At 46.6% G+C, this 57671-nt stretch carries 57 protein-coding genes (2 of these 57 only partly in view); 23 read left to right on the top strand and 34 right to left on the bottom strand.

Features of this window, described 5'->3' with window-relative positions:
• The 3 genes in view from ftsH to pssA are tightly spaced (at most 45 nt apart) and all read left to right on the top strand, a layout consistent with a single transcriptional unit that may run on beyond the window.
• Positions 1–857, top strand: the end of a protein-coding gene (gene ftsH, locus SULKU_RS09495) for an ATP-dependent zinc metalloprotease FtsH (protein WP_013460750.1). It extends 1102 nt beyond the left edge of the window; only the last 857 of its 1959 coding nucleotides appear in the window; the start codon falls outside the window, past its left edge; the stop codon is at positions 855–857.
• A gap of 12 nt (positions 858–869) precedes the next feature.
• A complete protein-coding gene (locus SULKU_RS09490) occupies positions 870–1517 on the top strand; it encodes a phosphatidylserine decarboxylase (protein ID WP_013460749.1) in 648 nt (215 codons plus the stop codon).
• A 45-nt stretch (positions 1518–1562) separates the two neighbouring features.
• Positions 1563–2285, top strand: coding sequence for a CDP-diacylglycerol--serine O-phosphatidyltransferase (gene pssA, locus SULKU_RS09485; RefSeq protein ID WP_013460748.1), 723 nt, complete (start codon positions 1563–1565; stop codon positions 2283–2285).
• Here pssA and SULKU_RS09480 read toward each other — a convergent pair.
• Complete coding sequence (locus tag SULKU_RS09480; protein WP_013460747.1) at positions 2273–4621, bottom strand: tetratricopeptide repeat protein; 2349 nt, start codon at positions 4619–4621, stop codon at positions 2273–2275. The genes pssA and SULKU_RS09480 overlap by 13 nt on opposite strands.
• A gap of 17 nt (positions 4622–4638) precedes the next feature.
• Positions 4639–5883, bottom strand: coding sequence for a serine--tRNA ligase (gene serS / locus SULKU_RS09475; protein ID WP_013460746.1), 1245 nt, complete (start codon positions 5881–5883; stop codon positions 4639–4641).
• A 217-nt stretch (positions 5884–6100) separates the two neighbouring features.
• Between serS and SULKU_RS14530 the strand changes: the two genes are divergently transcribed.
• The gene (locus SULKU_RS14530) at positions 6101–7576 is read left to right on the top strand and encodes a KAP family P-loop NTPase fold protein (RefSeq protein ID WP_013460745.1); all 1476 of its coding nucleotides are present in this window, start codon (positions 6101–6103) and stop codon (positions 7574–7576) included.
• Between the two features lie 14 nt (positions 7577–7590).
• Here the strand turns inward: SULKU_RS14530 and SULKU_RS09465 are convergent, their stop codons facing one another.
• Positions 7591–8499, bottom strand: coding sequence for a methylenetetrahydrofolate reductase (locus SULKU_RS09465; protein ID WP_013460744.1), 909 nt, complete (start codon positions 8497–8499; stop codon positions 7591–7593).
• 51 nt (positions 8500–8550) lie between these two features.
• On the opposite strand from SULKU_RS09465, the gene serB reads away from it, so the two are divergent.
• The 3 genes from serB to SULKU_RS09450 all read left to right on the top strand — a co-directional run bounded on the left by serB (position 8551) and on the right by SULKU_RS09450 (position 10030).
• The gene (gene serB / locus SULKU_RS09460) at positions 8551–9177 is read left to right on the top strand and encodes a phosphoserine phosphatase SerB (RefSeq protein ID WP_013460743.1); all 627 of its coding nucleotides are present in this window, start codon (positions 8551–8553) and stop codon (positions 9175–9177) included.
• Complete coding sequence (locus SULKU_RS09455) at positions 9177–9518, top strand: hypothetical protein (RefSeq protein ID WP_013460742.1); 342 nt, start codon at positions 9177–9179, stop codon at positions 9516–9518. Before serB ends, SULKU_RS09455 begins: the two co-directional genes overlap by 1 nt.
• A 179-nt stretch (positions 9519–9697) precedes the next feature.
• On the top strand, positions 9698–10030 hold the full coding sequence (locus SULKU_RS09450) for a c-type cytochrome (RefSeq protein WP_013460741.1): 333 nt from the start codon (positions 9698–9700) through the stop codon (positions 10028–10030).
• 25 nt (positions 10031–10055) lie between these two features.
• On the opposite strand, the gene SULKU_RS09445 is transcribed toward SULKU_RS09450, so the two are convergent.
• The gene (locus SULKU_RS09445; protein WP_013460740.1) at positions 10056–10379 is read right to left on the bottom strand and encodes a YqfO family protein; all 324 of its coding nucleotides are present in this window, start codon (positions 10377–10379) and stop codon (positions 10056–10058) included.
• Positions 10380–10484: 105 nt separating this feature from the next.
• Here SULKU_RS09445 and SULKU_RS09440 point away from each other — a divergent pair, with 105 nt between their 5' ends.
• Positions 10485–11348 carry a TIGR01777 family oxidoreductase gene (locus tag SULKU_RS09440; protein WP_013460739.1) on the top strand — a complete coding sequence of 288 codons (864 nt, stop codon included), beginning with the start codon at positions 10485–10487 and terminating at the stop codon, positions 11346–11348.
• Here SULKU_RS09440 and SULKU_RS09435 read toward each other — a convergent pair.
• The 9 genes from SULKU_RS09435 to SULKU_RS09395 are packed head-to-tail and all read right to left on the bottom strand — an operon-like array spanning position 11302 to position 19076.
• Positions 11302–12282 (bottom strand): 6-phosphofructokinase, encoded by a 981-nt coding sequence (locus tag SULKU_RS09435; RefSeq protein WP_013460738.1) that lies wholly within the window; start codon positions 12280–12282, stop codon positions 11302–11304. The genes SULKU_RS09440 and SULKU_RS09435 overlap by 47 nt on opposite strands.
• Positions 12279–12878, bottom strand: a complete 600-nt coding sequence (locus SULKU_RS09430; protein WP_013460737.1) for an ABC-type transport auxiliary lipoprotein family protein — start codon at positions 12876–12878, stop codon at positions 12279–12281. Before SULKU_RS09430 ends, SULKU_RS09435 begins: the two co-directional genes overlap by 4 nt.
• 2 nt (positions 12879–12880) lie before the next feature.
• The gene (locus SULKU_RS09425) at positions 12881–13849 is read right to left on the bottom strand and encodes an MlaD family protein (protein WP_013460736.1); all 969 of its coding nucleotides are present in this window, start codon (positions 13847–13849) and stop codon (positions 12881–12883) included.
• Positions 13833–14588 carry an ABC transporter ATP-binding protein gene (locus tag SULKU_RS09420; protein ID WP_013460735.1) on the bottom strand — a complete coding sequence of 252 codons (756 nt, stop codon included), beginning with the start codon at positions 14586–14588 and terminating at the stop codon, positions 13833–13835. Before SULKU_RS09420 ends, SULKU_RS09425 begins: the two co-directional genes overlap by 17 nt.
• Positions 14585–15706: an ABC transporter permease gene (locus tag SULKU_RS09415; RefSeq protein WP_013460734.1), complete on the bottom strand. Its 1122-nt coding sequence runs from the start codon at positions 15704–15706 to the stop codon at positions 14585–14587. The genes SULKU_RS09420 and SULKU_RS09415 overlap by 4 nt, the downstream gene beginning before the upstream one ends.
• A gap of 3 nt (positions 15707–15709) precedes the next feature.
• Positions 15710–16465, bottom strand: coding sequence for a metal ABC transporter permease (locus SULKU_RS09410; RefSeq protein WP_013460733.1), 756 nt, complete (start codon positions 16463–16465; stop codon positions 15710–15712).
• Positions 16462–17334: a metal ABC transporter substrate-binding protein gene (locus tag SULKU_RS09405; protein WP_013460732.1), complete on the bottom strand. Its 873-nt coding sequence runs from the start codon at positions 17332–17334 to the stop codon at positions 16462–16464. Before SULKU_RS09405 ends, SULKU_RS09410 begins: the two co-directional genes overlap by 4 nt.
• Positions 17335–17343: 9 nt before the next feature.
• Positions 17344–18750 (bottom strand): hypothetical protein, encoded by a 1407-nt coding sequence (locus SULKU_RS09400; protein ID WP_013460731.1) that lies wholly within the window; start codon positions 18748–18750, stop codon positions 17344–17346.
• A gap of 50 nt (positions 18751–18800) precedes the next feature.
• Entirely contained in the window at positions 18801–19076 is a 276-nt protein-coding gene (locus tag SULKU_RS09395; protein WP_013460730.1) for a hypothetical protein, read from the bottom strand.
• Between the two features lie 91 nt (positions 19077–19167).
• On the opposite strand from SULKU_RS09395, the gene SULKU_RS09390 reads away from it, so the two are divergent.
• Positions 19168–19968, top strand: a complete 801-nt coding sequence (locus tag SULKU_RS09390) for a D-alanyl-D-alanine carboxypeptidase family protein (protein ID WP_013460729.1) — start codon at positions 19168–19170, stop codon at positions 19966–19968.
• On the opposite strand, the gene SULKU_RS09385 is transcribed toward SULKU_RS09390, so the two are convergent.
• Genes SULKU_RS09385 through SULKU_RS09375 form a run of 3 tightly spaced genes read right to left on the bottom strand, consistent with a single transcriptional unit; the run spans position 19957 to position 20972 of the window.
• Positions 19957–20454, bottom strand: coding sequence for a DNA-deoxyinosine glycosylase (locus SULKU_RS09385; RefSeq protein ID WP_013460728.1), 498 nt, complete (start codon positions 20452–20454; stop codon positions 19957–19959). The genes SULKU_RS09390 and SULKU_RS09385 overlap by 12 nt on opposite strands.
• Before the next feature lie 10 nt (positions 20455–20464).
• Complete coding sequence (locus SULKU_RS09380; RefSeq protein ID WP_151174294.1) at positions 20465–20785, bottom strand: type II toxin-antitoxin system RelE/ParE family toxin; 321 nt, start codon at positions 20783–20785, stop codon at positions 20465–20467.
• A complete protein-coding gene (locus tag SULKU_RS09375) occupies positions 20763–20972 on the bottom strand; it encodes a hypothetical protein (RefSeq protein WP_013460726.1) in 210 nt (69 codons plus the stop codon). Before SULKU_RS09375 ends, SULKU_RS09380 begins: the two co-directional genes overlap by 23 nt.
• An 88-nt stretch (positions 20973–21060) precedes the next feature.
• Here SULKU_RS09375 and SULKU_RS09370 point away from each other — a divergent pair, with 88 nt between their 5' ends.
• The 5 genes from SULKU_RS09370 to ung all read left to right on the top strand — a co-directional run bounded on the left by SULKU_RS09370 (position 21061) and on the right by ung (position 25114).
• Positions 21061–21318 carry a hypothetical protein gene (locus tag SULKU_RS09370; RefSeq protein WP_013460725.1) on the top strand — a complete coding sequence of 86 codons (258 nt, stop codon included), beginning with the start codon at positions 21061–21063 and terminating at the stop codon, positions 21316–21318.
• An 81-nt stretch (positions 21319–21399) separates the two neighbouring features.
• Complete coding sequence (gene purH / locus SULKU_RS09365) at positions 21400–22935, top strand: bifunctional phosphoribosylaminoimidazolecarboxamide formyltransferase/IMP cyclohydrolase (protein ID WP_013460724.1); 1536 nt, start codon at positions 21400–21402, stop codon at positions 22933–22935.
• Between the two features lie 234 nt (positions 22936–23169).
• On the top strand, positions 23170–24045 hold the full coding sequence (locus SULKU_RS09360) for a DnaJ family protein (RefSeq protein WP_013460723.1): 876 nt from the start codon (positions 23170–23172) through the stop codon (positions 24043–24045).
• A gap of 3 nt (positions 24046–24048) precedes the next feature.
• On the top strand, positions 24049–24435 hold the full coding sequence (locus SULKU_RS09355) for a heat shock protein transcriptional repressor HspR (protein WP_013460722.1): 387 nt from the start codon (positions 24049–24051) through the stop codon (positions 24433–24435).
• A gap of 4 nt (positions 24436–24439) precedes the next feature.
• A complete protein-coding gene (ung, locus tag SULKU_RS09350; RefSeq protein WP_013460721.1) occupies positions 24440–25114 on the top strand; it encodes a uracil-DNA glycosylase in 675 nt (224 codons plus the stop codon).
• Here the strand turns inward: ung and SULKU_RS09345 are convergent.
• Genes SULKU_RS09345 through SULKU_RS09335 form a run of 3 tightly spaced genes read right to left on the bottom strand, consistent with a single transcriptional unit; the run spans position 25074 to position 28819 of the window.
• The gene (locus SULKU_RS09345) at positions 25074–25835 is read right to left on the bottom strand and encodes a CHAD domain-containing protein (protein WP_013460720.1); all 762 of its coding nucleotides are present in this window, start codon (positions 25833–25835) and stop codon (positions 25074–25076) included. The genes ung and SULKU_RS09345 overlap by 41 nt on opposite strands.
• 23 nt (positions 25836–25858) lie before the next feature.
• Positions 25859–26812 (bottom strand): endonuclease/exonuclease/phosphatase family protein, encoded by a 954-nt coding sequence (locus SULKU_RS09340; RefSeq protein WP_049766975.1) that lies wholly within the window; start codon positions 26810–26812, stop codon positions 25859–25861.
• 54 nt (positions 26813–26866) lie between these two features.
• On the bottom strand, positions 26867–28819 hold the full coding sequence (locus SULKU_RS09335; RefSeq protein ID WP_013460718.1) for a M3 family metallopeptidase: 1953 nt from the start codon (positions 28817–28819) through the stop codon (positions 26867–26869).
• A 222-nt stretch (positions 28820–29041) separates the two neighbouring features.
• Between SULKU_RS09335 and nifJ the strand changes: the two genes are divergently transcribed.
• Genes nifJ through SULKU_RS09320 form a run of 3 tightly spaced genes read left to right on the top strand, consistent with a single transcriptional unit; the run spans position 29042 to position 34271 of the window.
• Entirely contained in the window at positions 29042–32608 is a 3567-nt protein-coding gene (nifJ, locus tag SULKU_RS09330) for a pyruvate:ferredoxin (flavodoxin) oxidoreductase (protein ID WP_013460717.1), read from the top strand.
• A 1-nt stretch (position 32609) separates the two neighbouring features.
• A complete protein-coding gene (locus SULKU_RS09325) occupies positions 32610–33605 on the top strand; it encodes a dihydroorotate dehydrogenase-like protein (RefSeq protein WP_013460716.1) in 996 nt (331 codons plus the stop codon).
• A 45-nt stretch (positions 33606–33650) separates the two neighbouring features.
• On the top strand, positions 33651–34271 hold the full coding sequence (locus tag SULKU_RS09320) for a DUF502 domain-containing protein (protein WP_013460715.1): 621 nt from the start codon (positions 33651–33653) through the stop codon (positions 34269–34271).
• On the opposite strand, the gene SULKU_RS09315 is transcribed toward SULKU_RS09320, so the two are convergent.
• Positions 34234–35331: a trypsin-like peptidase domain-containing protein gene (locus tag SULKU_RS09315; RefSeq protein WP_013460714.1), complete on the bottom strand. Its 1098-nt coding sequence runs from the start codon at positions 35329–35331 to the stop codon at positions 34234–34236. The genes SULKU_RS09320 and SULKU_RS09315 overlap by 38 nt on opposite strands.
• A gap of 2 nt (positions 35332–35333) precedes the next feature.
• The gene (locus tag SULKU_RS09310; RefSeq protein WP_013460713.1) at positions 35334–36662 is read right to left on the bottom strand and encodes a hypothetical protein; all 1329 of its coding nucleotides are present in this window, start codon (positions 36660–36662) and stop codon (positions 35334–35336) included.
• A 119-nt stretch (positions 36663–36781) separates the two neighbouring features.
• On the opposite strand from SULKU_RS09310, the gene pyrH reads away from it, so the two are divergent.
• The 6 genes from pyrH to SULKU_RS09280 are packed head-to-tail and all read left to right on the top strand — an operon-like array spanning position 36782 to position 43787.
• Entirely contained in the window at positions 36782–37492 is a 711-nt protein-coding gene (gene pyrH / locus SULKU_RS09305) for a UMP kinase (protein WP_013460712.1), read from the top strand.
• Positions 37493–37513: 21 nt separating this feature from the next.
• Positions 37514–37729 carry a DNA-directed RNA polymerase subunit omega gene (locus SULKU_RS09300; RefSeq protein ID WP_013460711.1) on the top strand — a complete coding sequence of 72 codons (216 nt, stop codon included), beginning with the start codon at positions 37514–37516 and terminating at the stop codon, positions 37727–37729.
• A gap of 22 nt (positions 37730–37751) precedes the next feature.
• On the top strand, positions 37752–39911 hold the full coding sequence (locus SULKU_RS09295) for a RelA/SpoT family protein (RefSeq protein WP_013460710.1): 2160 nt from the start codon (positions 37752–37754) through the stop codon (positions 39909–39911).
• A gap of 3 nt (positions 39912–39914) precedes the next feature.
• Positions 39915–41117 carry a tyrosine--tRNA ligase gene (gene tyrS, locus SULKU_RS09290; protein WP_013460709.1) on the top strand — a complete coding sequence of 401 codons (1203 nt, stop codon included), beginning with the start codon at positions 39915–39917 and terminating at the stop codon, positions 41115–41117.
• Positions 41114–42205, top strand: a complete 1092-nt coding sequence (locus SULKU_RS09285; RefSeq protein WP_013460708.1) for a nitronate monooxygenase — start codon at positions 41114–41116, stop codon at positions 42203–42205. The genes tyrS and SULKU_RS09285 overlap by 4 nt, the downstream gene beginning before the upstream one ends.
• Positions 42206–42212: 7 nt before the next feature.
• Complete coding sequence (locus tag SULKU_RS09280; protein WP_013460707.1) at positions 42213–43787, top strand: N-acetylmuramoyl-L-alanine amidase family protein; 1575 nt, start codon at positions 42213–42215, stop codon at positions 43785–43787.
• 9 nt (positions 43788–43796) lie between these two features.
• Here SULKU_RS09280 and galU read toward each other — a convergent pair whose 3' ends face one another.
• The 13 genes from galU to SULKU_RS09215 all read right to left on the bottom strand — a co-directional run.
• A complete protein-coding gene (galU, locus tag SULKU_RS09275; protein WP_013460706.1) occupies positions 43797–44624 on the bottom strand; it encodes a UTP--glucose-1-phosphate uridylyltransferase GalU in 828 nt (275 codons plus the stop codon).
• 148 nt (positions 44625–44772) lie between these two features.
• The gene (locus tag SULKU_RS09270) at positions 44773–45951 is read right to left on the bottom strand and encodes a glutathionylspermidine synthase family protein (RefSeq protein WP_013460705.1); all 1179 of its coding nucleotides are present in this window, start codon (positions 45949–45951) and stop codon (positions 44773–44775) included.
• 2 nt (positions 45952–45953) lie between these two features.
• On the bottom strand, positions 45954–46541 hold the full coding sequence (locus SULKU_RS09265; RefSeq protein WP_013460704.1) for a Cj0371 family chemotaxis-regulating polar lipoprotein: 588 nt from the start codon (positions 46539–46541) through the stop codon (positions 45954–45956).
• Between the two features lie 10 nt (positions 46542–46551).
• Positions 46552–46983, bottom strand: coding sequence for a Sua5/YciO/YrdC/YwlC family protein (locus tag SULKU_RS09260; RefSeq protein ID WP_013460703.1), 432 nt, complete (start codon positions 46981–46983; stop codon positions 46552–46554).
• A gap of 4 nt (positions 46984–46987) precedes the next feature.
• Positions 46988–50236 carry a carbamoyl-phosphate synthase large subunit gene (carB, locus tag SULKU_RS09255; protein ID WP_013460702.1) on the bottom strand — a complete coding sequence of 1083 codons (3249 nt, stop codon included), beginning with the start codon at positions 50234–50236 and terminating at the stop codon, positions 46988–46990.
• A 66-nt stretch (positions 50237–50302) separates the two neighbouring features.
• Complete coding sequence (mreC, locus tag SULKU_RS09250; RefSeq protein ID WP_013460701.1) at positions 50303–51064, bottom strand: rod shape-determining protein MreC; 762 nt, start codon at positions 51062–51064, stop codon at positions 50303–50305.
• Positions 51057–52094 carry a rod shape-determining protein gene (locus SULKU_RS09245; RefSeq protein ID WP_013460700.1) on the bottom strand — a complete coding sequence of 346 codons (1038 nt, stop codon included), beginning with the start codon at positions 52092–52094 and terminating at the stop codon, positions 51057–51059. The genes mreC and SULKU_RS09245 overlap by 8 nt, the downstream gene beginning before the upstream one ends.
• Positions 52095–52102: 8 nt before the next feature.
• Entirely contained in the window at positions 52103–53335 is a 1233-nt protein-coding gene (gene clpX / locus SULKU_RS09240; RefSeq protein ID WP_013460699.1) for an ATP-dependent Clp protease ATP-binding subunit ClpX, read from the bottom strand.
• Positions 53332–54117, bottom strand: a complete 786-nt coding sequence (gene lpxA, locus SULKU_RS09235) for an acyl-ACP--UDP-N-acetylglucosamine O-acyltransferase (protein WP_013460698.1) — start codon at positions 54115–54117, stop codon at positions 53332–53334. Before lpxA ends, clpX begins: the two co-directional genes overlap by 4 nt.
• A gap of 5 nt (positions 54118–54122) precedes the next feature.
• Positions 54123–54566 carry a 3-hydroxyacyl-ACP dehydratase FabZ gene (gene fabZ, locus SULKU_RS09230; protein WP_013460697.1) on the bottom strand — a complete coding sequence of 148 codons (444 nt, stop codon included), beginning with the start codon at positions 54564–54566 and terminating at the stop codon, positions 54123–54125.
• A gap of 88 nt (positions 54567–54654) precedes the next feature.
• Entirely contained in the window at positions 54655–56253 is a 1599-nt protein-coding gene (locus SULKU_RS09225; protein ID WP_041666793.1) for a cation:proton antiporter domain-containing protein, read from the bottom strand.
• A 60-nt stretch (positions 56254–56313) separates the two neighbouring features.
• Positions 56314–57396, bottom strand: a complete 1083-nt coding sequence (locus SULKU_RS09220; protein ID WP_013460695.1) for an epoxyqueuosine reductase QueH — start codon at positions 57394–57396, stop codon at positions 56314–56316.
• 117 nt (positions 57397–57513) lie between these two features.
• Positions 57514–57671, bottom strand: partial view of a peptidylprolyl isomerase gene (locus SULKU_RS09215; protein ID WP_013460694.1) — the final stretch only. 349 nt of this gene lie beyond the right edge of the window; 158 of the gene's 507 nt are visible here — the last part of the coding sequence; its start codon lies beyond the right edge, outside the window; its stop codon occupies positions 57514–57516.

The following is a 57671-nucleotide window of genomic DNA, read 5'->3' as shown; positions in this document are numbered from 1 at the left end:
AAGGGGTTAAACAAGATTCAGATGTTGATCTTGAAGAGATTGCACGTCTGACCGCAGGTCTTGCAGGGGCCGATTTGGCTAATATCGTCAATGAAGCGGCCTTGCTCGCCGGACGTAAAAGCCAAAAAACCGTTCGTCAGGCCGATATGCGCGAAGCGGTTGAGCGTGCGATTGCCGGATTGTCTAAAAAGAGCCGCCGTATCGATGAAAAAGAGAAACGGATCGTCGCGTACCACGAAAGCGGTCATGCATTGCTGGCGGAAACGACGAAGGGGGCGAAAAAAGTTTCCAAAGTCTCTATCGTTCCTCGCGGATTGGCAGCACTGGGGTACACGCTTAATACCCCTGAAGAGAATAAATATTTGATGCAGCGTCATGAATTGTGGGCGGAAGTGGATGTTCTCCTCGGCGGCCGTGCGGCCGAAGAGGTCTTTATCGGTGAAATCTCGACCGGTGCGGCAAACGACTTGGAACGCTCTACCGACATCATCAAAGCGATGGTGCAAATGTACGGTATGAGTGATGTCGCCGGATTGATGGTACTTGAAAAACAGCGCAGTACTTTCCTTGGCGGCGGAATGACACAGGGACGTGAGTACAGCGATAAGATGGCAGAAGATATGGATACTTTTATCAAACAATCGCTGCAAGAGCGATATGAAGCGGTAAAAGGGCGATTAGAAGAATATCGTGATGCGATTGAGAAAATTGTTGAGCTTCTGTATGCCAAAGAGAATATCAGCGGCGACCAGGTTCGTGAAATCATTGAAGCGTATGAAACCGAACATAATATAGAAACAAAATTAGAACCCCGTAAAGAGATCCCTTCGAGCAAAACTGTCGTCATCGACGAGTAAAAGGAGAATGTGATGAGTACCCAAAATGATACCTTTATCCTCTCATCCCGAGGATGGCTTTTGTCGGGAGTGATCGCCTCTCTCTTTTTATTTTTTACGATGACGGGGCTGACCCTTTTTCAATTTATCAGCGGTGCATTCCTTCTGAGTGTATTGGTGATTTTCCGTAATCCGGAGCGTAATACGGCAGAAACACATTCGGATGCCGTTATCAGCAGTGTTGACGGGGTTGTCCTCTCAATTGAGGAGACGGTAGTGGATGATCAAAAAATGTCCAAAGTGACGATCATGAATTCATTGTGGGATGTCTCGATGCTTAGAGCTCCGTTTGACGGTGTAGTTGAAGGGTTTAAAATCCGTCACGGCGCCTCATTGCCACTGTATCATCCTATGGCGGATACGTTGAATGAGAAAGCGGTACTATCGTTTCGTTCTGCCAAAGGGGATGAAGTCTATATTGAGCATCTGAGTGAACAAAGCTGTTTTCCTATCGGAATCGAGGTGGAAAAAAGCCAAAAGTTCAAAGAGGGAGCACGATACGGATTTTTAGCCAAAGGACGAAGTATTATTTATTTGCCTGAACATGCGCGAATATCGGTGAATGCCGGATCGAGCGTACGTGCGGGCGAAAGCATTATCGGATATCTAAGCGCTGCTTGAGCGAAGGGATCCCCTTTGTTTAATGTTTGAAAGGAAGTTACCCCTATGCGACAAGCACCTCCTCCTATCGCGTATCTTCTCCCCAATCTTTTTACCGCAGCTCCCATTTTTACCGGCTTTTATGCGATTTCATTGGCGTTGCAAAACTCATTTGATATTGCGGCATGGTTTATTTTTCTGGCTCTTGTTTTTGACGGACTTGACGGACGTGTAGCGCGCATGACCAATACGGCAAGCCATTTCGGGGTTGAATTCGATTCTTTAGCGGACATCGTCGCATTCGGAGTCGCTCCGGCATTTTTGCTTTATTTATACGTCGGTGAAACGTACGGACGGATCGGCATTGTCGTCAGTGCGCTGTTTATCATTTTCGGCGCCGTGAGGCTGGCACGGTTTAATGTAACGACATCGCGCATCGAGCCGAGTGTGTTTATCGGATTGCCGATTCCGACAGCAGCCATTATGATATCAATTGCAGTATTATTGATGGAACGGTATAAAGAGTTTTATGAACTCAAAGTGGCATTATTGCCTCTTGGGATTATTTTAGCGATTTTGATGGTGAGCAATATCCGATATCCGAGCTTCAAAAAAATGAATTTTAAAGCGTTTCACTTTATCCGTTTTCTCATCGCTTTGATTGTTGTTGCCATGGGAATTTTTGTCTACCCGATCGAAGCCTTGGCTCTATTGGCAGCCGGATATTTGCTTTACGGGCCGATTCGTGCCTCGTTTTATCTTTTAAGACGCCTTATTCACAGAGGGTGAAAATTTTGAGGCTCCGTTAAGAGCTTATTTGTGTCAATCGCAAAGTCGAAGTACCGCGATTGAAATCCCGTATTGCCCATTTTGCCGAATAGGTTAGTAGCCGCTTGATTATTGAACGTTTGCATGTATAAAAGACCCAAAGCATAGCGTGTTTCTGAATAAGACGGATTCTTCATTCTTGACAGTTCCAACAATGCAATCGCATTTTCGTAATGTTCCGCTCCGATAGAGGCACATGCCCCTAAAAAGAGGGTCTGTTCATCACGGATTTTGTACGTATCGATAAGCTGATTGTAGAGGACATACGATTTTTCAAAATCCTGATTGTAAAAATGCCCCTCCGCCAACGCTGATATGATATCGGCGGTATTGTCCGTCGTTGTCGGCAATATGGTTTCGAGGCGTTTTATAAACGGGGTCAGCTGGCCGGTCATCGCTGCCATTTGTACCGCTTTGTCACGAGTCAGCTGAGGACCGTAATAGAGATCGTCATAATGAAATGTCTGTTTTTTAAGATAATTAAGTGCCGAAGAGGCAAAAGCCTTCGGTTTCATATCACTAAAATTTGTCTCGATGACCATAAAATTCGGAAGCATGTCATGCGGTTGAAGAGCGCTCAAGCGTTTTGCACTCGTGCGGGCGACATCGTATTGTTCCATTTCGGTTGCGATTAAAACATTAAGTGCAAGATATAAAGGGCGTTCTTTGTAAGTGTTATCCAGCCATTTAGAGGCACTCGGGAAATTGTTTTGGGTAATATCCAGAAGGGTTCGGTATAGCTCGAATTCCTCTTTTTCCGGTTCTTGTGAAAGGTTGTCTTTCAGAATAGAGGTCAGTTTCGGATTATTATTTCCGATCATATCGGAGCACATAACGGCAAAAATACCGGACATGTAATTATTGGCATCAAGATAATAGGAGCGTAAAAAATGCTCATGCGCTTTCGACATATCTCCCATTTGAGCGTAGGTCAAAGCCAGATCGTAGTGGAGAATCGAGTGTTGTGGATTACGTTTAAGCAATGCCGATAGTTGTGCATTCGCATCTCTTAGGCGAAATTTTAGAGCTTTTTGGATCGCGAGGACAATACCGTAGTCGACACTTGATGCCCGTGTACTCGTTTTAAGATACTCTTTTGCACTCTCAATGTCATCAATATAAATATTGGCATTCCCTTTTCGGATATAGTTAATGGTTTGTTCCGCATTAAAAATTTTATACGGTGCAAAGTACAAAATGCTTCGATAGACTTGCTGGCGGTTATCCCCGCTGCTTTTGCGATAGAGGCGTTGGATATCATCGGGATTGTATAGGGACGGCTTCAAAAAGACATGGAGAGGATAGGGGGCATAGACATCATTGCGATAGGTATCGGTACTGTCTTTAATCAGCTTTGCGGCTTCTTCGTGCAGCCCCATTTTAAGATCGACAAGGGCTAAAGCAAGTTGCTCTTCTACCGGCTCGTCATTTTGCTTGATGGCATCGGTCAAATATTTTTTTGCCGACTTTAAATCTCCGAGGTTGGCATACAAAAGTCCACGAGAGAAAGAGTCCTCTTCCTGTTTCGGATTCTCAAGTGTATTGATGGCATCGGTGAAATTTCCGTACATCGCGCTGATTTTGGCACGCAGCTTGTTTTGTATCGTTTGATACTCATCCGTTGTCGGATGCTTTAGCGCACTGAGAGCTTCGAGGTAATTGCCTTTGTAGTAATTGACCAGGGAATAATAATAAGAATACATTGGCGAGCTGCTCTCTTGCGGGAGATAGGAATCAGCCATCTTGATGTAATAATTGAACTCTTTTTCACGTTTTAGATTGAGACAGCAGACAGCGGCATTGATAGCACTGACACATCGGTTTTCACCATTGGCGATAGAGTGTTTGAAATTCTCCAAAGCTTCTTTGTACTCCCCCTCTTTGAGTTGGACGACACCCAAATTATACTGGGAGATCGCTTCGGAATAGAGGGCTATTTTTTCATACAGTTTTAATGCCTCGGTCGGATTTCCGTTGGCGTAAAGATAATTGGCACGTTCGATCATGTTTTCCAGTGCGCTGGGGGCGATGATATTTTCTTGGGAAGGTTTTACCGCATCGGCGATAGGCTGCTCCGTAGGCTTGGCCTCTTGTGAAGAATGAGAGGAGAAAAATGCCACACCTCCACCTACGAGGAGGAGCAGACCTACAGCACCGGCAATAATGAGAATAAGACGTTTATTTTTGAGTAGGCTCGGTTTTTCACCGGTAGGCTCAGAAGCACCTGCCGCCGTTTTTTCGACGCCGGCAGCATCGGCTTCCTCGATAATAATTATCTCTTCTTGCTCTTCAGCCATGGGCTCTCTTTAACCTTTTAGAGGTATTTTTGCAATACGGCAGGGATAAGTATCGTGCCGTCTTCTTGCTGGAAATTTTCCATAATAGCTATCATCGTCCGTCCGACCGCTAAACTTGAACCGTTTAGGGTATGGGCGAGGATATTTTTCCCCTCTTCTTTGTAGCGGATCTTCGCTCGGCGGGCTTGGAAGTCCCGTGTATTGGAGACGGAACTGATTTCACGGTAGCTGTTTTGTCCCGGTAGCCATACTTCCAGATCGACGGTGCGTGCCGCACCGAATCCCAAATCGCCCGTACAGAGGGTGACGAGACGGTGCGGAAGTCCTAGTGCAGCCAAGAGGTCAGATGCACAGGCCACCATATCCTCAAAGACCGCATCACTTTGGTCGGCACGGGTGATGGCAACGAGTTCCACTTTGTGAAACTGGTGTTGGCGGATCATACCGCGAACGTCGCGTCCGCCCGAACCTGCTTCTTTGCGGAAACATGAGGTATATCCCGTCATTTTGATCGGCAAATCGGTGCCGTTTAGGATTTCATCTTGAAAAAGATTGGTGAGGGGAACTTCGGCGGTCGGGATGAGATAGAGTTCTTCTTCTTCGACTTTAAACAGATCGTCTTCGAATTTCGGAAGCTGACCTGTCCCCTCTAATGCACGGCGGTTGACGAGCATCGGAACACTATACTCTTCAAATCCCCGCTCACGGTTGAAATCGAGCATGAAGTTGATGAGGGCACGCTCTAAACGCGCACCCATGCCGCTTACGACGCTGAAACGGCTTTTGGCGAGTTTGACACCGCGCTCGAAATCGATCCATCCGTTTTGCTCAGCCAGTTCCCAGTGCTCTTTCGGGGTAAAAGAAAATGTAGGCGGGGTGAGGACTTTGCGGATTTCGATATTGTCGTTTTCATCTTCGCCGTCGGGTACATCCGCATCGGGGATGTTCGGGATACGCATGATGATCGCATCGAGGGCCTCTTCGGCTGCACGCTGCGCATCAAGGAGATCGTTAAGCGTTGCTTTGTTGGCATCGACTTCGATTTTTAGCTCATCGGTGCTTTTTCCCTCTTTTTTGTATTGACCGAAAAGGCGGCTGAGTTCGTTTTGTTTGGCTTGCAGCGTTTCATACGCCGTTTTGGCGCTTTTGAGGTTTTCGTTAGCGGTTCTTAGTTCATTGATAACGGATGGGTCTACTTTTTTGCGCATAAGTGCAGTAGTCGTTTCGTCAAAATTTTTCTGGAGAAGTTTTACATCGATCATAAAGGGTCATTCCTGCAATTTAATAATGATCGATTATAGCCAAAAGAGGCTGAAATTAGGTGAAAATCGTTCCGTAGCTTCCTCCGTTCGCCCTGAGCTTGTCGAAGGGTAAGTTCATGGTTCGACAGGCTCACCACGAACGAAATACACCTATACAATAATGAATGAATTTGCTGTAAACTATCTACTCCAAAAATACAATCGAACGAGATGTAAAATGAAAGAAAAACAAGTTGTTTGGAAAGATGATTTACTGAACCGACAGAGTGAAGGCAAGTATCTTTCCGAATATCTCTTAAAGCGTTATGCAAACACCCCAAATAAGCCTTTTGTATTAAATATCAATGCCGAATGGGGATTTGGCAAAACCTACTTTTTAAAAAATCTTTCTGAAGAACTTGCATCACAAAAACATCCTGTCATCTATTTTGATGCGTGGCAAAACGATTATTCGGATCAGCCACTGTTAGCTTTTATCTCAGAAATGAATACTTCGTTAAGTCCTTTTCTTACTAAAAGCGTAAAAGGTCAACAACTATTTACGACAGTATGTAAGACATCAAAAAAACTGCTAATGCCAATAGTTATTAAAAAGATTACAGGATTAACATATGATCAGTTAAAAGAAGAATTTGGTGATAGTACTGAAAATATAAAAAATGAGAATGAGACAGAAGATGATTCACTTAAAAATGAAGTCGAATCGGTACTTTCAAAATTAGCCGAGTTTGCATTGTCAGAGCATGAAACCGTTCGACAAAGTATCAGTACATTCAAAGAAAATATGGGGAAACTATTAAAATTTATCGATAAAAACATTCAATCCAAAAATTTACCGATGTTTGTTTTTATCGATGAGTTGGATCGATGTCGACCAAATTATGCGATTGAATTGCTCGAAAATATCAAACATATTTTTGATATTCCCGGAATTGTGTTTGTGATTGCAACCGATTCGAAACAACTTTCACATTCCATCAATGCTGTTTATGGTCAAAATTTTGCATCTGAGCGCTATCTAAAACGTTTTTTCGATCAAGAATATAATCTCAAAATACCTGATAATTATGCCTTTGCTTATTATCTTTTTGAACTTCACGGTATTACCAAAGATGAAAAACTATTTTCCCCTTTGGAACAAGAGGTTTACAAAGACAAAGACCTTAATGTCGAGCTTTTTACCCTCTATGCTAACTTTTTTAAATTGGGTTTAAGAGATCAGGAACAAGTAGCGACGGTTTTATCAGCTATTGTCTTGACTTGGCAAATGACTGACTCAATACACTTAGGCTATTTATTATTTTTGATTATGTTAAAACAATCTTCTAACAATGAATTTGATATTTATATTGAAACACCGAATAATAAAAAAGGGACATTTTTTAAAGACAAGGTAGATCAACTAAAACTTGATTTATCACGTCAATTTCAATCAAACGTGATAACTAATCAAAATGGTTTTTATAATGGAACACGAGAGATTAAACATCATTCATTGGATGGATTAATCAATACATATTCTTCATTATTAGAGGTAAGTTTAGAAAAATTATATGAAAAGAGAAATAATAACAATTTAGTATATTCCAAAATCATTGATAAAATGATTTCAGATACTCAAAAAAATAATCAATCAGTACCTAATTTAAACTCATATCCTAATCTCGTTTTACAAGCGGGTCAGTTTTCGTAAAGAGATAAAATTGATTAGCTCAAAATCGCCTTGGCTAACTCAAACTGATTGGCGGTCATGATGTGGATTTTCGGATGGAGCGCTTTGAGTTCTTCGAAAAGGGTTTTACTCAGCTCAAACCCCACGCGGTACTCTTCCTCGGGGCTGATGAGTGATGCGGCTTCGAGCGCTTCGACCCATGCGTGCGGGACGTAAATCCCCGGAACGTTTTCATCCAAAAAGCGGGCGGTACGGAGTTTGGTAATCGGAAAAAAACCGAGAACGAGGATACTTTTTTCGGCATGAGGCGATTGTTCGTTCGCACTCTCCATCATAGAGAGCAGCTGTTTTGCATTCTCAATATCGTACACGGGCTGGGAGATGATCGCGATGGCGCCGTGGGCTACTTTTTTTATCATCTTTTTTTGCAAGGTTGCGGCACTTTTGGCATACGAGTCGATAACGGCAAACGGGTAAATCTCCTGAACGGGAGCGAGAAGTTTTTGTTCCGCAATATCGGTACCGCGGTTAAGGGTCGTGATGATGTCGAGAAGCAGTTTGCTGTTCCCCTCAAAGACCCCTTTGGCATGAGGCTGATCGGAGTAGTGGGCGCTGTCGCCGGTGAGGGCAAGAATCGCCCGTACGTTCGCTTCGTTGGCTCCGAGAAGATCGGATTGCAAAGCGATGCGGTTGCGGTCACGCATGCTCATCGTCGCCAAAGTCGGGAGGCCGAATCGGTCTTGGAGTTTCATGGCGGCAAAAAGGGCATTGTATTTGAGTTTTGCCAGAGGATTGTCGGTCGTACTGAACCCGTCTACCAGTTTATCCAGCCCTAAAGCGGCGATTTTTTCGATTGTGGGGGCAAACTGGGCAGAGCGCGACGGCGTCGTTTCCAGAGTAATATAGGTGTCGTGACGAAGTTTATGGATAAAGGTTTCGAACAAAAGGGCCCTTTTGGATATAATTGCGTCATTATAACAAATAGGAAAGATGATTTGATAAAGTTAGCGGTATTTGATTTTGATTCTACTCTGATGGACGGGGAGACGATCGATTTTTTCGCCGAGGCGCTCGGAATCGGTGCACAGGTATCCGCCATAACCGAGAGGGCGATGAACGGAGAACTCGATTTTTTTGAGAGTTTGCGTGAGCGTGTCGGTCTTCTAAAAGGGTTGGAATTTTCAAAGGTCGAGAAGATTTGTCATAATCTCCCCTATATGCCCGGAGCCGTCGAAACGATTGCCGATCTAAAAAGCCGGGGAATGAAGGTCGTTTGTTTCAGCGGCGGATTCCGTTCGGCTACATCGTATGCCAAACATATCCTAGGATACGATGCCGATTTTTCCAATGTCTTGCATGAAAAACACGGACACCTGACCGGCCTTGTCGGCGGAGACATGATGTTCGATTTCTCCAAAGGGGACATGCTGCAGCGTTTGCAGGGACTTTTCGGGATTTCCGAAGAAGAGACGATGGTCGTTGGGGATGGGGCGAATGATCGTTCCATGTTTGCGCACGCCGGAACACGAGTCGCCTTTTGCGCCAAAGAGATTCTCAAAAAAGAGGCGAATATTATCGTAGATACGAAAGACCTCACACAGATTATTACAAAGGTATTTTAATGTTAGAAAATTCTTTATGGCTTCGCTACAACCCGAATAAAACCATCCGAGAAGTATTGGCACGGCTCTACGAATGCAGCGCCGTAGAGATCGGAGATGATGAGCGGGCGTTGTATGCATCGCTGAAACGTCATCTAACGAAGAAAGAGTTTCGTATGGTGATGATGAACGAGGGGGGGCTTTCTGCTGAAGAGATCGGTGAAGAAGTGGGATTGAGCGGTGATGAGTTGAAAAAGGCCCAATACAAAGCATACCGAAAAATCCGCCAGGATAAAATCCGTTTAGAAGTTCGTGCAAGCCAAGGAAAAGAGGAATTTGAACCGGAAGTAGATGCCGAGTAACAATGTGATAATTTGATACATTTTTGATAAAATAAATCAAAAGAATATTAAATTCAGATTCTGTTAAACCTCTATTTATCCTTTATCCGATATCATACTCATGTAGCAAGACACCTTCATTTTTTTATTGAAAACGGTGAAGGTGTCTTATAAACAATAATTTCCTAGGAGAATGATATATGAAAAAGTCAACATCACTTTTTCTTGCGGCAGTAGTTGCTGTAGGAATGATCAGTACAACTGTATCCGCTGATGACAAAAAAGGTCAAAAAGTATATTTGAAAACCTGTAAAAATTGTCACGGTAACGGTACAAAAGGTGCAGCAATGCATACACAAGACGAGTGGGATGACCTATTCGCAAACGGTGGCGAAAAAATTAAAGCTGCTCATGCAAAAGACAAATCTGCTGCATATTTCAACGGTGAAGCATTCAAAAACCAAGCACAAGATCTACGCGATTTCTTGTTCATGTACGGTTCAGACTCAGGAAACGTTCCTTCTTGCGGCTGATGCCACATTCCCCTCTCGGGGAATTTTAAAAATCTTCCAACGTCTTAATTCCTATCACTCCATAAGCCGGTTCTTCATACGGATGATTCTCTTTTAACGCTTTTAAAACACCCTTGATCTGTTCATCTTCACAAATCATTTCAATTTTTACCTCTTCCACTTTTTCCAGCGTATTTTGAGCTCCGATGAAGGGATTTGAACCTGTTAAAGGGCGAAATTGACCGATTCCCCGTACTTCCCAGCAGCATTGATCGTAATGTTCGTATTTTCCTGCTCCGGCATTAAAAAGGGCCTGTTTGAGCTTTTCGGCGTCTTGGACGGGAACATAGACAAATAAATGGAAGAACATGGCCGAGACTCCATTAGAATTGGATTAAAGAGTGAATTCAATTATATCTTTAATCATACCATGCACCCTTTAAGCTACAATAGAACAAGCAGGAAAAGGAAGCATATGAAGATAGTAATTTGCGGTGTAAGCGGATTTGTGGGAAGCGGAATGAAGGTTTTCTTTGAAAGCAGGGGAGATGAGGTTGTCGCACTGAGTATACGCAGCGGGATGTCAGCTGAAACAGTCGCTAAAAAGCTGGAGGGTTCGGATGTCCTGATAAATTTGGCCGGAGCCAATATTTTGGGGCGGTGGACGAAAAGCTATAAAGAAATTTTACGCAACAGCCGGTTAGAGACGACGGAAACTTTGGTCGAAGCCCTCTCTTTGTGCGAGTCTCCTCCCCATACTCTTTTAAATGCTTCTGCCGTCGGAATTTATGATTCTTACCATCAACATGATGAATTTTCTTCCCATTTCGGAGATGATTTTTTAGCCTCATTGGCACAGGATTGGGAATATGCCGCATTTAAGGCTCAATCGGATGTTACCCGTGTCTGTGCAATGCGTTTCGGCGTCGTTTACGGCAGGAGAGGCGGTGCGATGGCGAAAATGCTTACCCCTTTCAAGATCGGACTCGGTGGGAAAATGGGAGACGGATTTCAGATGATCTCGTGGATCCATTTGGACGATTTGATACGTGCGGCGGCATTTTTAATTGATCATAAAGAGATAAAGGGGGGCGTCAACTTTACTTCGCCCGAACCGATCAGCAATATGGCACAGACCAAAACTATGGGGCAGATTTTGCATCGACCTACGTTTTTTGATCTCCCCGAGTGGGTAGTGAAACTCGTATTCGGAGAGGGTTCCAGTGTTATGCTGGATTCCAAAGAAGTTTATCCGCGGGTTTTGCAAGATGCAGGGTTTGCGTTTCGCTACCCTACATTTGACAGCGCGTTGGAAGAAATTGTTCGCGTGCCAGATTAAGGAGTTCTTCATCTAGGCGGTAAGGGTGCAATGCGACTTCGTCAATTGTTTTAAAATTGAAATGGCTTTTGTTGTAGCAGATAATGGAATGGTTTTTCCCTTCCAATAGTGCATCGATCGCGTAGGTAACGAATTTAAAGGCCATTAGCCGGTCATATACGCTCGGGTTTCCGCCGCGCTGAATATGTCCCAGTACCGAAACACGCGATTCAAATCCCAACTCTTTTTCGAACCACTCCGCCACTTTTTTGCTATCAAGCGCTTCGGATACGACAGCAATGAAATAGTCGCGTCCTTTGGCGATCTGGGATTGAAAACACCCTTTGAAGTCATCGATATCGACCGGAAGTTCGGGGATCAGACATAGCTCCGCTCCTGAAGTAATGGCGGAAATCAAAGTAAGATAGCCGCAGTCGCGCCCCATCGTCTCGATGACGAATGCCCGGTGAAACGAGGATGCGGTGTCACGGATCTGGTCAATCGCATCTTTGATGACTCCCAACGCCGTATCGACCCCCAGACAATAATCGGTACCGTTGATATCATTGTCAATGGTTGAGGGAATTCCGCAAAATGCTATCCCGGTCTCGTGATAGAAGCGTTCCATTCCGCGAAAGCTCCCGTCTCCTCCTAGTACGATCAGTCTGTCAATGCCGTGAGACCTGAGATTTTCTGCGGCAACCGCACGATAGGAAGCCTCTTTAAACCGTAATGAGCGGGCCGAACCGATCTTAGTCCCTCCTCGGGTAATGATTCCGGCGACATCATGATAGTCTGCGGGGACAATATGATTGTCGATAAGCCCCTCGTAGCCGTTTCGGACAAAATAGGGTTGGAGATTACGGGCATAGGCGTATTCGACAAAACGTTTCAATGCGGGATTCATCCCCGAAACATCTCCGCCGGAGCAGAGAATAGCTATTTTTTGATTCATTTTTTCTCCTTTAAAAGTTTGGTTAGCCAATCGATGCATTGGCGGTTAAGCTCCCCGGTCGCAATTTTCAGTGCTTCTACGCCCCCTTTTGCATCCATGCTCGCAGCGGGCGAGAAGACAGTAAAACGTTTGGATGCCAGCAGCTGCTTGGTACGGGTATCGACGAGCCGATAGGTGATGTCGATGTACCCTTCGCTTTTATCGTCATAAAATCGATGATAAAAAGCATCCAAATTCGATTCCAGCATCCAATCGGTCTGTGCCAGGGAAGTCGCGGATGAAAGCGAAGCGAATAGAGCTTTTTCATTGAGGGATGCGAGGAGTGAGCGTTGTATCAATGCGGCGGGGGTGTCACTCCAGCGGCTGTATAAATAAGGGCCGGTTTGGCCGTTTTCATAGAGGTAGATAATATTTTTGCCCAAAAGTGATCCGATCGATTTACTTAAAGTGACGGAGAGGGTTTTGGAGGAGATGGGGGGACTTTTGGGTTGGCTGATTTGGGAAGAGAAGAGGGTGTATTCATTGATTGTCGGTGTCGAAGCCGAACATCCGAACAGAATAAAGATAAAAAAGAAATAGAGAGGGTATCGGCGCATAGTTATTCTCCCGGGCCCGGTTTAGGGGTGGATTTTTTAAACAACAAATCAGAGGGGTTTTCACGCAAAGAGCGCAGAGTCGTCTCCATCTCATTGCTGAGCGTACGGGTCTGTTCCAAAAGGGTAGTGAGTTCGCCGCTTGCGGGAGCGGCAATGGCGCGCATATCGTAGTCACCGTGATCGAGGGAGGCTTCGAGTTTTTGGATCAGTTTATGACTCTCTTTAGAGGTTGCATCAAGCGACTCCAGGGTACTCGCCATTTTGGTCTGGATCAGGGTATTGAAGTTGCCCGAAGCGGTTTTGACGCTTCCGGCTGCTTCACCCATAGCGACAAAGGATTTGGATGCATTGTGCTCTAGAGCGATACTTTGTGCCAGCAGGGACTTGATTTGAATTTGATAGCCGTCGATCTGAGCGGTTAAAGAGCGTAAATTTTCCAATGATTGGGCGACATTATCAATATTTTTATCGCTGAAAATTTTATTGGCACGATCGAGGGTAAGGGAGAGTTTGGCAGCAACGTTGCTAAGAGATTCATCCAGACGTGTGATTAAAGAGGGGCTGGAAGGTATGGTGAGGACGGTATCTTTCCCGTCGGAAAGGAGGGGAGCGTGTCGCGAACCGCCGGCAATTTCGATAAATGCCAACCCTGTGATGCCGTAAAATTTGAGCATGGCATTCGAATCGGTTTTTATCGGAGTCTCTTTTTTGATTTTCAGGGTTAATTCGACCTCTTCGCTGTTATGGGGATTGATTTGAATTGATTCGACTTTACCGACATCGACCCCTTGAAATTTGACAGCCGCTTCCGGGGAAAGCCCCGAGACCGATTCGGTCATATAGACTTTATAGCGGCGGTATAGGCGCTCGTCTTGGCTGTATTTGCCCAGCCAAAAACCAAAAGCGACCACCGCTACGGTAAAGAGGATGACAAAGACGCCGATGGCGGTGTAATTAACGCGCGATTCCATGCTGACCCTTTTGAAAAAAATAATCGACAATCGGATGATCAACGGCAAGAACCTCTTCGAGACTCCCCTCCGCAATCGCTTTTTTGTCACCCAGTAACGTGAAACGATCCACAATATGATGAATTGTATCCAAATCATGGGTTACCATGACGATGGTAAGCCCTAAAAGTTCCCGCAATTGTAAAATGAGCTCATCAAATTGGCGTGAACTGAGCGGATCGAGACCCGATGTCGGTTCATCCAAAAAGAGGAGTTTCGGATCAAGGGCAACCGCTCGGGCAAGGGCCGCGCGTTTAACCATACCGCCGCTGAGCTGTGAGGGGTAAAGGTGTTTTGCATGGGGAGGGAGACCGACGAGATTGATTTTTAAATGAATCAGCTCCTCTATCAGCTTCGGGGTGAGATCGGTATATTCATTATAGAGCAGGGCAATATTTTCCCCTACGGTGAGCGAAGAATACAACGCACCCGATTGGAACAGCACTCCCCATGAGCGGCGCAGCTGCATCGCTTCAAGCGGTGATAGGGTTGAGAGGTCATGTCCCAGGAGGCGTATGGTACCGCTTTTCGGATGTTCCAGCAGAATCATTTCCCTCATCAGCGTCGATTTTCCCGAGCCGCTTCCCCCCAAAAGGGCGTAAATTTCATTCTGACGTACGATACAGCTGACATGGTCATGGATCAGGTTCCCGCCCAGTACGGTGACGACATCACGGACTTCTATTATCGGAGTGTTCATAGTCTAAGCTCCGTCAGCAAAACCGAAAAGATCGCATCGCAGGCAATAACGAGAAAGATGGCATTGACGACACTTTTGGTGGTGTACTGACCGATACTTTCGGTATTCATGGATACCTGAAATCCGCGATAGGTACTCACAAAAGCGATCAAAAATGCAAAAAACGGTCCCTTGATCAGTCCGATAAGGTAGTGTTTGAGTGCAAGCGCCCCCTGAAGCCGGTGAATAAACTCGGAGAAACTTAGATGGGAGTGGACCTGCGCAATCACCATCCCCCCGAAAATCCCTACCATATCGGCGAAGAAAATCAGCAACGGCATAATGATCATCAGCGCGATGACCCTCGGCCACACTAGAAACGTAAACGGATCAAATCCCATGGTTCTCATCGCATCGATCTCTTGGGTCATCTTCATTGTTCCGATTTGGGCGGTGAATGCCGAGCCGCTCCGTCCGGCGACGACGATAGCGGTAATGAGGGGGGCAAGCTCACGGGTAAGCGAGATACCGATCATATCGACGATAAAGATATCGGCTCCGAATTTTTGAAGCTGAACGACGCTTTGATAGGCTACAACGACCCCGATCAAAAACGCGCTTAGGGCGATAATAGGCAGAGCGCGTGCCCCGGTCTCCAAAATGTGAACGCCGATGGAGCGGTACCGGATAAGACGGGGATGGCGCAGCGTATAAAAAAACAAAATAAACGCCTCTCCTAAAAAGGCTAAGAAGGTACCGATGCCCCGAAATATTTCATACGTCTCTTTTCCCAATCGGTAGAGGCTTGAAGGGACGGCTGGGATGGGAACATCACGAAAAGGTTTGGAATAAAGGAGGCGAAAAAGACGGGAAAGATCTTCTCTCTCATTGACGGTCTCGCACGTATGCCCCCGCTCTTCAAAAGTTCGGTTAGTAAGCTGCCATAGTGCTATACCGGAAGAATCGATTTCGGTGATCCCGCTCATATCCCATGTGACAAGAGAGAGGGGAATAAGGGCTTCAAGCTCACGAGCCGCATCGGAGAGATGTTCAATCGTCCATGAACCGCTGCACAGTATTTGCATATGTGCATCTTTTTGGGTAACGGTAAGAGATGCGGGTGTTATACTTTGCATCATTTATTATAACAAATTCAGATCTTTTTTAGGCGACAATGTGATTATTGCAACAAGAGTAGCAAGAGCACCTGTAAAGACAATCGTATATCCCGTGGGGAGGTCGGTGTAAAAAGCTAAAAAAAGGGAAAAAATCGAAAAGCTCCATCCGAAAAATAAAGCAAACGGATAAGAATCGAATCGCTGCTGTATTGAAGCGGCAAGAACCGGAGCAATGAGGAGGACAAAAACGACCAATACTCCTGCAAGCTGAACCGATGAGGTGACCGTGAGGGCGAGAAAAGTAAAGAAAAGAACCTCACGGGCGAATCCGTCGGTATACGGGTAGAGAAATCGGATCACCAAAGCAATAGCTCCATACAGCAGCAGCGATTGGTAAAGCTGTGTTTCGGTAGTAAAAAGAATATCGTTGGCTAGGAGCGATTTGAAATGCTCCATCCCTTCGGCACTGTGGGAGAGAACCATTAATATCCCGCTGGCGCCCAGTACATAGATAAGTCCGATAAATGCTTCCAACTGCAGACGCCGTGTTGTTGCCCACGCGATAAGAAGCCCTGTTCCCAGTGCAAACGACAAAGTGAGGAGTGTTTGGTACTCTCCATGAGCGTATCCCAAACTCACCGCTGATCCCAGTGCCGCCATTTGGGCGATAGAGAGATCAGTAAAGATAATCCCCCTCTCTAAAATCCCTTTTCCAAACCATGCATGAATTGCCACAAGGGCGATAATGAGTGTTATCGGTATCCAAAAGAGATCAATCATCTCATAGCCTGTATCAAGGTGTCAAACAAACTCACCAGATTATCGGCACGTGAAGTTGCCCCTACATCGTGGGGAAGGAGAACGAGTTTTACTCCGCTTTTATCGGCGATAAACTCTCCGGTTTTGGTCGGATGATATACATCGTGCATAATCATATACGGTTTTTTCTCTTTCATTAATGTGATAAGTTTCATCGTATGTGCCGATGATGGGGGGATACCTGCGAGCGGTTCGATAGTTCCGATGGTTTTCAGACCGTAGGTACGGAGAAAATAATTGAATACAGGATGGTATTGTATGATCTCCTCTCCGCGAAGTGCTGCCATTTGGTTCTCCCAGCGTTTGAGATGGATGCTCCATTGTTGTTTAAAAAGAGTCAGATTTTGGCGATATTGAGTTGCATGAGATGGATCTTTTTGGCTTAAAAAAATGGTAACCGCATCGGCAAGGAGGGGAATATTGCGCGGATCGAGATGAAAATGTGGGTTCCCCTCACTATGGACATCTCCTCCGGCACGGCTGATATCGGAAGGAACGTCAATGAGGGTCACTTTTTTTGAGAGTTCAAGGAGGTTTGATTTTTGGTTCAGCCGTTCATTTGCCGCGCGATTCAGGAGCGGAGGGAGCCACCCGATTTCCAAATCGGCGCCGTTGGTAATGAGTAGATCGGCATCGCGTACTTTTGTAATCAAAGAGGGTCTCGGGATGACAAAGTGGGGATCCCAGTTTCCCTGCGCAAGTGTCTCCACCCGAACATTATCCCCTCCGATACTCTGGGTTAAGGAGGCGATATAGGGGTAACTTACCGCAACGGTAAGTTTGGCGTTGACATTCACTAAGAGTGCCAAAAATAGAAAGATTATACGCATTGTATTTCCTTAGAACGCATGGGCTGCGTGGGTACCGAGGGCGATATTGACTGAGAAAATCAGCGAGTCGAGGTTTTGACGTAAGCCATCTTCATTGAATAGGGCATTTGAATGGGTATACTGAAGACGGTAGCGGGCAAATTCGCTGGTACTGTATTCGATCATAGCCGAATACTGATCCATATTTTCCGGTTGCTTTTGGTTAATACCGTTTTTGATCACATCGTTTTGGTATATAGAGTCATAGCGCGTCCCCACTTTCCAGTTTTGATCGGGGGCATAAACGAACTGAGTATAGTATCCTGCTTGTTTTTTATGCATACGCGGAGTTAGCATATCATCGGTAGTTAAATCACCGTCAGGGTCGGAAAACTGTGTCCCTTCCATATCACGATACAGCCATTCGCTTTGCCAAGTGAGTGAACTATAGCTGTCAAAATAGTGTTTGAGAGTCAGATCGATTCCATAAAGGGTGCTATCTCCCGCAAAGGCGTGAGGTTCTTCATCGCTGAAATGATTGATTCGGCTTTTTCCATCGGCAATGCTCGCACCTGCAAGAATGGTAGTATCGCCGATATCGGCAGAAGTTTTGACATAGGCGACGAGAAGAGAGGGCTGATGGGTCGAACCGCTTAGGAGTTCTTCAGCATCATAAGGATTAGTAATTGCGGTTTGTCCGAACATCCCCTCATTTTTCCCTTGCAGTGCTTCGATTCCGAACATTAGATAGTTGCTTGTCGGCGCAACCCATTGCAGCTGTGCACCGATTTCGTTGATACCGTGATTTCCTAAAAACGCTTCATACACGAGGGGCATATCCGAAAAGCTCCATGTATGGTGATGCTGGTTGTTTAGACGACCGAATTCGCTCAAAAACTTACCGCCGCGTGCACGTATGTTGTAGGGTAGATTACGGCTGGTGAAGTAAGCCTCTTCAATTTCTACGTTATTTTCAGAGAAGTGAAACACAGCGTCGGCATCGAGGTAGGGATCAACAGTGCTATGGATTGCCATTTCGGCATAGTTGAGATTAAATCCGTTGGCTGCGTTGTAGGTAGCATGCTCATGTCCGTCATGGGAGTGGGAACCGATAATGCCGTGGGCAACGCTGGGGAGTTCAAAATGCTGTGTAACTTCATCTTTTTTTGATCGGCTTACAAAAGAGGCATCAAGGATTAGTGAGAGATCAAGATTGGAAGCAGCTTTTTGAGCGCTTTTTGCTAAAGAGGCCGAAGTGCTGGATTCCGTTGAAGTAGTAACCGTTGATGGCTTTGCATTCTCAAGAATATTGATTTTTTCCTGCATTGCTTTCATCATTAGCGTCATTTGTTCCATTTGAGTTTTCAAGTTCTGAAGTTCAGCATCGTTTCCTAAAAGAGATGCGGCAGTTATTGTTGATAATAATAATTTTTGCATAGAGATATCCTAATCGGTAAATAAAATAGTTGTATGGTTTGTGATTGCGATTAGGCGTGTGGAGGGGAGCGGCTTTTAGTATGTATTATTGAAGAAGCAATTTCTACGCTGAGAGGAAGGATAATAGGTTCATAGGATACTGAAATGCTTTGCAACCCAATATTGTCTACCAATACGACAGACGTATGTGTGAGAAGGTAGATAGGACACGACTCTTCGACATCGTTTCCTATCTCATGATGATGATCGTGGATGATTTCATGAAGGGCACCGATCAAAGTTGCTACGACAAATAAGGCGGTAAAAAAACGTCTGAATTGTCGCACCTATCCCCCTTTTTTAACCGAATTTTATCATAGGTGGCATACTCTTTGCTTCAGAATACTATTATTACAAACATATTTTAAGGGTATACATATGATAAAACGATTTAGCGCACTTTTATTAGGACTTTCGGTTAGCCTTTCGGCACAGATTGATAAAGCGGAATTGAATAAATTTAAAGTCGAAGCGCTTCTTGTCAAAGATATGACGTCCAAGCAAATGCTCTATTCCAAAGAGCCGTTTAAAGAGCTTCATCCTGCGAGTTTGACAAAAGTGATGACCGCGCTGCTTGCTATTGAACACGGCAAGTTGAATCAGCCGGTAACGATCACGCGGGAGATGACCAAAGTCGAGCCGACGATCGCGGGATATAGACGGGGAGATGTCATTATTCTGGAGGATTTGATCAAAGCGGCGATGATCAAATCGGACAACGATGCGGCAAAAGCGATTGCAATCAGTATCGGAGGGAGTGAAGAGCATTTTGTCGAGATGATGAACGCCAAAGCGAAAAAGATCGGGATGAACCACACCCATTTTATGAATCCGTGCGGATACGATGACAAAAAACATTATTCGACTCCGCAAGATCTTCTTAAAATGACGGAATACGCGATTAAGAACAAAAAATTCAACGATATCAGCCGATTGAACGAACATACCTATTACTCGCTTAATAAACATCGGAAGTTTTACGCCTACACCCATAACCGTCTTCTCAACCGTTATCAGTATGCGGTCGGGGTAAAAACGGGATACACCGCCAAAGCGGGGCCGTGTCTGATCGCCCGTGCGAAAAAAGATGGCAAAGATTGCGTTATCGTGATGATGAATGCCAAAGGGGATCGCTGGAAGACGGCTAAAAATATCTTCGAGCAAGTGCTAAACAGCTAGATAACCGTCCAAAAAAATTTTATAGATATTTAGCTTTTCTTCTCGCTTCATCGCGGCATGGGCAGGTGATGTGGAGGGGAGCAAGATCTTCTCAACTTCCAACTCTTTAAAATACTTCTGAAACAAATCATAGCTTTTCTTTCCTGTAAAACCGAGTGCCCGGATATTAGGATACTCATGCAGGAGTTGTTTGAAATCGTTGGGGGTACAGTTTTTGAGATTAGTATCACTCGAATTGCTCCGCTCGCAGGAGGCGATGACGTCCCACAATCCGATCCCCTTTTCCAAACAAAACGTTTTTTTTGCTCCGTTGTTTTCAAGTTTCACATCAAAAATCTCTTCGATGATCGGCCAAAACGCGTTGCGCGGATGGGCGTAGTAAAAGGCTTGTTCGAATGAAGCGATACTGGGAAAACTTCCGAGGAATAGAATACGGGTATTAGCGTTGATGATGGGGTCAAAGGGGTGGATGAATCTGTTTTCCATGAGGTTAGAGTTAAAAAAGTTTTTTTAGTTTGTAGTTGACACTTTGGTGCAATACTCTACCGATAAAAACGCTCTGAGAAGATTCATCGATTTTATAAAAAATGAGATAATCGTCGATGATGAGGACACGGCATTCTCTGCGGATATGTTTGCGTTTACATAAAACGCCCATTTTTGGAAAATCGGCTAATTTGGAAATAGTGGTTTTTAAAAATTCGAGGTATTGGGATGCACGCGAGGGAGAATCTTCAGCGATATGATCTAAGATGTTTTCGAGATCGCTAAAAGAGAGTTTGAGATAGTAGATTTTATAAGGCATATTTTGTGCCAAGTTTGGCAAATACCTCTTCGTGAGTCCCTACGATAGGTGAATTAAATCCCTCATCGATCATCGATTCGAGTTGTTCATCGTATTCTTCTTTTGAAAAAGAGATGCTGTTCTCAGGCAGTGATTGTAAAAATGCGATGATTTTTTCGGTGACCGATTCATCACGAATATCCAAATGGTAGGCTGTCATAACATTCCTCCTGTAGTGATAAGAAAATTATAACATTTCTTTGTGTCAAGAGGATATAATCAAGCAAAATACAGAATGGAACAAATGGATGGAAAAATACGTTTTAGTTAAAGATAAAAATGCTTTTCAAGTCAAGGAAAGTAAAAGAACTGGACATTATGTCATCAAAGACAAAGACATTACAATATCGATATTAAAAGAGATTTTAATAGAAGATAAATTAAGGTCTTTTTGGGATATTTTACCGTCTATGACGGATACAGAAATACAATTAAATTGGATCAAAAAAGAGTATATACATGATCGTGAATTTGTAAACAAGTATTATCCAGAGTTTTTAATATAGACAAAAACGCTATCTTAACTTTACCTTACCTTAAAACATATTCAGCTAAAATTCCGCCACTAATTTTGCCAAAGGACTGCCATGAAGCGCGCATTGCTAAGCGTCAGCGACAAAAGCAACATCGTTGAATTCGCCAAATCTCTGATCGGATTGGAGTATCAAATCATCTCTACGGGCGGAACCTATAAAATGCTCAAAGAAGCTGGAGTTACCGCGATCGAGATCGATGAGGTGACCAAATTCCCGGAGTGTTTCGAAGGGCGTGTAAAAACATTGAATCCGTACATCCACGGCGGAATCTTGCACCGACGTGACAAACAATCTCACCTTGACCAGGCCAAAGAGCTGGGTGTCGAGGCGATCGATTTGGTGTGTGTTAACCTCTATCCGTTCAAAGCGACGATCGAAAAAACCGACGATTTCGAAGAGATCATCGAAAATATCGACATCGGCGGTCCGGCGATGGTGCGCTCTGCGGCGAAAAACTTCGACAGCGTTATCATCCTGACCGACCCGTCAGATTATTCGCTCGTTTTAAATGCGATTGCAAACGGTGACAATACGGTTGAATTCCGCCGTGATTTGATGATCAAAGCGTATGAGCACACTGCGGCATACGATTCTATGATTGCCAACTACATGAACAAACGCTTCAACAACGGGATGGGGAACAAGCAATTCATCGTCGGAAACAAAGTGATGGATACCCGTTACGGTGAAAACCCGCACCAAAAAGGCGGGCTATACGAGTTTGACGCGTTCTTCTCTAAAAACTTTAAAACCCTCAAAGGGGAAGCGAGTTTCAACAACCTTACCGATATCAGCGGTGCGGTTAAAATCGCGGCGGCATTCGGGGATGAAAATGCGATCTGTATCGTCAAACACGGCAACCCGTGCGGTTTTGCGATCCGTGATAATCTTCTCGATGCGTATAACGAAGCGCTTAAATGCGATCCTATCTCGGCATTCGGCGGTGTCGTAGCGGTAAACGGTGTCGTGACGAAAGCATTGGCGGAAAAAATGAATGAGATGTTCCTCGAAGTGATCATCGCCGGACGCATCGATGAGGAAGCGCTTGCGGTATTCGAGCCGAAAAAACGTCTCAAACTCTTCGAATACGGCAGTGAGCGTATTACATTGAGCAATGATGCGATCGATTTCAAACACATCGACGGCGGATTTGTATTCCAAGATGCCGACCGTGTAACTGCAGAGGAAGTTAAAAACGCTAAATTGGTAACCAAACACGTTGCCGATGAAGCGGCGATGAAAGACGCGGAGATTGCCTATAAAGTAGCATCGTTGACTAAATCGAACTGTGTCGTTTACGTCAAAGACTCGGCGATGGTCGCGGTCGGTATGGGGATGACTTCCCGTGTCGATGCGGCGCGCTGTGCGCTTAAAAAAGCCGAAGAGATGGGTCTGGATGTCAGCGGTTCGGCATTGGCTTCCGAAGCGTTCTTCCCGTTCCGTGATTCGATCGACGCGGCGGCGGGTGCGGGTGTTAAAACCGTTATCCAGCCGGGCGGTTCGGTGCGCGATGAGGAGGTCATTGCGGCAGCGGATGAGCACGGTATGGCCCTTTACTTTACCGGCGTTCGCCACTTTCTTCATTAAATTTGAACGTCAAAGGAATAAAATCCCTTTGACTACGCTAGCCGCTAAGGCACTGAAGCTTGCCTCTATCGAGGCAGATATACTAAGAACAGTTGCGCCTAATCGGCGCAATGATAAAATCCCTCTTTAGCCCTATCTTACGAACTCCTCTTTTTAACCTTGATTGACATTGACTCAAACTTAGTGCTATAATTTTTGCTAAATAATTTACAATGATTTTAATAGGATACAACTATGTCTAAAAGTTTATACACTACACTTGAAATCGCTCCCGGTGCCAGCGAAGCCGAGATCAAAAAAGCGTACCGAAAGCTCGCCCGCCAGTATCACCCCGATGTGAACAAAGATCCCAAGGCGGAAGAGAAATTCAAAGAGATCAATGCGGCGTACGAAGTCCTCAGCGATAAAGAGAAACGGGCGAAATACGACCAGTTCGGAGATTCGATGTTCGGCGGTCAGAATTTCCATGATTTCGCCCGAGGTCAGGGGGGAAATGTCGATCTGGACGATATTCTCCGTAATATCTTCGGCCAGGGGGGCGGCGGCTTCGGAGGGGGCGGCTTCGGTGGCGGTTTCGGAGGATTCGGAGGGGGCGGCTTCGGCGGCATGAACCTCGATATCGATGCCAATGTAACCGTTCCGTTTGCCGTTGCGGTATTGGGGGGAAAACACTCGATCAGTCTTTCAGGCGAGAGTTTCGACATTAAAATTCCTGCAGGAATTAAAAGCGGAGAGAAACTCCGTGTCCGCGGAAAAGGGAAACGTTCGGGAGGACAAGCGGGTGACCTCTATCTGCGTATCGATGTCGCCGCCAATCCCGAGTACGAACGGGAAGGGGACAACCTCGTTAAAACCTTTAATGTCCCGCTCTATGCGGCACTTTTCGGCGGAAAAGTGAGTGTTCAGACTCTGGATAAAGAGGTGACGCTGAAAGTCCCCGAAAACACGAAAAACGGTCAGCGGTTCCGTCTCAAAGAGATGGGGGTGATGAACCGTCAGACCAACATTCGCGGGGATCTATTTTTGAAAGCGAACATTATACTGCCACCGGTCGATAAGATCGATCCGGCCTTGGTTGAACAAATGAAACAATCTCTACCGCAGGAGTAAACGATGCACCATTTTGACGAACCGGTTTATATGATCAGTATTGTTGCCAAGATTTTGGATATTCATCCTCAGACCCTTCGTCAATATGAACGGGAAAATCTGATCGCCCCTTCGCGTTCGGACGGGCGTATCCGCCTTTATTCCCAGCGCGATATCGAAAAGATCAAAACGATTCTTCGTCTTACCCGCGAACTCGGGGTTAATCTTGCCGGAGTGGATGTCGTTATGCGCCTCAAAGATAAAATGGAGATGATGGAAAACGAGCTCTCCGAATTGCGAAGCGAAGTGGCGCGGATGCGAAGCAGCTCCAGTGTCCCTCCCGAAAAATCGCTTGTCACCAAACGCAGCGTGTATGAGATGGTTATCTTCGAAGACGATATTTTAAAGTAAACGCGTGAGTATCAATCCGATCATTCATGAGAGCTGGAAAGAGGCGCTTCGTACCGAATTCACCCACCCGTATATGGAAGAGCTCAAAGCGTTTTTGATCGAAGAGAAAAAAAACTATACGATTTTCCCGCAGGGGAGCAATATCTTCAATGCGTTCAATTCGACCCCCTTTGAAAACGTCAAAGTCGTTATTCTAGGCCAAGACCCCTATCACGGGCCGGGTCAGGCGCACGGGTTATCGTTTTCGGTACAGCACGGCGTTCCTCTTCCCCCATCCCTTCAAAATATTTTTAAAGAGTTGGTGAGCGATGTCGGATGCGAGTTCCCTAAAAGCGGTGATTTGAGCCATTGGGCTCGTGAGGGGGTATTGCTGCTCAACACTCTGCTCACCGTCCGTTCCGGCGAGCCGTTCTCACACAAAGAGCGGGGATGGGAACGGTTTACCGATCAGGTGATCCGAACGCTCAGCCTTCAGCGCGAACATATTGTTTTTATCCTATGGGGTGCGCCGGCGGGAAAAAAAGCGTCACTCATCGACGCGGGCAAACATTTAATTCTCAAAGCGCCTCATCCCTCACCTCTTTCATCGTATCGGGGCTTTTTCGGCTCAAAACCGTTCAGTCGGACAAACGACTATCTCAAATCTCAGGGGATCGATCCGATAGAGTGGTGTCTTTGAGTTTTTTGAGGGCTTTGGTCTGTTTTTGCAGAAGCTCTTTTAATTCGGATGTCGGATTGCTAAGATAGAGCTTTTCGAGCCACTCGACTTGATTCAGTGCGTCTTGAACGGCTCCGAGGCTGGTTTGCATCTGTTTGCAGTGTTGAATGATCTTTTGGCTTTTGTGAATGCCGGAGACATCCAGGAACTCAAATCCGTAGCGGGCATCTTTGAACTTGATTCGAAGACGGTGAAGCGTTTTGGGTTTGGCATCTTTTTCGAGCGATTTATAGATACTTAGACAGTGCTGATAGTGGGTTAGAACTTTTTGAATCAATATCTCGGAAATGAGTTGCAAATCGGTTTGATCAATCAGGTTATAGTACTCATCCAGCAAATAAGAGGTTTCTTTTACGAATTCCGGAGTCAAAAGGTTCTTGAGTGTATTTTTACGAATTTTGGAAAGTTGTTTAAGGAGCTTTTTGTACTCGGAAGAGGAGAGAGAATCGATAAGGACGTCAAGCTCCCGGATCGGATTGGTGGCTTTGACCGTCGCTTTTAAAGGCTCCGGAAATTGTATGGTATCGGCTAAAAAGAGCTCGCTTAAAGAACGTATCTGACGCAATGCGATCCGAAATTCATGGAGATATTCCCCTTTTTTGCTCCGTTCAAAAGAGTGCAGCATTAAGCGGGCATGATAGAGCTGATAGAGCAGATAGCGCGTTAATAGATTAGCTTCCATGGAGCCATTATAACCACTTTGTATTACAATTTAAACCGAGCATAGATCGGAAGATGATCGGAATACCCTTCCCCCAAATGGTGTTTAGGATAGCGGCGGCTTTGCTGCCATCGGTAGACTTTCCCTTTTGCAAAAAGATAATCAGGGGTATAACGATCAAAACTCCCCTCTATATAGTCAATTCCGATGCCGTCGGCTAATGCCTGAGAAATGATGATATTGTCCAGCCCTTCGCCGTGTCCTCTAAACTGATGACTCCACCGCTTCTCTTTGTCCAGTTCATACCAAAGATTGTACCGGACTCCCTGCGTATTTTTTAAAGCTGTATAGGTGATCGGATTGCCTTCTTTATTGACGGTACCCAGAATATGGTTGATTCCGGTTATTCCGTCGGTATTATTATGTTTACGGCTTTTGAGAAACGTCTTATGCTCTTCGTAGTGGGAATTAAAATCGCCGACGAGGACATAAGGTTCATCTTCGGGAAGCTCATTCAAACGTTGAAGGAGTCGTTTAGCACAGACGATGCGCTCGCTTTCGGGTCCCCCTTTAGATTTCCAGTGATTGACGAAGACCCGCAGCGGTTTCTCCTCGATTAGGATTTTGGCTTCGAGGATATCTCTATACTTTCCGCTGTAATTGACAGGGTGTTTGAGGGCACTTTGGATCGGATAGCGGCTGAGAAGCGCGACATTGACGGCGGAGTTTCGTGTTTTGGCAAAAGCGTAGTAGGGGTAATAGAGTCCTTGGCGATTGATTTCGGCTTTGAGATCTTTGAGGGCACTTTCCGATTCAATTTCTTGCAAACCGATGATATCGGCACCGATCCCTCTGATTACAGTGGCGGTATTGATCAGTTTCGCACGGTACATTTCGTTCGTCCATCCCCAGTCGCCGTTAGGGATATACTCTTCATATTCCGTTCCGTCATAATGCATATCGAAGAGATTTTCGACGTTATAGGTCGCAATTTTCACTTCAACTCCTCCCAAAAATGATAGTATTAACGCTAACAGGAAGAGAATACGCATCTATTCAATCCCGTTCAACCGAAGGAGATTTTTAGACTCGCACTCTCTCCCCATCATCTCGACAAACAGCTCCTGCATACTCTGGCTTCCCCCACGGGCCAGGACGACCTCTTTGTATTTGCGGGCCAGCTCGCTTCCGAATACCCCCTCATCGACGATGGCGTAATAGGCGTCGGCACTGAGCACCTCCGCCCATTTATAGCTGTAGTATCCCGCGCTGTATCCCCCGCTGAAAATGTGGCTGAAGCCGTTTTGGAATTTGTTATACTCAGGCGGTTTGATCAAGGATGTTCGCGCACGGACGCTGTCGAGAAGATTTTGGATCTCTTCGCCTTGGTGGAGTTTGGAGTGAAGCTCGAAATCGAACAATGAGAACTCAAGCTGGCGGAGCATAAACATGGCACTTTGGAAATTTTTCGCACGGATCAGTTTGGCAATCAGCTCATCACTGAGTATCTCTCCGCTTTGGTGATGTTTGGCAAAGAGTTTAAGAACTTTGGGTTCATACGCGAAATTTTCCAAAAACTGTGAGGGAAATTCAACCGCATCCCACTCGACCCCGTTGACTCCGCTGACACCGTGCTCTTTGACACGGCTGAGGAGATGATGGAGGGTGTGTCCCATCTCATGAAAAAGGGTGACGACGTCATCATGTCTCAGAAGGGATGGCGACGTCTCAGAAGAAGGGGGAAAGTTGCAGACGACAAAGGCGCTGGAGAGATGGGCGCACCCTTGCGTATCTTCGCAATGGGTCTGAAAATTGTGCATCCACGCACCGCCCCGTTTATCTTTGCGGGCTTCGAGATCGAAATAGACCCGTGCGGTAAGGTTTTCACCGTCATAGATATCGTACGCGAGGGCTTTTTCATCCCACAGTTCGATGTTTTGGCGGACAAAATGGAGACCGAATAGCTCGTTTAAAAAAGTGAACATCCCCTCCATAACACTATGCTGCTCGAAGTAGGGACGGTACTCTTCTTCATCGATATCGTACTGGGCCTTTTTGAGGATCTCGCCGTAGTAGGCGCTGTCGTAACTTTGCAGGTCGATCCCTTTTGCGACGGCACGGAGCTCTTCGAGTTCCCGCATCCCCTGAACACGGGATGCGTCGATGAGCTCGTTCAAAAATTTCAAAACGCTCTCCGTACTCGGTGCCATTTTGGAGGCGAGAGAGTATTCGGCATAGTTTGCAAAGCCTAATAATTCGGCACTCTCTTGACGAAGCGCCATCAGCTCATCGATGATGGCACCGTTTTGGGGCGCACGGGTCGTGTAGGCACGGTAAAGTTCTTCACGGATAGCTCGGTTGGGACCGTAGGTCATATAGGCGATGTAGGAGGGCATTTGGAGGGTAAAACGGTATTTGCTTACCCCCTCTTCTTCAAAGCGGGCATTCTCCAGATCACTTTCGGGTATCCCCGCCACATCGGCTTCATTTGTGATGATTTTTTCATACGCGTTGGTGGCATCAAGAACGTTTTGGGAAAAATCGTTGGTGAGGGTACTTTTACGTTGGTTTATTTCGGCTAAGCGCGCTTTGGACACATCGTCTAGATGGGCGCCGGCGAGCTCGAAATGGAGAATATTGAGGTCGAGTATGCGGCGCTGCTCGATGTTAAGGGAATCGTACTCGTTGGCTTTGATCGTTTTAAATGCTTCGTAAATATCGAGATTTTGACCGACGAATGTCGAATACTCGGTGAGGATCGGAAGTGCCTCGGCATATACTTTTTGGCTCGCTTCGGAATTTTTTACGGCATTGATATGCGAAAGGGGAGTAAAAAATAGCTCTAAATCTTCTTCCATAAAATCAAAAGGGCGGATGAAATTGGCATAGGTCTTATTCGGTACGGCAAGTAAATCGGCAATGGTTTTATGGTTGATTTCAATAATGGTATTGAGTTCAGAAATGAATGTCTCTAAATTGAGTTTAAAATCGGCAAAAGGGTGCATAGTTTCTCCTGTAGTTGCGATATTGTAGTAAAGTGTTTCAAAAATTATTCTATAAATTATCGATTATCTAAAAAATATGGCATTTCCAGTAATGATGAGGCGTTCTGAAAAACGGCAGTATAAACTAACCGTCTATGTTTCTTTTTTGGGATAAATGTTGTAACCTTTTCGGTATATAATGGTATCACGTATAAACCGATCTTATGTAAATGGAGTTTTATTATGAGTAAATCGACCACCATCACTGTGGACGGAAACGAAGCTGTTGCCCTAGTTGCCCATAAAATCAACGAAGTCATTGCCATTTATCCCATTACCCCATCCTCGCCGATGGGCGAATTCAGCGATCTGTATAGTTCCAAAGGGCAAAAGAATATTTTCGGTACGGTTCCCGAAGTGTATGAGATGCAAAGTGAAGGGGGTGCCAGCGGCGCGGTACACGGTGCTCTTCAGGCCGGATCGCTGACGACGACTTTTACGGCATCGCAGGGGCTGTTGTTGATGATTCCGAATATGTATAAGATCGCAGGTGAGCTTACGCCGACGGTCTTTCATGTGGCGGCGCGTTCTTTGGCTGCTCAGGGGCTCTCTATTTTCGGGGATCATCAGGATGTGATGGGGGTCCGCCAGAGCGGGTTTGCTCTAATGGCTTCGAACTCCGTTCAGGAAGCGCACGATTTTGCCCTGATTTCGCAAGCTGCGAGTCTGCGATCTCGTATCCCTTTTCTCCATTTTTTCGACGGTTTTCGAACCTCCCATGAAGTGAGCCGGATCGAAAAACTCGATGATGACGTTTTGAAAGCGATGATTGATCCGGATTTGGTCGCCGAGCATCGCCGCCGCGGATTGAATCCAAACCACCCCGTACTTCGGGGGACGGCGCAAAATCCCGATGTCTATTTCCAAGGACGTGAGAGCGTTAACCGCTATTATCAAGCACTCCCCCAAATTCTCCAGAATGAGATGGACAAATTTGCCTCGTTGAGCGGTCGGTCTTATCATCTGTTCGATTATGTCGGTGCAGCGGATGCGGAGCGGGTGATCGTTCTGATGGGTTCGGGTGCCGAAGCGGTCGAAGAGAGTGTAAATCATCTTGTATCTATCGGAGAAAAAGTAGGGATGATCAAGGTCCGACTTGCGTTGCCGTTTGCTTCGGAGGCGTTTATCGCCGCACTTCCCCCATCGGTTCGCTCAATTGCGGTACTGGATCGTACAAAAGAGCCGGGAAGTCTCGGCGAACCGCTCTATCACGACGTTCTGACCGCTCTCTTTGAACACAGGGACAATCTGCCCTCTGCAATGCCGCGCATCATCGGCGGGCGATACGGCCTCTCTTCCAAAGAGTTTACCCCGTCCATGATCTTCTCTATTTATGCGGAGTTGAGCAAACCGCTGATGAAAAACCATTTTACGATCGGGATTGATGATGACGTCACGTTCACCTCGCTTGAGTTTGACCATGATTTCATCCTTCAAAATCCCGATCAGTTTCAAGCGGTGTTTTACGGATTGGGATCGGACGGAACGGTAGGGGCGAACAAAAATACGATCAAAATTATCGGAACCGAAACGGAGCATTACGCGCAGGGCTATTTCGTCTATGACTCGAAAAAATCGGGTTCGATGACGACGTCGCATCTGCGCTTCGGTACCAAGCCGATCAAATCCAGCTATCTGATCCAAAAAGCCGATTTTGTGGCGGTCCATCAGGCTGTCTTTTTAGAAAAACTCGATCTTTTGGAGATTGCCAAAGAGGGGGGGATATTTTTGCTCAACTCCCCTTATCCCAAAGAAGAGGTGTGGGATCGGCTCCCGAGGGTAACGCAGGAGAGAATCATTGAGAAAAAGCTCAAATTCTATGCGATCGATGCGTATAAAGTGGCTCAGGCCTCCAATATGGGACGGCGAATCAATACGGTAATGCAGACGTGCTTTTTCGCCATCAGCGGGATTCTGAGCAAAGAAGAGGCGATGGCAAAGATCAAAGGCTCTATCCAAAAGACCTACGGTTCCAAAGGGGATGTCATCGTTGCGATGAACTACGCCGCGGTGGATACGACGTTGGAAAATCTCTACGAGATTGACGTCCCCTCAACCGCCGATTCGTCGCTTGAACTTCACCGCCCGCTCAAAGGGGATATGTCCGCCTTTGCCCGCGAGGTGATCGGAAAAATCACCGCCTTTAAGGGGGATGAGCTTCGGGTATCCCAAATACCCGATGACGGTACCTGGCCGACGGGGACAACCCAGTATGAAAAACGCAACATCGCCCAGGAAGTTCCCGTGTGGGACGCCGATACCTGTATTCAGTGCAACAAATGTGTCCTTGCCTGTCCCCACTCGGTGATCCGCTCATCCGTGTTCGACGCATCCTATCTGCAAGGGGCTCCCGAGGGATTCAGCGCCAAAGGGGCCAAAGGGAAAAATTTCGGCGACAATGATGTCTTCGCGATTTCGGTTGCGGTTGAAGACTGTACCGGATGTGCCCTCTGTGTCGAAGTGTGTCCTGCCAAAAACAAGTCCCAGACCAATCTTAAAGCAATCAATATGATGCCGCAGCTTCCGCTCCGTGAGAGTGGCATCGCGCAATGGGATTTTTTCCTTTCCCTGCCTAAAATGGATCGCGCATCGCTTGATCATGCCAATCTCAAAGAGTCGCAGTTTCTAGAACCGCTCTTTGAGTTTAGCGGTGCATGTCCTGGGTGCGGCGAGACGCCGTACGTCAAACTCGCTTCCCAGCTGTTCGGAGATCGGATGGTGATTGCCAATGCGACGGGGTGCAGTTCGATCTACGGCGGCAATCTTCCGACTACGCCGTGGAAAAAGAACGATGAGGGACGAGGACCGGCATGGTCGAATTCACTTTTTGAAGACAACGCCGAATTTGGGCTGGGATTTCGCCTCTCTATCGATTCGCACACCGACCGTGCCCGGGGATTGCTGGAAGCGCTTAAAGAGCAGTTGGATATTTCATTGGTCGAAGAGATCCTGAGTGCCGAGCAGCATGAAGAGTCGCAGATCAATCTTCAGCGAGAGAGGGTGAAAAAACTCAAACACGCGTTGGAAACGTTAGATTGTGATGACGCCAAAAACCTGTCGGAACTTGCCGATTATCTGGTCAAAAAATCGGTCTGGATCATGGGAGGAGACGGCTGGGCATACGATATCGGCTACGGCGGATTGGACCATGTCCTCGCCAGCGGCAAAAACGTCAATATCCTTGTCCTTGATACGCAGGTCTATTCGAATACGGGGGGACAGCAGTCCAAAGCGACCATGACGGGCGCAGTGGCGAAATTCGCCGCAGGGGGGAAAGCGGGATTGCCGAAAGACCTCGCTGCGATGGCCATTGCCTATGAAAACGTCTATGTTGCCAAAGTTGCGATGGGTGCCAATGATACGGCAACCATCAAGGCATTCGTTGAAGCGGAGCGTTTTGACGGACCTTCCATTATCATCGCCTATTCGCACTGTGTGGCTCACGGATACGATCTCAAATACGGATTCGATCAGCAAAAACGTGCCGTTGACAGCGGTTTATGGCCGATTTTCCGTTTTAACCCCGATAAGAAAAAAGTCGGAGAGAATCCGATGAGTCTGGATTACAAAGGGCCTAAAATCGATGTCAAAGATTTTATGTACCGTGAAACCCGCTTTAAAATGGTTGAGAAGATGAATGCACTCTCGGCAGGACACTATCTCGAAACGGCGGCGCATACCGCTGAATCACTTTATGCGCGCTACAAAAATCTGCAGGCGTATTATGAGCCGTCATCTGAGGAGGCGTAACATGGATTTCACAACTTCAATTTTGGGACTGGAACTCAAAAATCCCCTTATCGCCAGTGCATCCCCGATGAGTGCGTCGTTGGAGGGTGTTAAAAAATTGGAAGACAGCGGTATCGCCGCCGTCATCATGCATTCGTTGTTTGAAGAGGAGATCAATCATGAGATCCATCAGATCGACCATTTTCTCCATGTCAACAGCGATTCATATGCCGAGGCGATCACCTATCTGCCCGACGAAGTTACGTTTGACAATCTGCAAGCCGATCAATATCTCGAAGAGATCCGTTTGAGCAAAGAGAATGTTTCAATCCCTATCATTGCCAGTTTAAACGGTGTCTCGGCGGGAGGATGGGTCAAGTATGCGAAGAAACTCCAAGAAGCCGGTGCCGACGCTCTGGAGCTGAATATCACCTATATCCCAACCTCCATGGAGTTGGAAGGGTATAGGGTTGAACAGATGTATATCGATACGGTCGCGACGGTAGCCGAACAAATCAATATTCCTCTGAACGTCAAAATGAACTCTTTTTTCTCGAATCCTGCCAATATGGCCAAGCGGTTTGTCGAAGCGGGAGCGAACGGACTGACCCTTTTTGACAATCCGACTCTCGTGGATGTCGATCTCGAACTCCTCACTCCGCTTCAGAAAGCCAATATTACCTCTTCGCCCCGGCTCAGTGAGACACTGCGGTGGTGTGCGATCCTCTACAATAAACTCTCCTGTTCGCTCTGCGCCAATACGGGAGTTCACAGCGGCGAGGATGTCCTCAAAGCGATTATGAGCGGAGCCGATGCGGCGGCTCTTGCTTCGGTGCTCCTTATCAGAGGGGAGGATGAGATCAAACGGATACTGGGCGATATGCGTGAGTGGATGGAGAAACACGAATACGAATCGATTGCACAGATGAAAGGGTCGATTTCTTTGTCCCATACCGATAACCCCTCCGTGTATGAACGAAACTCTTACATGTACGCGTTGCAGCACTACCGCCGATAGCAGTCCTATGCGGTATAATTCGTCATATCAAAAAGGGTGTGATGAATGAGTACGAAAATCAGGTTTTTGCTTCGCTATATTTTTGTCGGGGCACTTTCGCTGTTTCCTTTGATCTTGGTGATCGTTGTCGTCAATTATCTGAAAAATCTGGGAATCAGCGCCTATCTTTCTTTGCACGATTATACCGATTCATTTGAATTGACATTGGCGTTGATGATCGGTGTTATCGGTGTTTTTGCCGTGCTCGGGTTTTCGATCGAGAAGTACGGACGCTCTATCTTCGTCTCGATGATCGATAGTACGTTCGAGAAAATCCCCGCTATCCGCTCGGTCTATTCGGTTTCGAAAAAACTGGCCGCCATGCTCTCCGGCGGTGAAGACGGGACAAAGAAAGAGGTGGTATTGGTCGAGTATCCCAAAGAGGGATTATGGGTTCCGGCATATCTGCTGAACCGCCATGAAAATATCTGTGTCCTTTTCATCCCGACCTCCCCGAATCCTACCAGCGGATATACGGTTCTCGTCGATGAAGCGTTGATCAAAAAAACGACACTTTCCCTTCAGGAAGCCTCATCGTTCATCATCAGTATGGGTGCCGATTTCTCCCAAAAAGAAGATGTGTCAGCCCTTATTCAAACTCATCGAACTTCGGCTCAGGAGCTTTAAACCGCTCTTTGAGGAGCTGTTGATAGTGCGGAGCGCTCTCGAAGAGTTTGTGCAATGCCATGGTTCCGTGCGCTTCGCTGAGCGATGAGTCGACGATAATATAGGAGAGATAGACGGTGTTTTCGTTAATCGAAAACTGCAATTTCTCCAACACGCTGTTTTCCCCCAAAAGATAATCATACAACGCTTCGATATTTTCCTGCGGTATGCGGCAGAGTGCCGAATCGGCAATTATAATACCGTTGTCGTAGTAGTTGATATCGATACGGGCGCTTCCCATCTCAAAGCGCCAGCTTCGCTGACTTCGGCGTGCTAGGGTGACATTCACTTTCAGTGTTCCCAAAATCTTCTCGATCAGCGCTACGATACCGGAGGGTTTATACCCTTCGCGTCTGCGTTTGGCGACTTCGAGTTTGGAGCCGCATTTAGGACAGTAATCGTTTTGGATCGTAGCTTCCACAATCAGATTTTTGCATGATCCGCATCGGATGACATCTTCGGTTTTAAGTGCATGGAACTGTTCAAGTGCCTCTTTTAGAGTGTAGGCGGGGAGGGCGAATCCGAGGTTATTGGAGTTTTGGATGATAAAGGTATTGACCCCGATCACCTCCGCCGATTCGTTTAAAAGCGGCCCTCCGCTGTTTCCGGGATTGATGGCGGCATCAAACTGGATGTATTCGACTTCCCCCTGCAATCGTGAAGCTTTGGAAACTATCCCCTCCGTCGTGGAATAATTCAGACCGTAGGGATGGCCGATAGCGATAACTCCGTCTCCGTCCTGGACCGGGATTTCGGAGAGAAGCAGCGGATTTTTGCACTCGATCGGGATGGGGGAACGGATAAACGCCAAATCAAAGGCGGGATCGTCATAAATGACCGAAGCGAGTGTTTTGGAGAGGGTTTTGGTACTGATAAGTACCTCTTTGAGTCCGCTCACGACGTGCGAATTGGTGATGATAAGATTATTGATCACAAAACCGCTTCCGCTGCCGTAGGGGTTGGTAATTTGGACGATACTTTCAATCGTTTGTTCGACCATTTTTTGGGTAGCTGTATTCACACTTACACTTCCGTATAATCGAGATTTTTGACTTGGAGATAAAAACTTTGGCTGAAATGATCCAAGTCGCTGTAATTAAGGTGCTCGGAAAAATTACTCAGCCCTTTGTAACGGCTCATATAGGGCTCTATCGATTCACGGATCCGCTGTGCGATAAGATTCTCTTTAAACGTTTTCGTATGTGGGTCGTACAGCGGCGTCTCACCGGCAGCCTTGAAAAATTCGGATGCGTAGATTTCAACATGCAGATGCAGCAATGCCCGCAATGAGGGGTGAAGACCGTAGTTGTAGAGGATATACAGGGAGATATAGCGGTAAATAACAGGGATAACGTAGGTCGAACGGTTGTTTTTATACCACCGTACTTTGCCTAACGATTCGTCGATAAAGGCGGCGATCTCATCGTGCATCGCCTGCTCGAACGGGGAAAAGGTATAGGCGGCATCGTAAAACTGTGTTGAAAACGATTCAATATCCATCGCGCCGAGTTCGCTGAGATATTGTTCCAAATCGGCATTTTTGTCTTCGGTCAACTTCTCGTCGTCCATAAAATATCCGTTGATTTTTTCGCTGATATTTTTGGCCATTTTTTTATGGGGGAGGAGGAGATAATCGATTTGAAGCAGCAGGGCAAGATAGCTAAAAGAGGTCATGCCCGTGTTATCGTTGGATAACAGCCCGATGAGGCTTTGCCGTGTCTCATTGATCCATTGGTGCATAAACGCGTAATTAGAGTCGATTTTTTCCCGCTCAATCGGGAGGAGATGCGCCGTATCCAAAAGGACCGATTCGTCAAACTCTCCGGCGATAAACTCTTTTTCAAAATCGGCATTGAGTGCGATTTCACGGAGCGGATAAAATATTTTCTGGGGAGTGATAGTCGCGTTATCAAGACGGATCGAGAGTTTTATAGTCCCCTCCGCATCGCTGAAACGGCAGTAGGTCAATTGAAAATCCCGCTCCAAGAAGCGGCGTTTGGTCGCAACATGAAGTTTTTTGCTCACGGCAATATCGGCATGTGCTTCCAATGATGTTTCGGTTACAAAACCTTTGATAAGGGCATACCCCTGATAAAGGGTAAACGTAAGCGAATCATGAGAACGTACGATACTCAAATGCGGTGTCGAAATGCCGTTTCCCTGATGGACGATCGAGGACAAAAAACATTCGTACCCGCTGAGTATATCGCCGCTGACAAAAGCTTCGGAAGCACGGTCAAACAGCTCTTTTTCATCGGGATTGGGCAGCGCATGAATCCCTCTTCCGTATAGCGGTGCACGGTGCATCGGCTGAGGTACAAACCAGTCTTTAATCGTATCGAACAGTTTCACCCCTGTTTTTTCCTTCTCTTATGATTTGCTTAGTGTAATCAAAGCAACCTTAAAGCGACAATAAAGTATAATACGCGTAATTTAAAAGGGCACATCGAAGATGCTTTGTAGGGAGTTGTATGGGCTATAAGCGTGTTTTGGTAAAATTCTCCGGTGAGGCTTTGGCTGGTGAAAACGGTCACGGCATCGATACGAAAATCCTAAAATTTATTGCCGGTGAGATTAAAACACTCGTTGATGCAGGGATTGAGGTAGGGATCGTTATCGGCGGCGGAAACATTATCCGCGGCGTAACTGCGGCGGCTGACGGAATTATCCGACGTACGTCGGGTGATTACATGGGGATGCTGGCGACAGTGATTAATGCGATCGCAATGCAAGAAGCTTGTGAACATGAGGGGATGCTGGTTCGCGTACAAAGTGCGATTAAAATGGAACAAATCGCCGAAGCGTTTATCGTTCGACGTGCTACCCGTCATTTGGAACGGGGCCGTGTGGTCATTTTTGCCGCAGGGACCGGAAATCCGTTTTTTACCACCGATACCGCAGCAACGCTTCGTGCGATCGAAATTGGTGCGGAAGTTATTATCAAAGCGACCAAAGTTGACGGCGTTTATGATAAAGACCCGAAAAAATTCGCTGATGCAATCAAACTTCCAAGCCTCGGATACGAGCAAGCGCTGCAAGATCATATCAAAGTAATGGACGACACCTCTATCGCTTTGGCTAAAGAGAACAAACTGCCGATTATCGTGTGTGATATGTTCACGCCGGGAAATCTTCTGGAAATCATTCAGGGTAACTTTGACCGTTGCTCTATTGTTAAGTAAATCCAAAATTAAGGGAAAAAAATGAGACTTGAACAACTCACCGCAAAAGCACTTGAAACTGCCAATATCGATCGCTATCAATTGGCTATCGCTGTCGCAAAACGCTCTGAAGAGCTTCTAAACGGAGCAACAACGAAACTGAACGTTGATGTAAAAAAAGCTAAAACGGCTGATATCGCTTTGATGGAGATTGCCGAAGGGCATATCACGGTCAAAGGGTTTGTAAACCGAGACTAATCGTCAATACAAAGCTGCATCATTGAATACCATCGATATAGAAAAAGTAGCCGGAATCAATGATGTTGAGGGTGCCATAGAGCACCTTTACAAACAGATTCCCCTTTCTGCCGCCACACAAACTGCCCTCAATTTTTCTCAGCAAGCACATCAAAACCAATTTCGAAAAAGCGGCGAACCGTATGTCGTTCATCCTATTTTAGTCGCATCGATTGTTGCAACTATTACCGGTGATGAGGCAATGGTCATCGCCGCGCTTCTTCACGATGTAGTAGAAGATACCCACACGACAATAGAAGAGATTGCCCGTGAGTACGGGGATGACGTTGCCCATTTAGTTGAGGGGCTGACGAAGATTGATACGATCCGCGATGCGCAGCTGATCCCTTCGAATTCGGATGAAAAACTGGTCGTTTCGGCACTTTCGTTTCGAAAAATGCTGATCGCTTCGATCGAAGATGTGCGGGTATTGGTCGTCAAACTGTGCGACCGTCTCCATAACATGCTCACTCTCGGGGCATTGGCTCCCGCAAAACAGCACCGTATCGCTGAAGAGACGCTCGTCGTATATGCCCCGATTGCTAGCCGTTTGGGGATCTCGTTTTTGAAAAATCTTTTGGAAGATTTGAGTTTTCAATACCTCTTTACCGAAGAGAAGCAAGCCATCGATATGTATATGGAAGAGAACTTTCGCTCCATCAATGCACGGCTGAGCGATTTTTGCGAGAAATTGACCAAAATGATGCTTGAAAACGGGTTTAATGAGGAAGATTTCGAAATTCTCAGCCGTGTTAAGCACCACTACTCCATTTATCTCAAAATGCAGCGCAAAGGGATCAGTATCGATGAGATTCTGGATCTCTTGGCGGTACGCATACTGGTCAAAAAACCGATTGACTGCTATCGTGTTTTAGGGCTGGTACATCTGAATTTTCAGCCCCTTTCATCCCGGTTTAAAGACTATATCTCGATTCCCAAAGAGAACGGATATCAGACCCTTCACACGTCGGTTTTTGATTCAACGGCTATTTTTGAAGTACAGATCCGTACCTATGAGATGCACAAAACAGCCGAACTCGGTGTCGCGGCACACTGGAAATACAAAAGCGGCGGCAACAATCCGATCAGCCTCGATTGGCTCCATAATCTTCAGTATCAAAACGAATCGGTCGAGGCGTTTTACGAATTGATCAAAAATGATCTTTTCAGCGAAGATATCAGCGTCTTTTCTCCGAAAGGAAAACCCTTCACCCTTCCTCGAGGAGCGGTGGCTCTTGATTTTGCCTACGCGGTCCATACCGAAATCGGCGACAGTGCCGAAGGGTGTCTGATAAACAAAGAAAAAGCGTCGCTTCTAAGCGAACTGCACAACGGCGATATCGTTAAAATTACGACGGGACCGAAAAAAATCAACCGATGCAGCTGGATCGATGCAGTAAAAACCTCCCGCGCTAAAGCAAGTATGCGGGCAAACTGCAATCAACGGATCAAAGCGATCGATACCGAAACAGGTATCAGCATTTTGAGCACAATTTTTAATTTCGATCCGGCCCGTGTCGATCAATTATTCGCTCAGACCCATCTTGAAGAACAGCGTCACCGTATTCCGAGCGAACTTGATCTGCTCAAAGAGACGGTTAACCGGTTTACTCTGGAGCTGGGAGAAAGTAAACGTTTCAGCGTGTTTCTTTCCCGAAACCGTTTTCGGCTCAAACCGTATGTATTCGCATCGCTGGAAATTTATGCCAACAACAGTGTCGGCGACGCCGTATTTGATTACTGCTGCCATCCTAAAACCGGGGATGAAATCGTAGCCTTTTTACAAAACGGGAAAGCCCACGTTCACCATAAAATGTGTAAAAACGCCGCAGGACTGATTGACCGCAGAGAGCCGATGGTATTTGTCCGCTGGAGAGCGCAGCACTATTTTAGATACCATCTCATTATCAGTATGCAAAGTGCGCAGGGCTCACTCGCCGATCTGCTCACCTATATGGCAAAAATGGGTGCCGACATTAACAGTATCGAACTCGGTAAAGAGAAAAGCGAACATACACAGTATTGTGAAATGGAATTTCAAACTCTTGAAGCCGATATCAATCGTCTTCGCTCCAAACTGGAGAAAAAAGGGAAAATCATACAATTTTTTCGGACGGATGATGCGTACCGAAGCCAAGGATAAACAATGATACAAAATGCATTACGTGAAATTAAACGGGGAACCGCCGAAATTATCGATGAAGCACGCATTGAAACGCTGCTCAAAAACTATTTTGAAAAAGGGGAAAACTATACGGTTAAAGCCGGATTTGACCCGACCGCTCCCGATCTGCATTTGGGACACACCGTATTGCTTCAAAAACTCTCGGTTTTCCAAAAATTTGGAGCGCATATTCAGTTTTTGATCGGTGACTTTACCGCACAGATCGGTGATCCGACCGGCAAAAGCGAAACCCGTAAAAAATTGCTTCCCGCTCAGGTGCTGGAGAATGCCCAAAGTTATAAAGATCAGGTTTTCAAGATCCTCGATCCGGAAAAAACAACCGTCGTTTTTAACTCCGAGTGGATCAATCCTCTCGGTGCCGCAGGGATGCTTGAGCTGACCACGACGTATAACGTAGCCCGGATGTTGGAACGTGACGATTTCGACAAACGCTATAAAGGGGGAATCTCGATCTCCATCAGCGAATTTTTGTACCCGCTTCTTCAAGGGTACGACAGCGTCCATCTCAAAAGCGATATCGAGATCGGCGGAACTGACCAGAAGTTTAATCTTTTGATGGGACGCCATTTGCAGCGGGTCTACGAGATCGGCAAAGAGCAGGCGGTACTGATGATGCCGATCCTCGAAGGTCTTGACGGCGTACAGAAAATGTCCAAATCGCTCGGTAACTACATCGGTGTCGTAGAAGCACCAAACGATATGTACGGGAAAGTCCTCAGTATCAGCGATACGTTGATGTGGCGTTATTATGAACTTCTTAGTGCCAAATCTCTCGATGAGATCGATGTATTGAAAACAGGTGTCGAAAACGGAACACTCCATCCGAAGAAGGTAAAAGAGGCTTTAGCTATCGAGATTACGGCACGCTTTCACTCCGCCGAAGCGGCAGAAGGGGCACATGCTGAATTTGAGAGAGTTCATGCTCAGAGTGAAATTCCGAGCGAAATGGACGAGTTTAGCTTAGAAGGTCCGATATGGATTGCCAAAGCATTGGTAGACTGTTCTCTAAGTCCGTCAACTTCTCAAGCCCGTCGCGAGATTAAGCAAGGCTCTGTTAAAATCGATCAAAATAAACTAAGCGATGAACAATATCAGCTTGAAGCGGGTGAATACATCCTTCAAGTGGGAAAACGAAAATTTGCGCGATTAAAGGTAACCCAATGAGCTTAAAACCAATTCAAATCGGCAAGCACACCATTAAAATTCCTATCGTTCAAGGGGGAATGGGGGTCGGAATCAGCTGGGATAAACTGGCGGGAAATGTCTCCTTGGAAGGTGGACTTGGTGTCATCAGTTCCGTCGGGACAGGGTATTACGAAAATAAAATTTATGCGGATAAACTCATTGCCAACCGCCCGTTGGATGCCGAAAACTTTTACTCGAAAAAAGGGCTGGATGCGATTGTCAAGAATGCCCGAAAAATTTGCGGTGATGCTCCGCTTGCATGTAATATTTTGTACGCAATCAACGATTACGGACGTGTCGTAACCGACGCGTGCGAAGCGGGAATTGATATTATCATCACAGGAGCGGGGCTTCCGACCAATATGCCCGAATTTACCGCCGATTATCCCGATGTCGCACTGGTACCGATCGTATCATCGCCGAAAGCACTTTCGATTATCTGTAAACGGTGGCAGAAACGGTACAACCGTCTTCCCGATGCGGTCGTATTAGAAGGGCCTCTTAGCGGAGGTCATCAGGGCTTTACGTATGAGCAGTGTACTATGGAAGAGTTTCAGCTTGAAAATCTCGTCCGTCCGGTTGTGGAAGAAGCGGCGTTATGGGGAAATATCCCCGTTATTGCGGCAGGGGGAATCTGGGATAAAAACGATATCGATGCGATGATGGCATTGGGTGCAAGCGGTGTACAAATGGGGACACGATTTATCGGAACCCATGAATGCGACGCGCATGAAAATTTCAAACAGGTTCTTATTGATGCCAAAGAAGAAGATATCACATTGATGAAATCTCCGGTCGGATATCCGGCACGCGGAGTCCGAACCAAACTACGCGATTTGATCGATACCCGAACGGGTCCTTCGATCAAATGTATCTCAAACTGTGTCGCTCCGTGTAACCGCGGCGTGGAAGCCAAAGAGGTCGGCTTTTGTATCGCCGACCGTCTCAGCGATGCCTATCTTGGGGATAAAGAACTTGGTTTATTCTTTTCAGGAAGCAACGGATACCGTATCGATAAAATTATCTCCGTCAAAGAGTTGATGGAAAAATTAACGCAAGGGGAGTAGCATCAGCGTGCTGATTCGTATCCTCTTTACCTCTATTTTGCTTTTCTCTACCCTTATGGGCGCAAATTTGTCTGAACGTTTGGATTCAGCCAAAAAAGCATTGGATAGCAGTGACGAAATCGAACAGTTCCGCGGCTATAACGAGTATAAAACACTCTATCTGCGGGCTATGCTGGATAAAAATAAAACTTTGGCCGCAGATGCTCTGGAAGGGATCGTTCTCGGAGGTGAAAAACTTGGGATCGATGTCAAAAAATATCAAGCCGATTTAGCAAAATCCAAAGGGATCGCCAAAAAAACAGAATCGGCGGCAAAAACGGCTTTAACTTCTTCCGATGCGGCCGTGCCATCAGTTATCTATGACAAGACATTTAAACCGGCATTGGTCGCCAACAAACTAAATATTCCCGATAAATTTAATACCCCCGACCCCGAAAAAATGGTTAAAACGGAACCGGTAAAGCGTTTTGATGAAATATCGCTGAGTATGCGCCATCGGCTTATGAATGCTCAGTGGAAAGAGAAAGGGCTGGAACTTCTTTTTGATACACCGATTCAGCCCTCTGAAATTCGAATGTCAAAAATTATCGAAGCCGATAAAAAGCGGTTTCGCTACATTATCGATATCGATTCCTCAACCCTCTCTAAAAGCCAGACGTTAGAGCATCAAAACATTAACCGTATCCAAATTGCTCAATACAATGCCAAAACACTCCGCCTCGTCTTTGAACACGATCGTGCTATTGCGATCAAAACGACACCGAAAGATTCTTCCCTCTATATCGATCTCTCATTGGAACCGCCGAAAACGACCGCTCCGCTGCCATCGGCGCCGACTATACAAGAACCTCCGCTGGTTGCGGCGCTTCCTCCTTTGATTACCGTAACTCCGCGAGACCGAAGCAAAAAAATTATTGTTATCGATCCGGGACACGGAGGGAAAGACAGCGGTGCGGTCGGCAACGGCTATATGGAGAAAGACATCGTATTGCAGATCGGGACTCAGCTTGCCGATAAACTTCGTTCACAAGGCTATACCGTCTATATGACACGAAGCAACGATACGTTTATCGAGTTAAAAGACCGCACCAAATATGCCAACGACAAAGAGGCGGATCTTTTTATCTCAGTTCACGCTAATTCTATCCCGAAAACTTCCGACCCGTTAGGAGCACAGGGATTAGAGACCTATTTTCTCTCTCCGACACGGAGTGAGCGCTCTATGCGCATTGCCGCATTGGAGAATTCCGAAGATATGGGTGAGATGGGACAATACGGTAAACTCAGCTTTTTGAGCTTTTTGAATAAAGAGAAGATCATCGCTTCCAATAAACTGGGGATCGACTTGCAAAAAGGGATGTTGGGGAATTTGCGTAAACAGTTTCCGAATGTTCATGATAACGGTGTTCGCGAAGCTCCGTTCTGGGTTCTTGTCGGGGCTCAAATGCCGGCGGTTTTATTAGAAGTGGGATATATCAGTCATCCGGAAGAATCGGCTCGTATCGCCGATGAGAAATATCAACGCTGGATGGTTGATGGCTTAGTTGACGGGGTCAGCCACTATTTTATCAATAATCTATAAATTGATATTTTATTGTTCGGTGCTTTTTTCGTAGAAATAGTTGGTGGCTTCGACGAACCCTTCGACGCTTCCGCAGTCAAATCGTTTTCCTTTGAACTTATAAGCTAAGACCATCCCTTTTTGAGCCTGTGTCATCAGCGCATCGGTAATTTGTATCTCTCCCCCTTTACCGGCAGGGGTATTTTCGATAATCCCGAAAATATCGGGTGTGAGGATATAGCGCCCGATGATGGCGAGATTACTCGGTGCATTGGCCGGATCAGGCTTCTCAACCATATTTGAAATCATGTAGACACCGTCTTCGATCTCTTTTCCTTCGATAATGCCGTAGCGGTTTGTATGGCTCGGATCAATCTCTTCTATGGCGACGATCGAGCATTTGTATTTGTTAAATAGTTCGACCATTTGGGAAAGAACCCCTCCGTCACTGTTTCCGTCGCACAAATCATCGGCCAAAATAACGGCAAAAGGTTCATTTCCGATTAATGTCTCTCCGGTCAATATCGCATGACCAAGCCCTTTCATTTCGTTTTGGCGCGTGTACGAAAACGTACATTGATCGATAAGGGAACGGATTTCGGTGAGATAATGCTCTTTGTCGGAACCTTTGATCTGATGTTCAAGTTCGTAACTGACATCAAAATGATCTTCCAATGCTCTTTTCCCCCGTCCCGTAACGATGGCCATCGTGTGCATTCCCGCTTCTACAGCCTCTTCAACGCCGTATTGGATTAAAGGCTTGGTGAGGACCGGGAGCATCTCTTTAGGCATCGCTTTGGTTGCCGGTAAAAAGCGGGTACCGTACCCGGCAGCAGGGAAAAGACACTTTTTGATCATTGAGACTCCTTGATAATGAACGATATTTTATCACAATTGTTTGTCGGGATGCTTCCATCCAATGTTCGAAGAAAGAATATGACGGAGTTAGCATGGAATCTTTCCTCAAATGAGGAAAAGATTCGGTTAGAAAGGGATTTAGCACAGATTATCGCAATAGGTGTCCGACAAATTTGGACATATTCCCCAGAATCTTGCCACCGCGTCTAAATCCTAAGCCGCAGGCTTCGTAGGCGAAGAAAACACCCGCCTGATAGCTGTTGCCGTGTGTGTCTTTCGGAAATTCGACGTATTCTTGATAAATAGGTTTGAAGTTGCCGTACGGGCCGTCATTAGCTTCGACAGTATTGCCTGAAGCATCAAGAATACGGACATTGGCACCTTCGCGTCCGAACATCCGTTTCTCGACCTGCTGGATCCCTTGGAGTGGTTCATACGAGGTTTTTAGCAGATACGGTGAATCCGGGAAAAGGTCGCAGAGGATTTTCATCATCCCCTTGGATTGAAAGAGGAGGGTATAGGCGGGATTGAGTATAATCGCACGCTGATTTTCCATAATACTCGTCAGCATGGTAGAGAGTTCAGGCTCTTCGATGGCGATATCTTCCCACGGAAAGAGTTTGAACCAATACTCATACGGTGTGTCCTTGGAGTCATAAATCCCCTCTTCATCGAACTTAACCCCTCCGAGCGGTTCAAATCCCGTTTCAAATCCCGCATCGATCGCCATTTGCTGAAGAAGTCTTACCGTTTGTTCCTCTTCGATGTTTCCGCTGATTGAACTGAACAGTATTTTCCACCCCTCATAGAGCGATTCGAATTTCTCCGTATCGTCAAAGAGGGTAATGAGACGGCGAAAGTTTTCGCTGATCGCTTCATAAACCGTGTTGAATTGGCGCTCTTCGTCCATACCGTTATGTTTTAATAATGCCCATTGCAAAATAGCGGTTTCGAAAAGAGCCGTCGGGGTATCGGCATTAAATTCGATCAGTTTGATCGGAGCACCGCCGATTCCGCCTGCGAGATCAAACCGTCCGTAAAGGTGCCAGTGAACGTCGTTTTCCCAGCTTTTTTTGATCGGTTCTATAAGATTAAACGGAATGCCGAGATCGAAAAAAAGATTGTTATCGATGACATGCTGTGCTGCCGTTGCGTACATATCGTAGAGTTCATTGACCGCTTCGTAGTAAGCTTCGGCTTCAGCGTCACTGACGATGACCAATTCGTCGGCGATGTACTTGCTTTGATCGTTGTCGGTATGCCAGGCAAAACCGAATTGCTCCAGCGTTTTGTCATCGATAGGTTTGATAGGTTGAAGCGATACCATATTCATCCTCCGTAACTGCTGCTAGAACTTGTACTTTTAGAGGCGGAATTTCCGAAGAAACTTTTCTTTTGGCTATTTGAAGTCGCCGAGTTGCTTCCCCCTGAAGCCGAACGATGATAGGCTGAGCGATTAGAGGTATCTTGGTGTCTTTGAACATTTTTGTTGTTCATTAACGCATTTCCGATCATATTGCCTAGCAATGCTCCCCCAGCTGCAGCGAGGATCGTACCGGCCAATCCCATCCCCTCACCTTGAGGTTCGGCGTTGAGTTCAGATTTTCCTTCTTCCATTTTTTTATACTCTTGGTCGGCGAGTGCTTTCATCTCCGCTTCGCTCATTACCCGCTCAGTTACCGTACCGTTTTCATCTGTCTCTTTGATAATCGCACGGCTTGGCCCAGATGTTGGCATCTCTTCAACAATAACGTATTTTCCGTTGCTGAGCTGTTCAACGACCAGAAATTTATTTTGCCCTTCGGCTTGTTCTGCCGGTTTTTCTTCGGGGGCACTTTGGCATCCGCTGAGGGCGCTCAGTACCGCAAGACCCATTGTTCCTACCATAATTTGTTTTGCTGAGATAAAATGTTTCATAGATTGGCTCCTATCGTAATTGTTTTATTTTTGAGGGTGTTAAGCGAAATATTTTTGAGGCGCTTTTTTCGCTCAATCCTCGGTAATCTTCAATAATCAGATCGCTGAATGCTTGGCAAAAGGTTTCATCGTAGTTTTTTCCGCTCTCATTGGCAGAGGTAGAATAAAGCCAACCGTACTTTTTGATCAATCGTGAGTGATTCGGCTCATCCACATAACGGAATGCCTGATCTTTGACGATAAAGGTCGTTTTTCGGGCGTAGCGTACACGACGTTTGTGAATCGGCGGGATACGGATGTCCTTGCGAAGCATTTTGAAATCGGCATAGACTTTTAAGAAAGGTTTAGCGGTGTCCCGCATTTTGATCTGCTGTAGCCGCTGCGGACTCTGCGAGAGAAAACCGACGGTAGTGTCGGTTTGTGCGAGGATGACTTGTTCCATCCGCTTAGGAAATCAGGTAGTCTTGAAGAGCGTGAGGTTCCATCCAACTGTCATCGTGCATATGCCCCATCGCTTCGATTGCCGCGCGAGCCGCACTGAGCGTAGTGAAATACGGAGTTCCCATACGCAATACGATTTGGCGGATCTGTTCGGCGTCTTTTTTCGATGTTTTGTTATCGGAGGTATTGATCGCCAACGATATCTCGCCGTTTTTCATGACGTCTTCGATGTTTGGACGACCCTCTGAAATTTTGAGTACCGCTTCACACGGGATTCCTGCATCTTCGATCACTTTTTGGGTGCCGCGCGTCGCAACGAGTTTAAATCCGTGATTATGCAATCCGCGTGCGATTTCCGGAGCATGAACTTTGTCCATCTCGATGAACGAGAGGAAGCAGGTTCCCGATGTCGGGATTTTATTCCCCGCAGCCAACTGGCTTTTAGCGAAGCTGACACCGAAGTTTTGGCTGATACCCATAACTTCACCGGTCGATTTCATCTCAGGAGAGAGAACCAAATCGGCACCGTAGAGTTTATTGAACGGGAATACCGCCTCTTTGATCGCAACGTGCCCTTTGAGACGCGGTTTCAATAGTCCGTCTGCTTCCATAACGATATTGTAGTTATCATAGAAGGCAAGTGCGCTTCGCAGGCTGTCTCCGAGCATAACGCGGGTAGCGACTTTGGCCAGCGGCATACCGGTTGCTTTAGAAACAAACGGTACGGTACGGGATGCGCGAGGGTTGACTTCGATCAAATAAACTTCGTTTTGGTAGATTGCGTATTGGATATTCAAGAGCCCGATAACACCGAGACCCAAAGCGATTTTTTTCGTTTGCTGCTCTACTTGGGCTTGAATCTCGGCACTGAGACTTACCGGAGGGAGCGAACACGCACTGTCACCCGAGTGGATTCCCGCCTCTTCGATATGCTGCATAACCGAACCGATGTAAACCTCTTTGCCGTCCGATATCGCATCGACATCGAGCTCAACCGCTTGATCGAGGAATTTGTCGACAAGAACCGGAGAGTCGTTGCTCACCGATACGGCAACGTCCATATAGGTGCGAAGTTCGTCTTCGTTATAAACGATACGCATTGCACGTCCGCCCAAAACGTATGACGGGCGGACTAGTACGGGATAACCGAGCTTTTCTGCGATCTCGAATGCACCCTCTTTGGTCATTGAAAGACCGTTTTCAGGCTGTTTCAACCCTTGTTCTATGACGAAAGCCGAGAATTTTTCACGGTTTTCGGCCAAGTCGATCACTTCTGCCGAGGTTCCTGCGATTTTAGCACCGATGGCATGAAGGCCGTTTGCCAGTTTAAGAGGGGTTTGTCCCCCGAAGTGTACGATGATCCCATCAGGCTGTTCCGCTTCGACGATGGAGCGGACGTGTTCGAAATCGATCGGTTCGAAATAAAGGACGTCAGAGGTATCGTAGTCGGTAGAGACCGTTTCCGGGTTACAGTTGACCATGATCGTCTCGATTCCCATCTCTTTGAGTGCGAATGAAGCGTGAACACAGCAGTAGTCAAACTCGATCCCCTGACCGATACGGTTTGGTCCGCCGCCGAGAATCATCACTTTTTTCTTATCGCTAAGGCGCGGTGCTTGAAGTCCGAGGCGGCTGATATTGGTTGTTGAGTAAAGATACGGAGTAAGAGAACCGAACTCTGCCGCACAGGTATCGACTTCGTTGTACTCGAATGCGATTCCGAGAGCTTTTCGGGCATTATAGACATCGTTTTCTTTTGTGTTGCCGCCGATCAGACGGGCGATATTTTTATCGGAGAACCCTTCGGTTTTAAGGCGGCGAAGCTGTGCTTCGTCACTGAGTGTCGCGAGAGTGATCGTTTTTTCCTGAGCGATAATCTCTTCGATTTGGGTCAGGAACCACGGATCGATTTTAGAGAGTTCGAAAATCTCCTCTTTCGAAAGACCCATACGGAAACCTTGTCCGACGTAGAGGATGCGTTCCGCATTCGGACGGCGAATTTCATGTTTGACGAATTCGAGATCGCCGTCGATCGGGTCAAAACCGCTGAGTCCTGTTTCGAGTGAACAGAGCGCTTTTTGAACGGACTCTTTGAACGTTCTTCCGATCGCCATCGCTTCACCGACCGATTTCATGCTGGTGGTGAGGGTTGATTCCGCTTCCGGGAATTTTTCAAACGTAAAGCGCGGCACTTTGGTCACGATGTAGTCGATAACCGGTTCAAACGCCGCAGGAGTTCCGGTAATGTCGTTGGTGATTTCATCGAGGGTAAAACCTACCGCAAGCAACGTTGCCACTTTGGCGATCGGGTAGCCGGTCGCTTTGGAAGCCAATGCCGATGAACGCGATACTCGCGGGTTCATCTCGATAACGATCATACGTCCTGTTTTCGGATTGACGGAAAACTGTACGTTTGATCCTCCGGTATCGACGCCGATTTCTCGCAAGATTGCAAACGATGCGTCACGCATACGTTGATACTCTTTGTCTGTGAGGGTGAGGGCAGGGGCAACGGTGATAGAATCTCCCGTATGGACACCCATAGGATCGAAGTTTTCGATGGAGCAGACGATGATACAGTTATCGTTTCTATCACGGATGACCTCCATCTCGTACTCTTTCCATCCCAGAAGCGACTCTTCGATCAGGATTTCGGTAATCGGAGATTCGTCAAGCCCGCGTTGAGCGAGAAGTTTGAACTCATCGATATTGTAAGCGACACCGCTTCCTCCTCCGGCAAGGGTATACGATGCACGGATGATGATCGGGAATCCGATCGCTTCGGCCGCTGCCATCGCTTCATCCATATTATAAGCGTAACGGGAGATCGGAAGGTCCATTCCGATTTTAACCATACACTCTTTGAAAGCCTGACGGTCTTCCCCTTTTTTAATGGCACTCGGATTGGCACCGAGAAATTCAATCCCCTCGAGCATTCCGAGTTCATGCATTTTCATCGCGGCGTTAAGGGCGGTTTGTCCCCCCATAGTAGGCAAGATGGCGTCTACTTTCTCTTTTTTGATGATTTCGGCGATGATTTCGGGCTTGATCGGTTCGATGTAGGTTCGATCGGCAAATTCGGGGTCGGTCATAATCGTTGCCGGATTCGAGTTAATCAAAACTACACGGTAGCCAAGCTCTTTGAGCGTTTTAACCGCTTGTGTTCCTGAGTAGTCAAATTCACAGGCTTGACCGATGACGATCGGGCCTGATCCGATGAGTAATATCGTTTTGATGTCGTCGCGTTTTGGCATTGAGACCCCTCGTCATAAAAATTTTATTATTATAGACGAGAAGCACTTAAAATCCGATTACAACGTTTATCTCACCTTCGTTATAACATGAAAATAGGCGGGGTTTTTGCCGTAAAAATAAGGTTCGATGACGGCACTTTGATAGCCGCTGGCTTTTGTGAACGAAACGACTTTTCCGACTTTAAGACCCGACATAAAGATACGGTCAAGTCCGGATGTCTGTACTTCATCTCCCACGGCAATCGGAATCCATGTCGGAATAAACTCAACGATCAATTGGCGTCCGTTATTTCCCCGAACGATTCCCGGTGCCATAGAGGCTCCGATATTGACGGCGTATGAGCTTTTGACGTCTCCGTTTAGAAGCGCTAAAGGATGGTTGTTTTTAGAGACGACAATGCCTGCCGCATAACCTCGGTACAAAAGTCCGTATACCTTTTTAGGGTCAAAATTCTCCATTTCGATCCACACACGATGGGGGTCGCCGAAACGGACGTAAGAGAGGGTACGGACCAGAGCAGTATCCGGCATCGTTTTAAACGTGCTGTTGTACTCGAGCAGAAGTTTTTGATATTCATCGGCAACCTGATGAAGATTTAACAACTCTTTTTCGTAATAGCGGTTTTTGTCGCGCAGATCGATGATCATAGCCTGTTGGTAGAAGTGTTCATCAATGGCATGCTGAATGTGTTCGACGCTGTTAAGATACGATGATTTTATCGAATGGGTAAGCCATATGATAGGTGATTGCAAGAAGTTGGTAAAATAGAGTGCTCCGCCTACCAAAAGGGTAAGCAGTGCAGCAACGGTTAAAGATTGTTTATTCATTATCGAAGAGTTCGTGGAGTTGATCGATCTCTTCTAGTGCACGGCCGGTTCCGCGTGCAACACACAATAGCGGCTCATCGGCGACGTAAACCGGAATTTTGATGATTTCAGAGAGGTATTTGTCAAGTTGACGGATGAGTGCTCCCCCTCCGGTAAGGATTACACCGTTATTGACGATGTCCCCTGCCAAATCCGGCGGCATGTTTTCAAGGACGTCACGGAGCGCTTCGAGAATCTCTTTTAGCGGTTCGCGCATCGCTTCGCGGGCATCTTCGCTGGTGAGTTCGATAGACGTGAGAAGACCTTCGACCTGGTCACGCCCGTTAATGATCATTTTCAGCTCTTGCGCCAACGGCATTGCCGTACCGATATTGATTTTGATATCTTCGGCGATGCGCTCACCGATCAAAAGGTTGTATTTGCGTTTGATGTAATCCATGATGGCACGGTCGATTTTATCTCCCGCAACACGGATGGAGCGGCAAAGAACGAGTCCTCCGAGTGAAATAACACCGATTTCGGTGGTACCCCCTCCGATATCGACAATGATATTTCCTTTCGGTTCGCGGATATCGATTCCCGCTCCGATTGCCGCCGCCATCGGCTCATCGATCAGATACACTTCGCGTGCTCCGGCACTCATAGCCGATTCACGGACCGCTTTACGCTCAACCTGTGTCAATCCGTACGGGATACAGATAATGATACGAGGGCTGATAAGTGACGTACGGCCGTGCGCTTTTTCAATAAATTTTCGGATCATTTTTTCGGTCATATCGAAATCGGCGATAACTCCGTCTCTCATCGGGCGGATCGCTTTAATATTGCCCGGTGTTTTTCCGACCATCTCTTTAGCTTCGCGGCCTACGGCAAGAACGCGCTGCTGACCGTATTTTTCTGTTTTAACGGCAACTACGGAAGGCTCATTAATGATGATCCCTTTCCCTTTTGAAATGACAAGGGTATTAGCTGTCCCTAAATCGATAGAGAGATCGTTTGAGAACATTCCGATAAGTTTATTAAATAGCATTGACTCTCCTATGCGCTTTTCTTAGTTGATTTTTTAATATAGACGGGCGGAACGTTGTCCTCGACTACCTCTTTGGTAATGAGTACTTCATAGCCGCTGTATTCCGGCAGCTCATACATCGTATCTCCCATGGTCTCTTCCATGATGGCGCGAAGTCCGCGTGCTCCCGTTTTACGTGCCAGCGCTTTGGCGGCAATCGCATTCAGTGCCTCTTTGTCAAATGTGAGCTCGACGTCATCGATGGCAAAAAGTTTCGTATACTGTTTAACGAGAGAATTTTTCGGCTCGGTAAGGATACGGACCATCTCCTCTTCGCTGATTTTATTCAACGATGCGATGATCGGCAAACGTCCGATCAGCTCAGGTATTAAACCGTAGCTGACCAAATCGTCCGGTTCGACGTTTTCAAAGCTGTCATCGATATCGCTGCTGCTTCGTTTATCATGCCCGAAGCCCATGACGTTGGAACCTTTTTTACGCTCTAAAATCTGTCCGAGACCGTCAAACGCACCGCCGCAGATAAAGAGGATACCGGAGGTATCGATTTGGATGAAGTCTTGGTTAGGGTGCTTGCGCCCCCCTTTTGGAGGGATATTGACGACAGCCCCTTCGATGATTTTAAGCAATGCCTGCTGTACCCCTTCACCCGATACGTCACGGGTGATAGAGCGGTTTTCGCTCATACGGGAGATTTTATCGATTTCATCGATAAAAACGATCCCCTGCTGCGCCCGCTCGACATCTCCGTCCGCCGCTTGGAGGAGTTTTGTCAGGATGTTTTCGACATCTTCGCCGACGTATCCCGCTTCGGTGAGGCTGGTCGCATCGGCGATCGCGATAGGGACGTTCAATACCCGGGCAATGGTTTGAGCCATAAGCGTTTTACCGCTTCCGGTCGGTCCGATAAGGAGCACGTTTGATTTGGCGATTTCGGTTTCATCTTCGACGACGGTGTGTTTAAAAATACGTTTGTAGTGATTATAAACCGCAACGGAGAGGAGTTTGCGAGCCCGGTCTTGTCCGATAATGTATTGTCCCAAAAAGGTGTTCAGCTCTTTAGGGGTTAAAAGTTCGGCATTTTTGTGTTCAACGGCAGCCGTCCCTTCCCCTTCCGAATCGCCGAACATGATTTTGTAGGCGGAGAAGACACAGTTTTTACAAATATAGACATTTGTGCCGGCAATAAGCGGATTGTGATCGCTTTCCTGAGCGTCGCAGAAGCTGCAATGACGATGAATCATGATTGATTCCTTTCATACGGGATACCCCGTTTGGTATTGACAATAAAGGTGCAAAGATTTTTAACAAAATCGCTCGTTGTCTCTTCAAGCAAAGCGCTCGCCTGCTCTTGGAGAGGCTTGCCCGATTCGAAAAGATCGCGGTAGGCCGAACGGAGCGCATCGATATCGCTTCGATCCAGATGACGGCGCAATCCGTTGAGATTGAGTCCGCGAAGTACCGCACGGTTCCCCTCCGCCAAACAATACGGCGGAACATCCTGAGAGAGTGCCGAAGCCCCTGCGATCATAGCGAAATCGCCGATTTTGACGAACTGATGTACCGGAGTCATGCCGCCGATAACGGCATGGTTCCCCATCTCGACATGTCCCGCCAATGTCGCTGCGTTGGCAAGGATACAGTTGTTTCCGATAATAACGTCGTGTCCGAGATGAACGTATCCCATGAAAAGATTGTCGTTCCCGACGACGGTTTTACCGCCGCCGCCGGCCGTTCCCGGATTAAAAAGGGTGAATTCCCGGATTTTATTACGGTCTCCGATGATCAGTTCGACCTCTTCACCGGCGTATTTCAGATCCTGCGGCACCGAACCGAGTACGGCATGCGAAAAAATATCATTGTATTCGCCGATCGTCGTATTGCCGTAAATACACGTGCCCTGCGCGATTTTTGTCCCTTTTCCGATTTTCGCCTTACCTGAGATAAAGCAAAACGCTCCGATTTCGACGTCGGGACCGATGATGGCACCTTCTTCGATGATAGCGTGTGGTGAAATCAAGCTCATACGACCTACTTGTCCACGATCATGGCTTTAAGTTCGGCTTCACTGACAAGGACATCATCAACATACGCTTTTCCCTCTAGCACCCAAATCGACCCTTTGTGTTTGACCACATTCATTCGGTATTCAAGGCGATCCCCGGGGCGGACGGGAGCGCGGAATTTGGCCCCGTCGATACTCATAAAATAAACGACTTTATGAGCCGCTTCTTCTTCGGTCATGTCCATACTCTGAAATGCCAAGATACCGCCGGCTTGCGCCATTCCCTCTAAGATCATTACACCCGGATAGATCGGATGGCCCGGGAAATGGCCCTCAAAAATCTGTTCGCCGATGGTAACGTTTTTGAATCCGACAAGTGATTCGTTCGGAGTGAGGGAAGTGACACGGTCAACGAGTAAAAACGGGAATCTGTGAGGTAAAATTTTTTGAATTTGAACGACATCAATCATACTGTTTAGCACCTTGGGTAAAAAATCGCCCAATTTTACCGCAAAAATTGTTAATTATTGATAATGAGTTTTTTTACGGTGTTAAATACTAGGTTTTGAGTGCATGTTTTACCAGCAGATTGGCGACTTCGAAACTGGCATCGACAAACTCCAGTTCCGGCAAATCCCTCATATTTTTTCGCTCTTCGACACTGTCGATTTTGACAATGATGTTGGCGTTGTGGTCATAGTTGAGTACCGCCTCGCTGATGAGGCGTCGGTTTTGTTCGCTGCTCATCGTAATGACGATCGCTTTGGCCTCTTTGACCATCAAGGACTCTAAAACGGGGAGTTTGTTTAAGTGGCCGAAGTAGGCCATATAGCCGAGTTTTCTGGCGTGCAAAACGTGTTTTAGGTTATCGGAGATGATAATGAAGTTTGCCCCCTGCGACTGCAATGAAGCGGCGACGATTTTGCCGAGCATCGCAAACCCCGCGACAATAATATGGTCTTTTCGCTCGATAGGGGTAATGACGTCTGATTCATAAAACTCTTTTTCAAAATAAGAGGAGAGTTTATAGATGTTTCCGATGATAAAGGGGGTAAGAATCATCGAAATGACGCTGACGAGAATCAAAAAGCTTGCCATCTCTTCGCTGATCAGTTTCTGCGCCCCCGCCAAAGCAAAAACGGCAAACGAGAACTCTCCGATCTGTGCAAGGGAGAGGGCCGTTTTCGCCGAGGTGTTTTTATCGGAATTGCGTCGGATGATCGCATAGATGACCACCGCTTTGAAAAGCATCGCAAAGATAAATACAAAGGTGATAATATGGATATTCTGGGCAAAAAATAGCATATCGATTTTTGTCCCTACCCCGAAGAAAAAGGTCCCCAGCAAAAGGTCTTTATAGGACGAAATATCAGATTCGACTTTGACGTTGTAGCGGGTGTCGGCGATGATCATCCCCGCGATAAACGCCCCCAAAGAGTAGGTAAAACCCATCGAGTGGGCAAGGAGCGAAGCACCGATCAAAATGGAAAAGACCGAGCCTAAAAAGAGCTCTTCAAGTTCCGTTTTTGCCGAAAACTGCAATAGGGCATTGACGATTTTTTCCCCGATGGTAAACATAAACACGACGACAAAAATAGCGGAAAGAAAGGTTTTTAAAAGGATTTCGCCGATCGAAGCGCTGTCGTTGGATAAAAAGGTGATTAAGAGGAGAATCGGGATGACGGCAAGGTCTTGAAAGATCAAAATCCCCATCGATTTTTGCCCGTACGGGGTATGGATGTCTTTGGAATCTTTGAGATAGGTGAGGACGATCGCCGTCGATGAGAGGGAAAACGCCAGCGAGATAATCAACGAGGTGTTAAAGTCAAGAGCGAAAAGATAATAGGATAGGATAAAGATCACCACGACGCTGAAGAGAACCTGCAAAGCTCCGTTGGTGAGGAGAATCTCTTTCATCTTTTTGATTTTCTCCAGACTCAGTTCTAGCCCGATGGTGAACATCAAAAATACGATACCGAATTCGCCGATAAGGTTGAGCGAGTCGATCCCCGCTCCGTTAAACCCGAAAAGGTAGCTGATGATGGTTCCGGTCGCAATGTAACCCAATATATGCGAGACGCCGAACCGCTTTAGGATGATGTTGAGTACCGTGGCGATGGCAACGGTCAAAAAGATTGATAATAATAAGTTTTCCATACTAGACATTATAGTGCAAGGTCTGTGCCAAGGGTGGTTAAAAAGTAGGCGGTAAGAGAGTTATTCTGAAATTATGAGCTGTTCTTTGGTATCGTCGTAGGTTTTGGTTTCTAACAGAAGGGTAATTTTTGCGGTCGGTATTTCATCTACGACGATAATCGCCGACGTGTTAAACGCTGATCCCGTGAAACGGGCACGCAGCGATATCTCGGAGCCGACGGAAATAGGATTAAACATCAGCTCTTTTACATTTTTATACGATGATGAGGTGAGGGTATTAAATGTATCCAGTGTGATAAAGCGTACCTCGTCACGGTTGAGAAAATGTTGCTCTCCGATGCAAAATTCGATAGACCCCTGTGTCTGCGTACGATTGGTCGTCGAGTAGAAAAGGGGATAAGAGGGGATGATAGTATCGCCGGCTTTGAGCAATGAGCGCATTAAACGGTAGTTTAAAAAACGCTCTTTGACAATACGGTAGGGCGTATTTGATTCTTCCAGCGTATTGCGCAGATGGTAGAGTTCTAAACGCTCTTCGATGGAAGCGGGGAGAATTTGGCGGGAGAGGGGGGAGAACATCTCATCCATCAATCGGTGTTGCTGGTCACGCTGCATGGAGAGGCCGTAAATACAGCCGCAGTAGTCCTGACGGTAGAGCTGCTGTTCTTTGCTCACACGGGCCTGATCGGCGGTTCCGCCGTTTTTACGGTAATCAAACGCGATAAATTCGACGCCGTGGGAGGCGTGAAACGCATCGCCGCTTTTTTTGAGCTGCTCTTGCGATTTGAGAGGGCTGACGAGTAATGTCGTTGTCATCGATTTCTCGCCCAGTTCGAGTGCTTTATGCGCACTCACTTCGAAACGTTTGTCGAAACACACCTCGCAGCGCGACCCTTTTTCCGGCTCCTTCTCTAATCCGCGGACGGCATCCATCCAGTTTTCGAAATCATAAGGCCCTTCTATCAGCTCAATGCCCAGTTTTTTGCAGCTGCGTTCCACGTCTAAAAGGCGCAATCGGTATTCGCTGTAAGGGTGGATATTGGGATCATAGAAGAACCCGACGAGTTTTTCGTCGGGGAATTCCTGCTGCAGTTTCTCCATAAAGAAATGGGAATCGACGCTGCAGCAGATGTGTACCAACATGGTAAAAGCCTTTGATTTAGGTATTTTAGAAGTGCGGTTCACTGCACGTGGGCTCTCCGCCGAGGAGAACACAGTGTTAACGCAGGCTAATGGGCTTTGCTCATTTGCCGTGTTTTATTAATCTCTTGAAGCTAAGATTTCAACAGATTCGATAGTGTCGCGCATAGCGATAGAATCAAGAACCGCCATTGACTCAGCATCATCCGCTTCGATACCGCCGAATACAGTATGAACGCCGTCAAGGTGAGGACAGCTTACGAAACAGATAAAGAATT

It is taken from the genome of Sulfuricurvum kujiense DSM 16994, assembly GCF_000183725.1.
Lineage (GTDB): Bacteria > Campylobacterota > Campylobacteria > Campylobacterales > Sulfurimonadaceae > Sulfuricurvum > Sulfuricurvum kujiense.
Note: the sequence above shows the minus strand (reverse complement) of the source record. Positions and strands in the feature narration are given on the sequence as shown.

Excerpts from the sequence above, each read along its gene's own strand:
- carB (WP_013460702.1), bottom strand. The coding sequence starts at position 50,236 with ATGCCAAAACGCGACGACATCAAAACGATATTACTCATCGGATCAGGC.
- SULKU_RS09450 (WP_013460741.1), top strand. The coding sequence starts at position 9,698 with ATGAAAAAGTCAACATCACTTTTTCTTGCGGCAGTAGTTGCTGTAGGA.
- SULKU_RS09490 (WP_013460749.1), top strand. The coding sequence starts at position 870 with ATGAGTACCCAAAATGATACCTTTATCCTCTCATCCCGAGGATGGCTT.
- SULKU_RS09285 (WP_013460708.1), top strand. The coding sequence starts at position 41,114 with ATGAGCTTAAAACCAATTCAAATCGGCAAGCACACCATTAAAATTCCT.
- SULKU_RS09320 (WP_013460715.1), top strand. The coding sequence starts at position 33,651 with ATGAGTACGAAAATCAGGTTTTTGCTTCGCTATATTTTTGTCGGGGCA.
- SULKU_RS09385 (WP_013460728.1), bottom strand. The coding sequence starts at position 20,454 with ATGGAAAACAGATTCATCCACCCCTTTGACCCCATCATCAACGCTAAT.
- pyrH (WP_013460712.1), top strand. The coding sequence starts at position 36,782 with ATGGGCTATAAGCGTGTTTTGGTAAAATTCTCCGGTGAGGCTTTGGCT.
- serS (WP_013460746.1), bottom strand. The coding sequence starts at position 5,883 with ATGATCGATGTAAAACTTCTCCAGAAAAATTTTGACGAAACGACTACT.
- SULKU_RS09260 (WP_013460703.1), bottom strand. The coding sequence starts at position 46,983 with ATGGAACAAGTCATCCTCGCACAAACCGACACTACCGTCGGTTTTCTC.
- SULKU_RS09430 (WP_013460737.1), bottom strand. The coding sequence starts at position 12,878 with ATGCGCCGATACCCTCTCTATTTCTTTTTTATCTTTATTCTGTTCGGA.
- SULKU_RS09345 (WP_013460720.1), bottom strand. The coding sequence starts at position 25,835 with ATGGAAGCTAATCTATTAACGCGCTATCTGCTCTATCAGCTCTATCAT.
- SULKU_RS09370 (WP_013460725.1), top strand. The coding sequence starts at position 21,061 with ATGGAAAAATACGTTTTAGTTAAAGATAAAAATGCTTTTCAAGTCAAG.
- pssA (WP_013460748.1), top strand. The coding sequence starts at position 1,563 with ATGCGACAAGCACCTCCTCCTATCGCGTATCTTCTCCCCAATCTTTTT.
- SULKU_RS09265 (WP_013460704.1), bottom strand. The coding sequence starts at position 46,541 with ATGAAACATTTTATCTCAGCAAAACAAATTATGGTAGGAACAATGGGT.
- SULKU_RS09425 (WP_013460736.1), bottom strand. The coding sequence starts at position 13,849 with ATGGAATCGCGCGTTAATTACACCGCCATCGGCGTCTTTGTCATCCTC.
- SULKU_RS09300 (WP_013460711.1), top strand. The coding sequence starts at position 37,514 with ATGAGACTTGAACAACTCACCGCAAAAGCACTTGAAACTGCCAATATC.
- SULKU_RS09325 (WP_013460716.1), top strand. The coding sequence starts at position 32,610 with ATGGATTTCACAACTTCAATTTTGGGACTGGAACTCAAAAATCCCCTT.
- SULKU_RS09245 (WP_013460700.1), bottom strand. The coding sequence starts at position 52,094 with ATGCTATTTAATAAACTTATCGGAATGTTCTCAAACGATCTCTCTATC.
- SULKU_RS09225 (WP_041666793.1), bottom strand. The coding sequence starts at position 56,253 with ATGGAAAACTTATTATTATCAATCTTTTTGACCGTTGCCATCGCCACG.
- SULKU_RS09415 (WP_013460734.1), bottom strand. The coding sequence starts at position 15,706 with ATGATGCAAAGTATAACACCCGCATCTCTTACCGTTACCCAAAAAGAT.
- SULKU_RS09420 (WP_013460735.1), bottom strand. The coding sequence starts at position 14,588 with ATGAACACTCCGATAATAGAAGTCCGTGATGTCGTCACCGTACTGGGC.
- SULKU_RS09390 (WP_013460729.1), top strand. The coding sequence starts at position 19,168 with ATGATAAAACGATTTAGCGCACTTTTATTAGGACTTTCGGTTAGCCTT.
- SULKU_RS09410 (WP_013460733.1), bottom strand. The coding sequence starts at position 16,465 with ATGATTGATCTCTTTTGGATACCGATAACACTCATTATCGCCCTTGTG.
- SULKU_RS09405 (WP_013460732.1), bottom strand. The coding sequence starts at position 17,334 with ATGCGTATAATCTTTCTATTTTTGGCACTCTTAGTGAATGTCAACGCC.
- lpxA (WP_013460698.1), bottom strand. The coding sequence starts at position 54,117 with ATGAGCTTGATTTCACCACACGCTATCATCGAAGAAGGTGCCATCATC.
- SULKU_RS09480 (WP_013460747.1), bottom strand. The coding sequence starts at position 4,621 with ATGGCTGAAGAGCAAGAAGAGATAATTATTATCGAGGAAGCCGATGCT.
- SULKU_RS09400 (WP_013460731.1), bottom strand. The coding sequence starts at position 18,750 with ATGCAAAAATTATTATTATCAACAATAACTGCCGCATCTCTTTTAGGA.
- mreC (WP_013460701.1), bottom strand. The coding sequence starts at position 51,064 with ATGAATAAACAATCTTTAACCGTTGCTGCACTGCTTACCCTTTTGGTA.
- SULKU_RS09335 (WP_013460718.1), bottom strand. The coding sequence starts at position 28,819 with ATGCACCCTTTTGCCGATTTTAAACTCAATTTAGAGACATTCATTTCT.
- SULKU_RS14530 (WP_013460745.1), top strand. The coding sequence starts at position 6,101 with ATGAAAGAAAAACAAGTTGTTTGGAAAGATGATTTACTGAACCGACAG.
- SULKU_RS09445 (WP_013460740.1), bottom strand. The coding sequence starts at position 10,379 with ATGTTCTTCCATTTATTTGTCTATGTTCCCGTCCAAGACGCCGAAAAG.
- SULKU_RS09220 (WP_013460695.1), bottom strand. The coding sequence starts at position 57,396 with ATGTTGGTACACATCTGCTGCAGCGTCGATTCCCATTTCTTTATGGAG.
- galU (WP_013460706.1), bottom strand. The coding sequence starts at position 44,624 with ATGATCAAAAAGTGTCTTTTCCCTGCTGCCGGGTACGGTACCCGCTTT.
- purH (WP_013460724.1), top strand. The coding sequence starts at position 21,400 with ATGAAGCGCGCATTGCTAAGCGTCAGCGACAAAAGCAACATCGTTGAA.
- tyrS (WP_013460709.1), top strand. The coding sequence starts at position 39,915 with ATGATACAAAATGCATTACGTGAAATTAAACGGGGAACCGCCGAAATT.
- SULKU_RS09270 (WP_013460705.1), bottom strand. The coding sequence starts at position 45,951 with ATGGTATCGCTTCAACCTATCAAACCTATCGATGACAAAACGCTGGAG.
- clpX (WP_013460699.1), bottom strand. The coding sequence starts at position 53,335 with ATGATTCATCGTCATTGCAGCTTCTGCGACGCTCAGGAAAGCGATCAC.
- SULKU_RS09355 (WP_013460722.1), top strand. The coding sequence starts at position 24,049 with ATGCACCATTTTGACGAACCGGTTTATATGATCAGTATTGTTGCCAAG.
- SULKU_RS09455 (WP_013460742.1), top strand. The coding sequence starts at position 9,177 with ATGTTAGAAAATTCTTTATGGCTTCGCTACAACCCGAATAAAACCATC.
- fabZ (WP_013460697.1), bottom strand. The coding sequence starts at position 54,566 with ATGATTGATGTCGTTCAAATTCAAAAAATTTTACCTCACAGATTCCCG.
- SULKU_RS09435 (WP_013460738.1), bottom strand. The coding sequence starts at position 12,282 with ATGAATCAAAAAATAGCTATTCTCTGCTCCGGCGGAGATGTTTCGGGG.
- SULKU_RS09440 (WP_013460739.1), top strand. The coding sequence starts at position 10,485 with ATGAAGATAGTAATTTGCGGTGTAAGCGGATTTGTGGGAAGCGGAATG.
- SULKU_RS09375 (WP_013460726.1), bottom strand. The coding sequence starts at position 20,972 with ATGACAGCCTACCATTTGGATATTCGTGATGAATCGGTCACCGAAAAA.
- SULKU_RS09360 (WP_013460723.1), top strand. The coding sequence starts at position 23,170 with ATGTCTAAAAGTTTATACACTACACTTGAAATCGCTCCCGGTGCCAGC.
- nifJ (WP_013460717.1), top strand. The coding sequence starts at position 29,042 with ATGAGTAAATCGACCACCATCACTGTGGACGGAAACGAAGCTGTTGCC.